Raw genomic sequence first — 57006 nt, 5'->3', positions numbered from 1 at the left:
TCCAAACCACCACCTCTTCGCCGTGCCGCTCTGATCCGCGATTGACGAGGGCAAGGCCGATGGTCGATCCGACATGCGGTGAAAACGCGCTTGAAGTGACGTAGCCCTGGTCATTTTCGAGTGTTGCGGCGGCATCCTTGGCGAGGATGTGGGAACCCGTGCGGAAGGATTGGTTGGGATCGAGCGGCACAACACCAACCAGGCGCGGCCGATCGCCGGCCGCAAGACCGTCGCGCCCCACCATGGCCTTGCCGATGAAATCGGCCTTTACCGACGAAACCATTTTCGCCAAACCGAGATCAGCCGGAACGACGGTGCCGTTGATCTCGTTGTGGGTGAGATGGCCCTTTTCGATGCGCATGACGCCGAGCGCTTCGACGCCATAGGGCATGATGCCATCGTCTTTCCCGGCGTCCATCACGGCATCGGCAACGCTTTCGCCGTAACCGGCCGGCACCGCGAGCTCATAGGCAAGTTCGCCCGAGAAGGAAATCCGGAAGAGGCGGCCGTGAAGCGTGCCGTTGAAAAGTGAGATATCCTTCGCTGCGAGAAAGGGGAAGGCAACGTCGGAGATGTCGTCGTCGACGATCTTCTGGAGAATAGAGCGGGCTTTTGGCCCGGCGATCGCCATCTGCGCCCACTGGTCGGTGACGGATGCGAGGCGAACGTCGAGATCTGGCCACAGCGCCTGCGCGCAGAACTCCAGGTGGTTCATGACGCCTGCGGCATAGGCCGTCGTCGTCGTCATGAAGAAGCGGTCCTCTTCAAGGCGGCTTGTCGTGCCGTCGTCGTAGATCATGCCGTCCTCGCGCAGCATCAGGCCATAACGGGCCTTACCGACCGGTAAGTTGAGGAAACCATTGGAATAGATCCGGTTCAAAAATTGTGCCGCGTCTTTGCCGCAGATCTCGATCTTGCCGAGCATCGAGACGTCGCACAGCCCCGCATTCCGCCGCACGTTCAGCACTTCCCGGTCGACACTTTGGCGCCATGTATGTTCGCCCTTTCGCGCGAACCAGGAGGAGCGATACCACAGACCGGTCTCGACGAAGACGGCGCCGTTCTTTTCCGCCCAGCCGTGCAGCGGCGATTTGCGCACCGGCTGGAAATGATGTCCGTGATAGGCGCCTGTCAGCGCACCGAAGGAGACAGGCGTATAGAAAGGCCGGAAAGTCGTCGTGCCGACGTCTGCCGGCGAGACGCCGCGCGCTTCAGCCAGAAGTCCGATGGCATTGATATTGGAAAGCTTGCCCTGATCCGTCGCCATGCCATTGGTGGTGTAGCGCTTGGCAAGCTCAACATGGCCATAGCCCTCGCTGACGGCAAGGCAGAGATCCTTGCGATGCACGTCATTCTGGAAATCGACGAAGGCCTTTCCCTTGACGCCGGTTATGGACCAGACCGCCTTTTCAGGCGGGGCGAGGATATCGTTCTCCACAGCGCCGAACGCAACGGCTGCCGCCTTGAAGCCAAGTCCCTCTGCCATGGCCGCGCCCTGCCGCGCGCCGTCCGCAAGGCAGGCGGCAAGGCCGCCAACGGCGCAAACGGAGCCGGCGAGTGCCATCCCCTTCAGATTGCCCGGTGCGAGGAAGGCTGCATTGTCATCCGACCAGACCGGTTTGCCGCCGCGGTGGCAGGCAAGGTGGATGATCGGGCTGAAGCCGCCTGCCATGGCCAGGGCATCAACATTCAGCCGTTCCGTGCGGCCCTTTGAGCGGATATCGATTGCGTTCAACGCCTTGCTGCCCTTGGCATCCGATACCACGGCACCCCTGATGATGCGCGCCGGGCCAAAGTAGCCGCTGCCGCCGCCCTCGCGGCTGTCGACGATGGCGGCAAGCTGAATGCCGTGCGCTTCGAGATCGCGGGCCAGTGCATAGCCGCTGTCATTGGTGGTGAAGATCGCTGTCGCCTTGCCGGGCGCAACAGCATAACGGTTAAGGTAGTGGCGCATAGCGCTCGCCATCATCACGCCCGGAATATCGTTGCCGCCGAACACGACCGGACGCTCTTCCGCTCCCGTCGCCAGAACGCTGCGCTTGGCGACAATGCGCCAGAGACGTTCCACAGGTACGTTGGGCTGCGGTTCGGACACATGCTTTTGCACCCGCTCGACGGCGCCGAAGACATTGCCGTCATACCAGCCGAAGACGGTGGTGCGGGTCAGGAGGGTGACATTCGGCAAGGCTTCGAGCTCGCAGATGCAGTCGGCTGCGAAATCGGCAGCCGCCTTGCTGCCGATCGATGCGGTCTCGCTCAAAAGCGCGCCGCCGGCAACTGAGTGCTCGTCGATGAGAATGACGCGGGCGCCGGCACGGCCGGCACTGATGGCGCCAGCCAGCCCCGCCGGCCCGGCACCGATGACGAGCAGGTCGCAATGTGCCCAGCACTTATCATAGGCGTCCGGATCGGTTTCATATGTTGCCTTGCCCAGTCCGGCGGCCTTGCGGATGAAGGGTTCGTAGATCCTTTCCCAGAACGAGGCAGGCCACATGAAGGTCTTGTAGTAGAAACCGGCGCCGAGGAAGGGTGACAGAAGGCTGCTCAGCGCGCCGATGTCGACGTCGAGCGACGGCCAGCGGTTCTGGCTTCTTGCTTCGAGGCCGGCATAGAGTTCCTGCATGGTGGCGCGCGTGTTCGGCTCGGTGCGGCCGCCGCGGCCGATGGTCATCAGCGCATTCGGCTCGGCTGCGCCTGCCGTCAGGATGCCGCGCGGCCGGTGATATTTGAAACTCCGGCCGACGAACCGGCGGCCGTTGGCAAGCAGTGCAGAGGCGAGGCTGTCGCCCTCAAGGCCTTCCATCGCCTTGCCGTCGAAGGTAAAAGACAGCGACTTGGAGCGGTCGATCAGCCCGCCCTTCGGCAAACGGTAGGATGTCATGCGCCTGTACCTTCCTTGCCAGAGGCAGCGTCGCGGCATGCGGCTATCTCATGGGTCACCGTATCGCGGGCGACGACCAGCCACCGCCGGCAGCCGGACGTGTGATGCCAATATTCCTCGTAGGCACCGCGGGGATTGTCGCGCAGATAGACGTAGTCGAACCAATCGTCAGGACCGGCATCGGGCGTCGGTCGCGCAAGGGCAGCGCCCTTGATGGTGAATTCCTCTTTGGATCTTCGCCCGCAATGCGGGCAGGGCACGAGACTTGCCATTTCGAATGTCCTTGATCCGCGAAATCAATGCAGGTTGGGCTGGGCGCCTTGGCCCTTTTCGTCGATGAGATAGCCGCGCTGAAAGCGGTCGAGCCGGAAGGCCATCGCCGTCTCCTGCGGGACGTCGCGGGCGAGAAGATGGGCAAAGCAAAGGCCCGACGCCGGGGTCGCCTTGAAACCGCCATAACACCAGCCGGCATTCAGGTAGAGATTGTCGACATGGGTCCGGTCGATGATCGGCGAACCATCCATCGACATGTCCATGATGCCGCCCCAGGAGCGCAGCACCCGGACCCGCGACAGCGCCGGGATCATCGCCTTTCCGGCTTCCGCCACATGTTCGACCGTCGCCAGATTGCCGCGCTGGGCATAGGAATTGTAGCCGTCTATGTCGCCGCCAAAGACGAGGCCGCCCTTGTCGGATTGCGAGACGTAGAAGTGTCCGGCGCCGAAGGTGACCACCCCGTCGATGAAAGGCTTCAGGCCTTCCGAGACGAAGGCTTGAAGCACATGGCTTTCGAGCGGCAGCTTCAGGCCGGCCATCCGGGCGACCTGCGAAGAATTGCCCGCTGCCGCGAGCGCCAGCTTGCCGCAGCCGATGAAGCCGCGACTGGTTTCGACGCCGATTACCTGGCCGTTGCTTAGACGGATGCCGGTCACCTCGCAGCCTTGGATGATGTCAACGCCGCGCTGATCGGCACCACGGGCATATCCCCAGGCGACCGCGTCATGGCGAACTGTGCCGCCACGCTTCTGCAGCAGGCCACCCTGGATCGGGAAACGGGCATTGTCGTAGTCGAGAAAGGGCAGCATCTTCTCGACCGAAGCGCGGTCGAGAAGCTCGGCGTCGACGCCGTGCAGCCGCATGGCGTTGCCGCGGCGGGTATAGGCGTCGCGCTGCCCATCGGAGTGGAAAAGATTGAGCACGCCGCGCTGTGACACCATGGCGTTGAAGTTGAAATCCCGCTCGAGCCCCTCCCACAGCTTCATGGAAAGCTCGTAGAACGGATTGTTGCCCGCCAGCAGGTAGTTCGAGCGGATGATCGTCGTATTGCGGCCGACATTGCCGGACCCGACATAGTTCTTCTCCAGCACCGCCACATTGGTGATGCCGAATTCCTTTGCGAGGTAATAGGCCGTAGCAAGGCCGTGTCCGCCACCGCCGACAATGATCACGTCGTAATGCGGCTTAGGCTCGGGCTGCCGCCAGGCGGGCGCCCAGTTCCTGTTGCCGAAAAGCCCGTTTAAGAAGATGGACAGTGCCGAGTAGCGCATCGATGCCGCTTTCCAAGAAAGACCTGTTGCCGGTCATAGCATGGGGAAGTGAGCTGCCGTTGCATCCTTGGGACATTATGATGTAATTCTAGGACATGAGCCCTAGCCCTAGCGACCAGAAGAACCTTCAGCGGATCGGCTTCGTCCTCGTGCCGAATTTCGCGCTGATGTCCTACGCCTCGGCGACCGAGCCGTTGCGGGCGGCAAACCTGCTTGCCGGAAGTGCTCTTTACGAAGCGATCCCGTTATCGGCAGATGGTCTTCCGGTTCGCAGTTCGTCCGGCCTGACGATCAGTTGCAACAGGCTTTCGGAGGCTGGCGGCACCTGTCATACGATCTATGTCTGTGCCGGCGGCGATCCGCAAGACTGGTACGCAAGTGTCTCCCTGCATATGCCGCTAAGGAAGTTCGCGCGCAACGGCGTGCGGATCGGCGGCATATCGAGCGGCTCCTACGTGTTGGCATCGGCGGGCCTGCTCGACAACACGGATTTTACGATCCACTGGGAACATGCCCCCGTTCTGAAAGAGGCATTCCCGCATCTCGCCCCGCGCCAGGCGCGGTTCGTCATCGATGGTGCACGCGTGACCTGCGGTGGAGGGGTGGCACCGCTCGACATGATGCACGCCGTGATTTGCGAGCGGATGGGCGCCGATTTTGCCCGCCGGGTGAGCGATTGGTACCTGCATACTGCCGTCGCCGAACCGAGCGATCCGCAGCGGGCATCGGCCGCCAACCGCTTCGGGACCAATCACCCGGCGCTTCTCGCCGTACTGGAGAAAATGGAGACTGCGATCGAAAATCCGCTCAGCCGTGCAGAGATGGCGAGCCTGGCCGGCATCAGCGCGCGCCATCTCGATCGGCTCTTTCTCAAGCATCGCGGCATGACCTTCCTCGACACTTACCGGCAGGTCCGCCTGCGGCATAGCCGCCGGCTTTTGGAGCAAAGCCCGCTGTCGATTTCGGAGATCGCTTTTGCCACCGGCTTTTCGAGTCCCGGCCATTTCTCCAGATCGTTCAAAGCGACGTTCGGTCAAAACCCGACGGATGCGCGGCGGTAGGACAACAGGAGACCGGTTCGCGCATTGCGGTCAGTCCCCAGCTGTCGGCTCCCGACACCCACCGGACCGCGTTTTTCTCTTTAAGTCCGGCTGTTTGAATCGCATCCAAGCACGGGCCTCTCGCACGCGCATTGAAGACGGGCGCGGGTTTTTCCTTTGAATCGTGAAAGATTTCCTGAGAAGATAAATTTTGCTTTCTCCGGAGACATCATGCCTTCCAAGACACAGATCGAAAGCGCCGTAGCGCTGGATCAGAATCCGCACGCAGTCCGCGAACCGCGCGTCAACAATCTCGAGATGGCCATCGGACACGAGGTCCGCAATTTCCGCAAGAGGCTCGGCATCACCGTCACCGACCTGTCTGCGGCGACTGGCATTTCGCTCGGCATGCTGTCGAAGATCGAAAACGGCAATATTTCGCCGTCGCTGACGACACTGCAAACGCTCTCCAGGGCACTCGGCGTTCCGATTACCGCCTTCTTTCGCCGCTTCGAGGAGCCACGGAATGCAACCTTCGTCAAGGCGGGTGAAGGGGTGAATATCGAGCGTCGCGGCACGCGCGCCGGACATCAATACAGCCTGCTCGGCCATATAGACAATAATACCAGCGGCGTCACGGTCGAACCCTATCTGATCACCCTGACTGTCGAATCCGACGTCTTTCCCACCTTCCAGCACGACGGAATGGAGTTTCTGTATCTCCTGGAGGGGGAGGTGGTCTACCGCCACTCCGACGCCCTTTACCGGATGCAGCCCGGCGACAGCCTGTTCTTCGACGCGGATGCTCCACATGGGCCGGAGGAACTCGTCAAGCTCCCCTGCCGCTATCTTTCGATCATTTCCTATCCGCAGCAGAAGGCCGTCGGCGATTAGTTTATTGCCTCAAAAGAAAAAATTATTCTTCATAGTTGATTATCGCCAAACCCTCTGGTAGCACTCGTTCAGACACGAACGGAGGTTGCCAGGTCATGTGCGGCATTGTTGGACTGTTTCTCAAAGACCGGAGCCTCGAGCCCCAGCTGGGGCAGCTGCTGTCGGAAATGTTGATCACCATGACCGATCGCGGTCCGGACTCTGCCGGAATCGCAATCTACGGCTCGGCTGCCGAGGGAAAAGCGAAGGTGACGATCCAGTCGGCGAAGCCGGAGGCGGATTTCGCCGGCCTTGAAAATGACTTGGCAGAAGCCGGAATAGCGGCGAGTGTCAGCATCAAGAGCACCCATGCCATCGTTACGCTCGCTGCGGACAAACTTATGGCGATCCGGCCGCTTCTAACCGCTATACGGCCCGATGTGCGCGTCATGGGCTCCGGCGACAGCGTCGAGATTTACAAGGAAACCGGCCTGCCGAAGGATGTCGTTGCCCGTTTCAGCGTCCGCTCCATGGGCGGTTCGCACGGCATCGGCCATACCCGCATGGCGACGGAATCGGCTGTCACGACGCTCGGTGCGCACCCGTTTTCGACCGGTTCCGATCAATGTCTGGTGCACAACGGTTCGCTGTCGAACCATAACAACCTGCGCCGCGAGCTGGTGCGGGAGGGCATGACCTTCGAAACCCAAAACGACTCGGAAGTTGCAGCTGCATACCTCACCTCCGAAATGGCCAAGGGCAAGGATCTCGGGCAGGCGCTGACCGGTGCACTCGACGACCTCGACGGCTTCTTCACCTTCGTGGTCGGCACCAAATCCGGCTTCGGCGTCGTGCGCGATCCGATTGCCTGCAAGCCCGCTGTCATGGCCGAAACCGACCAGTACGTCGCTTTCGGTTCCGAATACCGCGCGCTCGTCAACCTGCCGGGCATCGAAACGGCGCGCGTGTGGGAGCCTGAGCCTGCAACCGTCTATTTCTGGGATCACCAGAAAGCCGCCTGAGCAGCATCTCCTGCGCATTCTCCAAGGGTTATTGAAAACATGCCTGTCATTGATCTTGCCATCACCCCTTTGCGTGAACTCAACAGCGCCCTGCACAGCATCCAGCAGGGTTCGAACGATCTTTCCTTCGAGGTCGTCAATCCGCGCGGCAGCCATTCGGTTGCCGTTGGCATCGATACGCCCGTCAAGGTCGATGTGAAGGGGTCCGTCGGCTATTACTGCGCCGGGATGAACGATGGCGGAGCCGTTACCGTTCATGGTTCGGCAGGCCCGGGCGTGGCGGAAAACATGATGTCGGGCACAGTCGTGATCGAAGGCGACGCATCCCAGTATGCGGGCGCAACGGGCCGTGGCGGCCTGCTGGTCATCAAGGGCAATGCAGCGTCGCGCTGCGGCATTTCGATGAAAGGCATCGACATTGTCGTTCATGGAAATATCGGCCACATGTCCGCCTTCATGGGCCAATCCGGTCATCTGGTGGTGCTCGGCGATGCCGGCGATGCGCTGGGGGATTCGCTCTACGAGGCGACGCTTTTCGTGCGCGGCTCGGTCAAGAGCCTGGGTGCCGACTGCATCGAAAAGGAGCTGCGGGCGGAGCATCTGACGAAGCTGGCTGAACTCCTCGAAAAGGCGGGCGTGACCGGAGTGAGGCCCGAGGAATTCAAGCGTTACGGCTCGGCCCGCAATCTCTACAATTTCAATATCGACAACGCCGACGCGTATTAAGGCGAGGGACCATCATGAGCTATCACAACCCCTATACCCCGCCGCGCAAGTCTGCGACCTTCGACGATTATACGCTGGCGGAAATCCGCCGCGCTGCGGCGACCGGGATCTACGATATTCGTGGCGCAGGCACCAAACGGAAGGTTCCACATTTCGATGACCTGCTGTTTCTCGGCGCGTCGATCTCGCGCTATCCGCTCGAAGGCTACCGCGAGAAGTGCGACACGTCGGTCGTCCTCGGCACGCGCTTCGCCAAGAAGCCCATTCACCTGAAGACGCCGATCACCATTGCCGGCATGAGCTTTGGCGCCCTGTCCGGCAATGCCAAGGAAGCGCTCGGACGCGGTGCGACGATTGCCGGGACCTCCACCACCACCGGAGACGGCGGGATGACCGATGAAGAGCGCGGCCATTCACAGATACTGGTCTACCAGTATCTGCCGTCGCGTTACGGCATGAATCCCAAGGATCTGCGTCGCGCCGATGCCATCGAAGTGGTTGTCGGCCAAGGCGCAAAGCCCGGCGGCGGCGGCATGCTGCTTGGCCAGAAGATTTCCGATCGCGTCGCCAACATGCGCAACCTGCCCAAGGGCATAGACCAGCGTTCGGCGTGCCGCCATCCAGACTGGACCGGCCCGGACGACCTTGAGATCAAGATCATGGAACTGCGCGAGATCACCGACTGGGAAAAGCCCATCTATGTGAAGGTCGGCGGCGCGCGCCCCTACTACGATACGGCTTTGGCGGTGAAGGCCGGCGCGGATGTCGTCGTCCTCGACGGCATGCAGGGCGGCACTGCAGCCACGCAGGACGTTTTCATCGAGCATGTCGGCATGCCGATCCTCGCCTGTATCCGCCCCGCAGTTCAGGCCCTGCAGGATCTCGGAATGCATCGCAAGGTGCAACTGATCGTATCGGGCGGTATCCGTTCCGGTGCGGACGTCGCAAAGGCTCTGGCACTCGGTGCCGATGCCGTTGCCATCGGCACGGCGGCGCTGGTTGCGCTGGGCGATAACGACCCGAGATGGGAAGACGAATATCGAAAGCTCGGTACCACGGCCGGCGCGTATGATGACTGGCACGAAGGCAGGGACCCGGCTGGTATTACGACACAGGATCGGGAACTGGCGGCTCGCCTGGATCCGATCGCCGCGGGCCGCCGCCTCGCCAACTATCTGAAGGTCATGACGCTCGAAGCCCAGACCATCGCTCGTGCCTGCGGCAAGAACCACCTGCACAACCTGGAGCCGGAAGATCTTTGCGCGCTGACCATGGAAGCAGCTGCCATGGCGCAGATCCCGCTCGCTGGGACGAGCTGGTATCCGGGCAAGGGAGGTTTGTGAAACCGCATCAAAACAGCGAGCCGCATTTGGGAGGATGCGGCTCGTTTCCGTTGAGTGTCTGAATACAAAAAAGGGGAATGCATGACACTGGATCTCTCGACATATGCCGCGGACAACGGCATCAAATATTTCATGATCAGCTTTACCGATCTGTTTGGGGGCCAGCGCGCCAAGCTGGTGCCGGCCGAAGCGATCGCAGACATGCAAAAGGACGGCGCCGGTTTTGCGGGCTTTGCCACCTGGCTCGATCTGACGCCTGCCCATCCCGATCTTTTCGCCATTCCGGACGCATCCTCGGTCATCCGGCTTCCCTGGAAAGAAGATGTGGCCTGGGTCGCAGCCGACTGCGTCATGGAAGGCCAACCGGTCGAGCAGGCTCCCCGGGTTCTCCTCAAGAGACTGATTGGCGAAGCTGAAAAGGCGGGCCTGCGCGTCAAGACCGGTGTCGAGCCGGAATTCTTCCTGATCTCGCCAGATGGTTCGAAGATTTCCGACGAGTTCGATAATGCCGAAAAGCCCTGCTATGATCAGCAGGCAGTCATGCGCCGCTACGACGTCATCGCCGAGATCTGCGACTGCATGCTGAAACTGGGCTGGAAGCCCTATCAGAACGATCATGAGGATGCCAACGGCCAGTTCGAGATGAATTGGGAATATGATGATGCGCTGCAGACGGCCGACAAGCATTCCTTCTTCAAATTCATGGTGAAGTCAGTTGCCGAGAAACACGGTCTTCGCGCCACATTCATGCCGAAGCCCTTCAAGGGCCTGACTGGCAACGGCTGCCATGCCCATATTTCCGTCTGGGACCTCGAGGGTAGAAACAACGCGTTTGCCGACAAAGCAATGCCGTTTGGTCTTTCCGCCAAGGGCAAGACCTTCCTCGGAGGCATCATGAAACATGCCTCGGCGCTGGCCGCGGTGACCAATCCGACCGTCAATTCCTATAAGCGCATCAACGCGCCGCGGACGATCTCCGGTGCGACCTGGGCGCCGAACACGGTGACTTGGACCGGCAACAACCGCACCCACATGGTGCGCGTGCCCGGCCCCGGCCGCTTCGAGTTGCGGCTGCCCGACGGCGCGGTCAATCCCTATCTGCTGCAGGCAATCATCATCGCGGCGGGACTCTCTGGCCTTCGCAGCAACGCCGATCCGGGGCCGCATCACGATATCGACATGTACCGCGACGGACATACTGTAACCGATGCCCCCAAACTACCGCTCAACCTGTTGGATGCACTTCGCGAATACGAGAAAGACACCGAACTGCAAGCCGCCCTCGGCACGGAATTCTCGGCGGCCTATCTGAAGCTAAAGCGGGGCGAGTGGAACACCTATTGCTCGCAGTTTACCGCCTGGGAGCATGAAACGACCCTTGACGTCTGATATTTTCTCCGCTGCCCTTCGCGGCCTTCCCCCGCACTGCGCACGGGGTGTCTTTTTGACATCGCTGCAAGAGAGCCTGCCATGACGCAATTCATCCTGACGGTCACCTGCAAATCAACGCGCGGCATCGTGGCCGCCTTGTCCGGCTATCTGGCGGATGCAGGCTGCAATATCGTCGACTCGTCGCAATTTGACGACCTCGATACCGGTCTCTTCTTCATGCGTGTCAGCTTCCTGTCGGAAGAGGGCCTCGCTCTTGCGGAGCTTGCCGAAGGTCTAAAGCCGATCGCCGCGGCGTTCAGGATGGACGCTAAGGTCCACGATGGCGCGCGGCGCATGAAGGTCATGCTGATGGTCTCGCGCTTTGGCCATTGCCTCAACGATCTTCTCTATCGCTGGAAAATTGGCGCGCTGCCGATCGATATCATCGGCGTCGTCTCCAACCATTTCGACTATCAGAAAGTGGTCGTCAATCATGATATACCGTTCCACCATATTCCGGTGACCAAGGAGAACAGGCCGCAGGCGGAAGCCAGGATCATGGACCTCGTGGAAGGAACCGGCACCGAACTCATTGTGCTCGCACGCTACATGCAGATCCTTTCTGATCGCATGTGCACCGAGATGTCAGGCAAGATCATCAATATCCACCACTCCTTCCTGCCGAGCTTCAAGGGCGCCAATCCGTACAAGCAGGCCTACGGTCGCGGCGTAAAGCTGATCGGCGCGACGGCTCATTATGTCACCGCAGACCTCGATGAAGGCCCTATCATCGAACAGGACACGGTGCGCGTCACCCATGCCCAGAGCCCTGAAGACTATGTCTCGCTCGGCCGCGATGTCGAGGCGCAGGTTCTGGCGCGCGCCATACATGCGCATATCCATCGCCGCACCTTCATCAATGGCAACCGCACCATCGTCTTTCCGCCAAGCCCGGGGAGCTACGCATCCGAGCGCATGGGGTAAAATGCAGCGTGCGCGAATAATTGCGCCGCCAGTTGCAATCGCCCGACCCTGTCGATAAGTATTTGGTACGCCATAATATGGTGTGGCCGGTGTATTATTCCGGGAAGACGCCGTCGAGCATGGCATATCAAGACAGGGGCGGACAATGGCGGTTGGTTTGAAAGATTCGACGATCAAAGTGGAACGGCCCGCGAAAACCCTGCGCGAACTGGCGCTTGACAAGGTTCGCGAGGCGATCGACAGCGGCCATTTCAAGCCCGGTGATCGTCTGGTTGAGCGAGATCTCTGCGCCCAGCTTGGGGTAAGCCGGACGATCGTTCGCGAGGTGCTACGGCATCTTGAGTCGGAAGGCCTTGTTGCAAATCTTCCGAACAAGGGCCCGATCGTCGCCCGGCTGGATGCTGATGAAGCGCGACAAATCTATGAAATACGCGGAGCGCTGGAGGGCATGGCGGCGCGCCTGTGCGCCGAGCGTCACGATTCTACAATCGTTGAAGCGCTCGAGGGGGCGCTCTACGATATTCGCCAATGCTATCGCGAAAAAGACATGCCGGGCGTGCTGGCCAGTACCTCGGCCTTTTACCAGGTGCTCTTCAGCAAGGTCGATCGCCACGTCGCCTGGGGTATCGTCAATCTTCTGACTGTCAGGATCAATCATCTCCGCTCGATGACGATCAAGACGGATAACCGCAACGTCGAGGGTCCCGCACAGATGGAGCGGATCATCGAGGCGATCAGGCGGGGCGATGGTGAAGGCGCCTATCGCGCTGCGATGGACCATGTAACAAGTGCGGCGGCGATCGCCGAGGCCGTGATTTCTGCCCAATCGCCGGCTGCCTGACATCTTCGTCGTTGACGTGAAGCACAGCGGTCTTTGCCACGCGCCGCTGTTTACGCATGCTGCGGAGCCAAGAGGATTGGTGCGCTCGACTGGCTCAATCTCACGCAAAGAGTACATCGCTTCCAAAAATCGGTGCGGCTGCAGGTTCAGCCAAAATCAGGACTATCACCGGACACGCGCCAGAATGAGCGCGGTCGGAACCGTCACCGTGCGGCGAGTGTTGCAACGCGTTCGCGCACCACTTTGTCCCCTCATCGACAACCATTGTCGTCGAGATCGGGCTTGAACGTGTCGAAAAGACTGCTCGGCGGATCCTCATGTCCCGAGTTGTCATTGTCCATCATTTGAAGTGCGCAAAACAAACGGCGAGGTCGGATGCAGAGGCGCCGAGGAGCAAATTCGGCTTAAAACGAGGCGGAATGACTCGCCTCCCGTGAACCCCCATGAGGTGGTCGGATCGAGCAAGAATTCCCTAACTACCTGATCGAAATACAAAAATCGACTGAAGAGGACGCCGCAGCCGCTTGTTCGCACAAGGCTATTGACGAATTAATATTATGGCATACCATAACATCATATGTAGCTGAGGACGTCGCATGAGCATCCAGATTCGCAAGACGCTGTTGCAAGTTGAAACCACCTTGATCGAAGGCGGAAAAACCGCCCCGCTGCCGCTGAAACTGTATTCGGCTTTCGCGGTGGTTAAGAACCCGTGGGCTGGCAAAGGCTTTGTCGAGGACCTCAAGCCGGAAATCCATGCGGGCGCCCCTGTGCTCGGAGAATTGCTGACTCGCATGATCATCGAAGCCGTTGGTTCGGGCGAATCCGTCGAAGGTTATGGCAAGGCCGCAGTCGTCGGTCTCGACGGCGAAATCGAACACGCTTCAGCGCTGATCCACACGCTGCGTTTTGGCAATCACTACCGCAATGCAGTTGGCGCCAAGTCTTATCTTGCCTTCTGCAATACCCGTGGCCCGGCCAATGCGCCGATCATGATCCCGCTGATGGACAAGAACGACGAGGGCCGCCGTTCGCATTACCTGACCATTCAGGCAGCCATTCCCGATGCCCCGGCCGCCGACGAGATCCTCGTAGCACTGGGGGCGTCCGTTGGGGGGCGTCCGCATCATCGCATCGGCGACCGCTATCAAGACCTCAAGGATCTGGGCCACGACGTCACCAATCCTGCAGGCGTTTGAGAAGGAACAGCTGGCGTCATGCAAACGACACACTCCAGATTGTCGGAAGAGGCATCGATGCAGTTCCAGCGCCAGCACACCATCAACGGCGTTTCATACTTCGAGGCCGGTGAAGGCGAACCGTTGGTTTTGATCCATGGCGTCGGCATGCGGTTCGAGGCTTGGGCCCCGCAGATCGCGCTGTTTGCAAAGACGCATCGTGTCATCGCCGTCGACATGCCTGGACACGGAGAAAGCGCCAAGCTGCCGAGCGGAAGCAAACTTGAAGACTTCGTTGCCTGGTTCGGCCGGTTTCTCGACGAGTTGAAGATCGATGCTGCAAATGTCGCCGGCCACTCCATGGGAGCTTTGATCTCCGGTGGGGCTGCTGCTTCTTTCGGTAGGCGGATCCGGCGGGTTGCATATCTTAACGGTGTCTATCGCCGCAATCCCGAGGCGAAGGCAGCGGTCATGTCTCGCGCAGCTGCAATCTGCGCCAATGGCGTCGACCGCGATGGTCCGCTGAAACGGTGGTTCGGCGACGATGATAATAGCCTTTCAGCGCGCGATCTCACGCGTGGCTGGCTGGGCATGGTCGATCCCGAGGGTTACGCCATCGCCTATTGTGCCTTTGCCGGCGGCGACGATACCTATGCGGACGGCTGGCGAGATGTTCGCTGCCCAGCTTTGTTCTTGACAGGCTCCGATGACCCCAATTCGACGCCGGAAATGGCGACGCAAATGGCGGCGATCACCCAAAATGGCTGGGCTCGTATCGTCGACGGGCATCGGCACATGGTTAATCTCACCGCGCCTCATACCGTCAATAGGCTGCTTGCGGAATGGCTTGAACATCGAGAGGAGGAGCCGAGATGACCCCAGAATCCATCGATCCACGCGCACTGAGAGACGCCTTCGGCGCTTTTCCGACCGGCGTAACGGTCGTGACCACCCGCGATTGCGACGACCGCCCGATCGGCTTTACAGCAAACTCATTTACATCGGTCTCCCTTGATCCGCCTCTTCTGCTTGTCTGCTTGGCAAAGACCTCACGCAACTATGCGACGATGACGGGTGCGAAGCATTTTGCAATCAACGTTCTTTCGGAAAGTCAAAAAGATGTGTCGAACACCTTTGCACGGCCAGTCGAGGACCGCTTCGCCGCAGTCGAATGGTCTGAAGGCAAGGCCGGCAGCCCAATATTCGCGAATGTTGCGGCGTGGTTCGAGTGCGCCATGGAGAAGATGGTGGAAGCTGGCGACCACGTCATCCTGATGGGGCGCATCACCGCCTTCGAGAATACCGGCCGCAACGGATTGGGCTATGCCCGCGGCGGTTACTTCACCCCAATCCTTGCAAGCCGGGCCGTTTCGGCCGCAGCGGAAGGCAATATTGAGCTCGGTGCCGTTCTGGAGCGCGACGGCGATGTTCTCCTTCTCGGCGATGACATGCTTTGGCTGCCGGGCTGCGACGTAAAGGAAGGCAGCCCGACCGAAATTCTGCGAGATTATCTTGAAGATCTGACCGGGCTGAAGGTTACGATCGGTTTCCTGTATTCGGTCTATGAGGACAAGAGCGCGGGAAAGCATCACATTGTCTACCGTGCCTTTGCATCGCAAGGCGCTCCGGCCGCTGGACGCTTTCTGAAGCCCAAAACACTCACGGCCGAGCAATTCAAGACAAGTTCGACGGCCGATATCATCGCGCGTTTTGCGCTGGAGAGCTCGATCGGCAATTTCGGGGTTTATTTCGGCGATGAGACTGTTGGTACGGTCCGCCCGGTTGCAGCGAAGGTGGCACAAGCATGAAGTTTTCTCTCTTCGTCCACATGGAACGCCTCGACGAAAGTCAGAGCCACAAAGGCCTGTATGACGAGTTCGTGGCTCTCTGCGAGATCGCTGACAAAGGTGGCATGCATGCGATTTGGACGGGCGAGCATCACGGCATGGATTTCACCATCGCGCCCAACCCCTTCGTGACCATCGCTGACCTGGCGCGTCGAACGTCGCGAGCGAGATTAGGCACAGGAACGGTGATCGCACCGTTCTGGCATCCGATCAAGCTTGCCGGCGAGGCGGCCATGACCGACATCATCTGCGACGGCAGGCTCGATATCGGGATTGCCCGTGGCGCTTATTCGTTCGAATACGAGCGTCTGCTTCCCGGTCTGGATGCCTGGGCGGCGGGCCAGCGCATGCGCGAGCTCATTCCGGCTGTCAAAGGTATTTGGAAGGGCGACTACGCCCACGACGGCGAGTTTTACAAGTTTCCGTCAACCACGTCGGCGCCGAAACCGCTGCAGCTGCCCAACCCACCGATCTGGGTCGCAGCCCGTGATCCGAATTCCCACGAATTCGCTGTCGCCAACGGCTGTAACGTCCAGGTTACCCCCCTTTGGCAGGGTGATGACGAGGTGGAAGCGCTGATGGGACGGTTCAATGACGCCTGCGCGAAGCATCCGACGATCGAACGGCCCAAGATCATGCTGCTGCGTCATACCTATGTCGGTTCGTCGGACGCAGACATCGCGCAGGCGGCCCATGAGCTCAGCCTCTACTACAACTACTTCTTCGCGTGGTTCAAGAACGAGAAGCCGGTCACGCAAGGTCTCATTGAGCGAATTCCCGAAGCTGAAATCAACTCAAACGCCATGCTGTCGGACGCCGTCATGCGCACCAACAACGTTGTCGGAAGTCCACAAAGCGTAGTCTCGCGCCTCAAGACCTATGAGGCCATGGGTTATGACGAATATTCCTTCTGGATCGATACGGGCATGAGCTTCGAGCGCAAGAAAGCATCGCTTCAGCGCTTTATCGCCGAAGTGATGCCGGCATTTGCGGAGTGAAGCCCATGCAGCGTTTCCAGTATTATATCGATGGTCAATTCCTAGACGGTGAAGCACGCTTCCCAAGCGTTGATCCGGCCACCGGGAAGGAATGGGCTGACTTGCCGGAAGCGCGCGAGGGTGATGTGGATCGGGCGGTCAAGGCCGCTGAACAGGCACTCTATAACGGGGCCTGGTCAAAGATGACGGCCACGCAACGCGGCAAGCTCATCTACCGGCTCGCTGATCTGGTCGCAGCCAACGCACAGAAGCTGGCAGAACTCGAGACACGCGACACCGGAAAGATCATCCGGGAAACGTCGGCGCAGATCGCCTATGTCGCGGACTATTACCGCTATTACGCCGGCATCGCCGACAAGATTGAAGGATCCTATCTTCCCATCGACAAAGCTGACATGGATGTCTGGCTTCGCCGTGAGCCGATCGGCGTCGTTGCGATGGTCGTGCCCTGGAATAGCCAGCTGTTCTTGTCTGCCGTTAAGATCGGGCCGGCTCTTGCCGCCGGCTGCACGATGGTCGTCAAGGCCTCGGAAGACGGGCCAGCGCCGCTTCTGGAGTTTGCGCGCCTCATTCACGAGGCAGGCTTTCCTGCGGGCGTCGTCAATATCATCACCGGCTTTGGCACGTCCTGCGGGGCAGCACTTAGCCGCCATCCTAAGGTCGCGCATATTGCCTTCACGGGTGGCCCCGAAACGGCGCGTCATATCGTGCGAAACTCGGCGGAGAACCTTGCCTCCACGTCACTCGAACTGGGCGGCAAGTCACCCTTCATCGTTTTCGCCGACGCCGACCTCGAGAGTGCTGCCAATGCCCAGGTCGCGGGTATCTTTGCTGCGACCGGCCAAAGCTGTGTCGCCGGTTCGCGGCTGATCGTCGAGCGGCGTATCAAGGATGAGTTCCTGACCCTCTTGAAGGGCAAGGCAGAGGCGATCCGTATCGGTGCTCCCTTGGACATGGCGACCGAGGTCGGTCCGCTTGCAACGCGGCGCCAGCAGGAGCACATAGCAGCGCTCCTCGACAAGTCCCTTCAAAGCGGCGCCCGCCTAATCACCGGCGGCCATAGGCCCGGCGGTGAAGGCTTCTACTTCGCGCCGACAATTCTTGACTGCGACGGCGTCAATTCTCCTTCGCTTGTCAACGAATTCTTCGGTCCAGTTCTGTCCGTCGTCTCGTTCGAAACAGAATCCGAAGCGCTCGCGCTTGCGAACGATACGCACTATGGGCTTGCCTCCGGGGTCTTCACCCAAAACCTGACGCGGGCTCATCGCCTGATGAAGGGAATTCGCGCCGGCATCGTCTGGGTCAACACCTATCGCGCCGTCTCGCCGATCGCGCCATTTGGCGGGTTCGGTCTGTCCGGGCATGGCAGGGAAGGCGGCATGGCCGCAGTGCTCGACTACACCCGGACAAAAACGATCTGGCTGAGGACGTCGGACGACCCGATTCCTGATCCTTTCGTGATGCGGTGATGGCGATGTTTTACGAGATCCGGACTTACAGACTGAAGAACGGTGCGATCCCGCAATATCTGAAGGTTGTAGAAGAGGAGGGGATAGCCATTCAAAAGAGCCATCTCGGCAACCTCGTCGGTTATTTCTATTCGGAGATCGGCACCATCAACGAGATCGTCCACATCTGGGCGTTTTCCAGCCTGGACGACCGTGAGGCAAGGCGCATGCGCCTTATGGCTGACCCTCGGTGGCAGGCCTTTCTGCCGAAAATTCGCGATCTGATCGAAGTGGCGGAAAACAAGATTATGAAGGCAACCAGCTTCTCTCCAGAAAGCGGGGACGGACTGCCGGCATAGGAATGCGCATAAGACACTCCAAAACAAGGAAAAGGGAACATGAAACACACATTTGCATTCACGGCCTTGGCGGCAATCATGGCGCTCGCCATTCCCGCAAAAGCCGAAACGCTCGTCTTCTCAAGCTGGGGAGGGACGACGCAGGACGCGCAAAAGGCAGCCTGGGCGAACCCATATACAGAAAAGACCGGACTGCAAGTGATGCAGGATGGCCCCACTGATTACGGCAAGCTGAAGGCCATGGTCGAGGCGAACCAGGTAACCTGGGACGTCGTCGATGTCGAAGGTGACTATGCCGCGCAGGCAGGCAAAAACGGGCTGCTTGAGAAGCTGGATTTCTCCGTTATCGACAAGTCCAAGCTCGATCCGCGTTTCGTAACGGATTATTCCGTCGGCAGCTTCTACTATTCCTTTGTGATCGGCTGCAATGCGGATGCGGTTACTGCTTGCCCGAAGACCTGGGCCGATCTGTTCGACACGGCGAAATTTCCAGGCAAGCGCACCTTCTATAAATGGTCGGCTCCCGGTGTGATTGAGGCGGCCCTCCTGGCTGACGGTGTTGCCGCCGACAAGCTCTATCCGCTTGACCTCGATCGAGCATTCAAGAAGCTCGATACGATCAAGTCGGAGATTATCTGGTGGTCAGGCGGCGCCCAGTCGCAGCAGCTGCTGGCATCCGCCGAAGCACCGTTCGGAAGCCTCTGGAACGGCCGCATGACAGCGCTCGCCAAAAGCGGCGTTAACGCAGAAACCTCCTGGGAGCAGAATATTACCGCCGCGGATTCGCTTGTCGTTCCGAAAGGGGCTCCGAATCTTGAGGCAGCCATGAAGTTCATCGCGTTGGCAACCTCGGCAGAACCGCAGGCAGCGCTTGCGAAAGCCACCGGATACGCGCCGATCAATCTGGAATCGGCCAAGTTGATGGATGCCGAGACGGCCAAGACACTGCCGGACCAGCAAACGGCCAGCCAAGTCAATGCTGACATGAGCTACTGGGCAAAAAACCGGGATGCCATCGGCGAGCGGTGGTACGCATGGCAGGCAAAATAGGCTGAAAATGCAGCGCAACGCACGGCGAGCCCATGCCCGCCGTGCTGAAAGCGCAGCGTGCTCGGCCCGCCCCGGGACCTGCGGCGCTTGTCTGAACGTTCGGCAGGAAGGACTGTCATGTCGACCTATAGTGATGCTTCCAGCGTGAGTGCGCCGGTGCCAAGAGCGCTCAGGCGAGCAGGGTTCAGCGGGGTCGTCCCGGCTCTTGCCTTCGTGGCCATCTTCTTCATCGTGCCGGTGGCGGCACTGTTGCTACGAAGTGTATTGGAACCGGTTCCCGGCTTCGGCAACTATGCTGAGCTGCTTGGATCAGCAACCTATCTCAAGATTTTCGCCAATACCTTCATCGTATCAGGATTGGTGACCGCTATTTCGCTCTTGATCGGCTTTCCCGTTGCCTGGGCGCTGGCAATCATGCCTGGAAGGCTGGCATCGGTGATTTTTGCGATCCTGCTGCTCTCGATGTGGACAAATCTGCTGGCGCGCACCTATGCCTGGATGGTGCTTTTGCAACGGACGGGTCTCATCAACAAGATGCTGATGGGCATGGGGCTGATCAATCAGCCGTTGCCGCTCGTCAACAATCTGACAGGTGTAACGATCGGCATGACCTATATCATGCTGCCCTTCATCATCCTGCCGCTCTACGGAGTGATCAAGAAGATCGACCCGGCAATCCTGCAGGCGGCTGCCCTTTGCGGTGCCAGCCGGCGGCAATGTCTCACGCGCGTTCTCCTGCCGCTGGCCGTACCGGGCATGGCTGCCGGTGCCCTCTTGGTTTTCGTCATGTCGCTTGGCTATTTCGTTACCCCCTCGCTTCTCGGCGGCACGGCGAACATGATGCTGGCCGAGCTGATTGCCCAGTTCGTCCAGTCCCTGGTCAATTGGGGCATGGGGGGAGCGGCCGCCCTGGTACTCCTCGTTGTAACGCTTTCTCTCTATGTCGTTCAGCTGCGTTTCTTCGGCAGTCAGAACACCGGAGGGCGCTGACATGCTGCTTAACTTCGATCGTCTCGGCTGGTGGAAATACGCGCTTTTGACGATCACCATCCTTGCGGCTGCATTTTTGCTGCTGCCGATCTTCTTTATCGCGGCCCTTTCCTTTGGATCCTCGCAGTGGCTGATCTTTCCGCCTCCTGGCTGGACGCTGCAATGGTACGGGGAACTTCTGGCCGATCGCCGGTGGCTGGAATCGGCCTGGACGAGCTTTAAGATCGCATCAATCGTCACCGTGCTATCCGTTCTGCTCGGCCTGGTGACGTCGTTCGGGTTGGTTCGAGGAACGTTCCTTTTCCGTGACGCACTCAAGGCGCTTTTCCTGACGCCGATGATCCTTCCCGTCGTCGTTCTTGCCGTCGCACTCTACGCATTCTTTCTAAGGGTGGGGCTCGGTGGAACCTTGGCTGGCTTCGTGATCTCTCACCTCGTCCTTGCTCTTCCGTTCTCCATTCTGTCCATTTCCAGTGCGCTTGAATGCTTCGATAAGTCCATCGAGGACGCGGCGATACTTTGCGGCGCCTCGCCGCTTGAGGCGAGGATCCGAGTAACGCTGCCTGCAATCAGCCACGGAATATTTTCCGCCGCTGTCTTTTCGTTCCTGACATCCTGGGACGAGGTGGTTGTGGCGATCTTCATGGCGAGCCCAACGCTGCAGACCCTGCCGGTAAAAGTATGGGCCACGCTCAGGCAGGATCTTACGCCGGTCGTGGCTGCCGCGTCGACGCTTCTCATCCTTTTGACGATCCTCTTGATGGCGCTTGTCGCTCTCGCACGCAAGGTACTGAAATCATGAATGACGCTTTCCTTCAGATCAAAGGCATCCGCAAGGAGTACGGCCCTGTTGTCGCGGTTCACGATGTCAACCTACACGTTCAGCGCGGTGAGTTTCTGACCTTCTTGGGACCGTCGGGTTCGGGAAAGAGCACGACGCTTTACATCCTGGCGGGTTTTGAAACTCCGACAAAAGGCGACATAACGCTTGACGGCAAGACCCTGCTGGAAACCCCTTCGCACAAGCGCAATATTGGAATGGTCTTTCAGCGCTACACGTTGTTTCCGCATCTGACCGTTGGTGAAAACATTGCCTTTCCGCTGAAGGTCAGACGCAAGTCCAAGGCCGAGGTCGACACCAAGGTGAAGGAGATGCTGCGTCTCGTTAGACTTGAAGGATACGAGGATCGCAAGCCCGTACAGATGTCAGGCGGTCAGCAGCAACGTGTCGCCCTCGCCAGGGCGCTTGCCTACGATCCTCCGGTACTTCTGATGGACGAGCCGCTCTCGGCGCTTGACAAGAAGCTGCGGGAGGAAATTCAGCACGAAATCCGCAGGATCCACCAGCAAACTGAAGTGACGATCCTATACGTGACCCATGACCAGGAAGAAGCGCTGCGGCTGTCCGATCGCATCGCGGTATTCTCTAAGGGCATCATCGATCAAATTGGCACTGGGCCGCAACTCTATGCCAACCCGCGTACGCGTTTTGTCGCTGAATTCATCGGCGACAGCGACTTCATTTCCTGCGATCTGCTGTCATGTGCAGATGGAAAGGCGACGATCTCACTGGGCGGCAGCGCAGTTTTTGACCGGATCCCGGTCCATGGCAAGGCGGTTTCCAACGCGAAGGGGGCTCTCATGCTGAGGCCGGAACGCATTCGGCTATCGCGTCATGATGGCGGCAACGGTGTCAGTGCAACAGTCAAGGACATCACCTTCCTCGGCAATAATATCCATGTGGCAACGGCTACGGCCGCCGGTGAAGCCTTGTCGGTGCGACTGCCATTCGGGCACGAGGCAATCGCCGGCCTGAACCCTGGAGACCGGGTTCACCTTGAATTCGACCCCGGCGCCGCGCACGTGTTCTGTTGAGGTTTGCGATATGAAGCCCGGCGATCATTCGCTCTCTCCAGCGAAGTCCGGAGGCGTCGTTCGGCACTGATCTTTCGGTATCGAGCAATCTGAGATTGTGTTGGTCTGACCCTAAAAGGCCCAGAACAACATCTCCCTTAAGCGCTACCTCTCAAAAGAAGTGACTATGTGCCTCGCGAATTGCGTCGACGGTGGCAAGCGTGCCTGTAAGGTGGCGGCGTACGGCTTCCTGTGCCCGCGGGATGTCTCCGCCTCGCACATTGTCCATTATTTCCCGGTGCGAACACAAGATCGTGCCGGCTTTGCCGGGATCCATCAAATTGAGCTTGCGAAGCCGATCAATATGCCCGGATCGCGACTGGACCAGCACCCAGAGGTCGGCAACGCCCGCACCTTCGAACAGGGTTTGGTGGAACTGGCGATCGAGAAGCGCGAAGCGTTCGAGGTCGTGATCCACGTTGAGCGCCGTTTCTTGACGGGCCACCAGACGATCGGATTGTTTGATGACGGCTTCGGGCTGGTTTTCCGTCAGAGACCGAATGACTTCCAGTTCAAGAGAGAGCCGCAGGAACTGCGTCTCGCGCGCCTGGCGCAAATCGATCCGTGTGACCTCCGTGCGGGACTGCGGATAAACCACCACGAGGCCTTCGCCCTCCAACATTTGCAGAGCGTCACGCACCGGTGTCTGGCTGACACCGTAGGCCAAGGCGATCTCGCTGCGCGACAGATGCATGCCCGGGGGCAGATCGAGCGAGATGATGCGCCCGCGCAGCACGTCGTAGAGCTGGCGCGAGGTCGAGGTGCGTTTGAGCGCAATTGTCGGGGAAACATCGTTCAGAGCGTCCATGAAACCTCACTTTGACGCGTATCATAGCCGGTAAGACGCTTCATCTCAAACTAATATATTAACACAGTTGACCAACTGATATTTTAGTGTTTCACTCTGCCGGTGCTGGGAGGCACGTTTCATACGTTTGGAATTTACAGTGGGAGGATAGGATGTTGAGACTTTTGGGTGCTGCCGCGATCGCAGCTTTTTTCGCAACCACGCTTCCGGCTTCGGCTCAGGAAAAGACGGCGATCTCCATCACACGACAGCCAGGGATCCTGTATCTTGCGAGCCACGTCATGGAGACGCAAAAGCTCATCGAGAAACAGGCTGCGAAGGAGGGGCTGGACGGCCTCGGTATCGAATGGCGAACCTTCAGCGGCGGTGGAGCGCAGACCGATGCACTGCTCGCAGGCAATGTCGACATCGTCAACACGGGGTCGGGTAATCTTCTTCTGCTTTGGGATCGCACGAAGGGCCGCGTAAAAGGCATCATTCCGAGCTCCGCGCAACCGGTCATCCTGGTCTCCAATGATCCCAAGATCAAATCACTCGATGATATCGGTCCGAGCGACAAGATCGCCGTTCCGACCGTCGGCGTCTCGACACAGGCGATTCTGCTGCAAATGGTCGCCGCCGCAAAGTATGGCGAAGACCAGGTTCGCAAGCTCGACAGCAATACCGTGCAGCTTGGCCATCCGGATGCAGTCGCGGCCATCGCCAACCCCAATCACGAAGTCAAGAACCATTTCTCAGCTCCGCCCTTCCAGTACATCGAGCTAAAACAGAAGGGCGTGCATCGCGTCACGGACTCGCGCGAGATCATCGGAGGTTCCCTCACGCAGGCGACGTTCTTCACGACGACCGCGTTTGCTGAAAGCAATCCCGTCATCATCAAGGCCGTGCGTGAGGCGACCAAGCAAGCAGTGGCCTACATCAAGAACGATCCAAAGGGCGCCCTCGAAGCTTACAAGACGATCACCGGTGACAAAACGTCGATCGATGATCTGATGGCGATCATGAACGAGCCGGGTTTCATCGACGACTATCGGACCGAGCCGCAGGGCACGATGAAGTTCGCAACGCATCTGAACAAGATCGGGACGCTGAAGATGCAGCCAAAAGCATGGACCGACTATTACTTGCCTGAATCCGCCGACCTCAACGGCAACTGATCAACATTCATCCGGCAGAAGGCAGGCCGCTGTCTGCCGGATATGCCCGCCCCTTTTCACGTGAGGACGTCGTCAATGTTCCAGTCCGTAGCAACTTCACCGGCGCATCAGGCTATTGCGCAAGCTGAACCACTCTTGAGTGTCGAGAAAGTTACGCTGCGCTACAAGACGCCCAACCTGCTGGTCACCGCCACCGAACAGGTCTCTTTCCACGTCCGCAAATCAGACCGGTTCGTGCTTCTAGGTCCATCGGGCTGCGGTAAGTCGACGTTGCTGAAGGCAGTAGGCGGATACATGAAGCCCGTCGCCGGTTCCATCCGCATCAACGGCCGGACGGTGACGAAACCGGGTCCGGACCGCATGATGGTGTTTCAGGAATTCGATCAGCTGATGCCCTGGAAGACCGTTCTGGAAAATGTGATGTTTCCGCTGCTGGTTGCGCGCAAGCTGCAGCCAAAGGAAGCGGAGGAAATCGCCCGCGCCTATATCGACAAGGTAAAGCTGACGCGCGCCGTCGACAGTTTTCCCCATACCCTATCTGGCGGCATGAAACAGCGTGTCGCCATTGCGCGCGGCATGGCGATGCAACCCGACATCCTGCTGATGGATGAACCTTTCGCGGCGCTCGACGCGCTGACGCGCCGCCAGATGCAGGACGAACTGCTTCAGCTTTGGGATGATACGAAGTTTACCGTCATCTTCGTCACCCATTCGATCGCCGAAGCGATCAAGATCTCCAACCGTATCCTGCTTCTGTCACCCCACCCGGGGCGCGTCAAAGCGGAAGTCGTGGATGTCGACAAAGCCTCGAACGAGGACGGGACCGCAGCTGCACTCGAGGGGGATATCCACGATCTTCTGTTTTCTGAACCTGGCCATCGGGAGTAAGCCATCATGAGCGCACCACAGATCCTGCTGGCCGAAGACAGCGCAAACGCGCGCCCGGCCTATGGCAACATCGCCGCGATCGAACAGAAGCTCGGGCCAGTTGAGCTCATCTGGGGTATCGGCGCTATTCGAAAGGCCCTGCTGATTATCGTGCTTGCGCTGCTGTGGCAGGTCTACGCCACTTATCTGGACAACCCGCTTCTATTTCCGACCCTCGCCGACACGCTGGTGACGCTCGTCGATCGCTTCGCGGATGGCACGCTGCCGGCGCGCATCTGGACCACCTTGAAGATCCTGTTGATGGGATATGCGGCGGGAACGATCCTGGCGGCCATCCTGACCGTGTTGGCGATCAACACGCGCATCGGCACCGACTTCCTCGAGACGATGACCGCCATGTTCAACCCGCTTCCGGCCATTTCACTTCTGCCGCTGGCGCTTATCTGGTTTGGCCTCGGCGCCTCAAGCCTCGTCTTCGTGCTTGTGCATTCCGCGCTCTGGGCCGTGGCGCTGAACACCCATTCCGGCTTTCTCGGCGTTTCCCGCACTCTGCGCATGGTCGGAGCCAATTACGGCCTGTCTGGCTTGTCCTACGTCGTTCGCATTCTCATCCCGGCTGCCTTTCCCTCGATCCTTACCGGTCTAAAGATCGGCTGGGCCTTCGCCTGGCGCACCCTGATTGCCGCCGAACTCGTCTTCGGCGTCTCGTCCGGGCAGGGCGGCCTTGGCTGGTTCATCTTCGAAAACCGCAACCTTCTCGACATCCCGGCCGTTTTTGCCGGACTGCTGACTGTCATCGTCATCGGTCTGGTGGTCGAAAATCTGGTCTTCCAGACGATTGAACGCAATACTATCCAGAAATGGGGCATGAAGGAATGAAGACTGCTTCCTTGTCTGCATTCGCCTCCGTTCATCATCCTTGTCGGACAATGCCATGAAAACACGCAGAACCTACGAGCAGCTCCGCTCCGCCCGCTGGATGGTCCCCGATGATCAAAGATCCTTCGGCCACAGATCGCGCACCATGCAGATGGGCTACGACCCCGCCGACTGGGAGGGGCGCCCGATCATCGCCATCCTCAACACCTGGTCGGATGCGCAGCCCTGCCACATGCACTTCAAGGACCGAGTGGAATGGGTCAAGCGCGGCGTGCTGCAGGCAGGAGGCTTCCCGATGGAGCTTCCAGCGCTGTCACTGTCTGAAAATTTCGTCAAGCCAACGACCATGCTCTACCGCAATATGCTGGCGATGGAGAGCGAGGAATTGCTGCGCTCCCATCCCATCGACGGCGCGGTCCTCATGGGTGGTTGCGACAAGACCACTCCGGGCTTGGTGATGGGCGCGCTCAGCATGGGTCTTCCCTTTATCTACCTGCCTGCCGGACCGATGCTGCGCGGCAACTGGGCGGGCAGGCATCTGGGTTCCGGTACCGACGGATTCAAGTTCTGGGACGAACGCCGCGCCGGCACGATTTCCAAGGAAGAGTGGCAAGGGATCGAGGGGGGTATCGCCCGCTCCTATGGCCACTGCATGACCATGGGAACGGCATCGACAATGACGGCGATCGCCGAGGCCATGGGACTGACGCTTCCTGGCGCCTCCTCCATCCCCGCCGCCGATGCAGGTCATCAGCGCATGTCCACGCAATGCGGCCGGCGCATCGTCGATATGGTCTGGGAGGACCTGACGCCGGACATGATCGTCACGGCGGCAGCAGTGGAGAACGCCGTGACCGTGGCGATGGCGACCGGCTGTTCTACGAATGCCATCATTCATTTGATCGCCATGGCACGCCGCGCCGGGATTGCGCTGGAACTGGACGACCTCGACCGCATCGGACGCAAAACGCCCGTCATTGCCAATATCCGGCCATCGGGTGCGACATACCTGATGGAGGATTTTTACTACGCCGGTGGTCTGCGGGCGCTGATGAAGCAACTGGGCGACAAGCTCAATTCGTCAGCGATCACCGTCACCGGCAAGCCGCTTACGGAGGGTCTCGACTTGGTAAAGGTCTGGAATGACGACGTCATCCGGCCACTGTCGAACCCGGTCTATCACGAGGGATCGCTTGCCGTCCTCAAGGGCAATCTCAGTCCCGACGGCGCGGTGATCAAGCCTGCCGCCTGCGACCCGAAATTCCACCGGCATAAAGGTCCGGCTCTTGTGGCTGATAGCTACGCCGAGCTGAAGACGATCATCGACGATCCCGACTACCCGATGACGCCGGAGACTGTTCTCGTCTTGCGCAACGCCGGGCCGCAGGGTGGACCGGGAATGCCTGAATGGGGCATGATTCCCATGCCCAAGGCGCTGTTGAAGCGCGGCCTGCGAGACATGGTGCGACTGTCGGATGCGCGCATGTCCGGCACTTCTTTCGGCGCCTGCGTGCTGCATGTGGCGCCGGAATCCTATGTCGGAGGCCCGCTGGCGCTTTTGAAGACTGGCGACATCGTCGAGCTCGATATCCCCAACCGCAGCCTGAACATGCTCGTACCGGACGAAGAACTCGCGCTTCGCCGACAGTCGTGGAAGCCGCCGGCTCCACGCTATGGCCGCGGCTACGGCTTCCTATTTTCCAAACATATCGAACAGGCCGACAAGGGCTGCGATTTCGATTTCCTGAAGACGGAATTCGGCCCTCAGGTCGATGAACCAGCGATCAACTGATCTATTCAGCCGGAGATGATAATGACCGACTACGCTCTTTCCGACGAAATCCGCGCAAAATTGATGAAGGCGTCGACCGCCTCCGTTGCCACTGCGCTCTACAAACGCGGCCTGCGCAACCAGTTCATCCAGAATGTCCACCCGGTCGCCTGGAAGGGCAAAAACATGGTCGGACAGGCCTTTACCCTTCGCTACATTCCGGCGCGCGAGGATCGCAATCCTATCACCGTGTTCCGCAACGCGGACCACCCGCAACGTGTCGCGGTCGAAACCTGCCCGCCTGGTTGGGTGCTTGTCATGGACAGCAGGAAGGATGCGCGGGCCGCATCGGCAGGCTCTATTCTCGTTACAAGGCTTGCGATGCGCGGCTGCGCCGGCGTCGTATCTGACGGAGGCTTTCGCGACGCCGAAGGCATCGGCAGGTTGGATATGCCGGCTTACCATCAGCGCCCGTCGGCGCCGACCAATCTAACCCTCCACGAAGCGCTCGACATCAACGTGCCGATTTGCTGCGGTGACGCCCCTGTTTTTCCCGGAGACGTGCTCGTCGGTGATGGTGACGGTGTCATGATCATTCCAGCGCATTTGGCCGATGAGATCGCCGAGGAATGCGCCGGGATGGAAAGCTTCGAGGAGTTCGTTCTCGAACAGGTCCAAGACGGAGCTGCCGTAATCGGCCTTTATCCGCCAACGACCGACAAAGCGCAAAACGACTATGCTCAATGGCGTAAAAGAACCGGGCGCTGAGCCCGAGCGGCGTAAGCCGCACCCATTCCCCGAACCCGAACGCTCAGTTGCAGTCAGAACTGTTGCCAAACGCCCTGGACGCTTTCGAGCCAGGACATGACAGGACGAAAGCTGGACGCTTTCCGCCGTACCAAGAAAGCCGACCGCTTCGATCGTTCCCCGACGAGCGACTTTGGTTGAACAGTCACCCTGACGAAGCGCGGGAAAGACAAACTCATCGGACGTTCCCACACCGTTGCACATGGCCTGCTGGTTGCGTCCGAAGACATCCACGGGGATCTTATGACCGGTATTGAGGACCACTGTCGAAGCCCTGCGGGTGCGTACCGATCGTCCTCATGATCGACAGCCATCGTGAGGCAGCGATGGGCGCGGCCCGAGCAACATCGACCGACGGCTTCCTCGGCATCAAGACCCTCAACCTCAACGTCAAAGCGAAGATTGTTCGTGTCGAATGCACCTCCTCCCGACTTCGGGATGCTGGCCGGCAATGTCGGGTTCGGTATCGGCGGCGAGAAACAGGCCTGCGAAACCGAACGCGACTACATCTCAGTCAAGCTCGACGATCCGAACTTCCCAGCTCCGATCTACGCCAGCCTGACCGGGCTCCAGGGCCAGGAAGGCCTCCAGCTCCTCTGGTCACGCAACACGCGCCGCTGACGGAAAGGAGGAGCCCCGGTTGGAAGCTGGCAGGTGCTGAGCCCGGTCCTTTCGCGGCCCTCGTCTCATCAGCGTCCGCTCTGGGTTGCGTTTGGAGCAGTCACAAAGGGTAACGGCGATGCCGTGCCGTTTCCCCAGGTGCTTAGACTTCGGATTCAGATCTGCTTGCCAAGTTTGGCATCTACAGACTGCGAATTCGATCCCCGAACCGCGAAGAACAAGAAAATGGCAGTCCAGAGGATCGATTTTTCGGCGCCACCAAGGCCTTCACCCCGCACCACGCCATGGAAATAGACAGTGACCAACAGCACGATCATTGCAGCGAAAGCGGCTGGCCGCGTGAACAGCCCGATTGCGATCAAAATGCCGCCGAAGAATTCGGTTGCCGCAAGCAACGGCGACCAGAAAAAACCGGGATAGAAGCCGAGACCTTCCACCATGCCGGCAGCTCCGAAGGGATTCAGGATCTTGCCGTAGCCATGGGTCACCAGCAGTCCGCCGGCGATCACACGCAGAGCCGTTTCAGCGATGGTGTTAAATGGCATGTAAATTCTCTGAAGTGCCGGCACCATCGGGCGGGGTCGGCTATCGGCAAAATCTGTCATGGGTGACCTTTCCGTTTCATTGCGATGCAACACATCTGCCGTGAACCGGTTCAAGAGCCAAGTCGGACGAGGATAAAATATGATGGTTCGAGTTAACAATGACGTGATTTCGACGTCACAATAGCTGCGCGGTGCGGAGCGGGCAGACGCTGCCCATGCCCTTTGTGAGCTTTGTCCTTGATCGCAAGGTCCGGCCCGAAGAGGTTCGGAAAACAAATAGCCCGCCACTCATAACAGTGGCGGGCTGAGCTTCCAGCAAATAGATTTTAGATCTCGGGGCATCCGCGCACGTTGGCAAATACTATCCGTGCGGGACCACGGCGCGTAAAGCCTTGGACCACGACACTGCGTGGCGAGACACGAACGATACGAGCGCGACGGAGACCTGCGTCGCGCGCACTGTCAAGCGCATCGTCTGGGTCGCACGCCCGGCGAGCCGGCCTATAGCGGCGATCGAAATACCGGTCCCGATCGCGGTCGCGATCGTAAATACCAACTCCACCTGGACCTACCCGCAGTTCCAGTTCCTGCGCGCCCGCAAGGGAATGGCTGATCGTCACGCAACCCAGTGCGGCGAGACCGATCAAAGCCGATTTAAAAATATTGCGCATAAGTGCTTCTCTCCAGTTCTTCAACGTGCAAATCCGGTGAGAAGCAGACTAAGGAAATTTTTGCTCCGCCCTGCGGCAAAAGACCCGGCTCCTCGTCAAGCCGGGTCTCTCCCAGTCCGCCTGCATCTCAGCGCGGTGCCGCCGTCTAGGCCCTCTCCTAGTCATCGTCAAGAGCGGACCAAAGGCCTCGATGCCAGGGAGCAACTCTGCCCGCACCCAACCTCTCCTTCTGACATGAGGAAATCCACTGGCGCCGATGGAATGGACCTGCGCTTCACCGCATGCGTGTCGAGCGTCGGAGGTAAATCTGATCGCGGCTGGAGGAAACCGCGCGGCACGTCACAGCGTTTCTCAAGGGAAAGTCGAGCTCACCATGTCGAACCGCCGAGAACAGCAGACGCCCGAAGGCGCCTTCAAAGAGAAGATCGGGCAAATCACCTCATTTCCCTACGACCGACTGACGGTCGAGCGTTTTCGCGCGGCTTTTCCCCAAGCGCGGTGGAGCGAGGACCTCAAGGCATGGTTCGTCCCCGGGAAGACTGCCGGTCGCCGGATCGCCCGCTGGCAGGCGCATGAGGCAACGCAGGTCGAAGCCTATGCGGACGAGAAGGGACGCGACGCCTTCCAGTTCGATCCGATCGAAAGTCCCTATCTGGAGGTCGGGGAGGCGGGCTTACGGGTCCGGACGCCGTTTTCCCGGACTGTCGTTGATGAGCTGCGCGAAGTTCCCTGGGCCCAATGGGACAGCGATCTCAGGGTCTGGCATGTGCCCTTCCGGTCGTTCGACGATCTAAGGCGGCGATGGGCGACGATCGAGGCCGCGGCCCGGCGGAACGAGCCCGAAGAACGAAAGCGCAGGGCTGAAGAGCGAAAGGGAACCGAGGACGACAGGCGCGCCCGACTTCGCTCGGTCGAGAGGAAGCGTCGTCGCTATCCGCTGGCGTGCAACGACCTGCCGCCGTTGCACCGGCCAGTGGCGACCGAACAGTACGGTGTCATCGTCTTTACGGAGATCACCGGCGAACTCGTCGAGCCAGATACCGTTGCGGATTTCTATCCGGGTGCGACGGAAGACCACGTATGGGGACTGTGGCGGACGCCGACGCTGGACGAACTGATCTCCACATGGCCCGCGAAGCCGGTTCCAGAAAACCGGAGGCGAGAATGGTGGCTTCCGAGTATCGTTGAGCTGAGGCCCGTCCGCCGGCTGGCGCGATCCCGGGAACGACGCAGACGAAAGTAATTGAGTGCATTCATATACATCGGCATAAGGGCCGGCTAAATTCGCGTTTGAATGCGCGACTGCGAAGCTGCCCTGCGTCACGCATCGCGAGAGAACCAGGTGTGTGCTTACAGACCTATTGGACAGGATTCCACGATCGCTGCCGAACACCGGCTTGCAACTTACGGATCGCTGGCCCCCGGCCGGGTGAACCATTACCAGCTTGCCGGCCTGGAAGGAACCTGGCGGAAGGGGACGGTCCGAGGGACTCTCGTGGAATCCGGATGGGAAGCTGCCCTTGGTTTTCCAGGCTTGCTGCTCGATGAAAGCGGCGTCGCGGCAGTGAACGTGCTTTTGTTCGAGTCGCCGGATCGACCACTTGGAACGGCTCGACGCATTCGAAGGGGCGGGGGTATCGCCGTATACGGGCGAAGATCAGTACGCCTGATGGGCAACTAGAGGCCTTCATTTACGTGGTCGCGCCTTAGGCGCACCGGCTGCCGGCATAAGAAATGAGTTTTGCAGCATGCGGTGCGAGAAGGTGTGGCTCGAATGCACTCAAGCTTTCGAGTGCCGTCCTCAGCCCTCTTTCTCCCAGCAGCCGGTTCGCATAGGTCATTCGCAACGCTGATGAACGATTTTTTCATGAGCGGTGTTTCCTAAACTAAGGTGTCTCATTCATGGTCCTTTGGCTCCGTTCTGGCATGAAGGGCGATCCAGTGTAGGAATGACACACATGGATAGTCAGGGCTGAATAGTCATGCTATCGAAACCTGGTTGGGGAACGGATCCTTGCGATCCAAAGGGCGGAAGAATGAGACTGAAGCTCGTTGCAGTCGCGGTTGCGGCGCTAGCGCCAGTTGTCGCGATGCTCGTTTATAACGAAGTAGAGACACGCCTTCAGCGCAACGAGGAAATCAGGGGCAATGCTGCGCAGGCCGCACGCCTGGCGGCTTCCGAAGTCGAACGAATCATCGAAGGGCTGCATGGCCTTCTTGTCGCCGTTGCCTCAATGCCAGCCATCCAGGATCTCGACGCGGCGGCTTGCGATCGGGCCCTTCGGTCGGTTGCCTCGAGCGTGTCCAATATTCGCACGATTTTTGTGACCGACTTGAAGGGGCATCCTGTCTGCGGCAGCGTCGAGCCGCCGAGCGGCGTCCGGTTCGCGGATCGGGACTACTTCAGGCAAGCCCTGGCGTCAGGCCGGTTTGTCGTCGGCACCTACACCGACAGCCGGATGTCGAAGGGTGCAGTCCTTCCGGTAGCGATGCCGCTGATGAAAGAGGGGGTCGCCCAACGTGTGCTGGTGACGGGCCTACGCTTGGAATGGCTGCAAGACAGGATCGCAGAACGCGGCGTAGAGGGTGGCAATGCCATTACGATCGCCGACAGCAAGGGGACGATACTGGCACGCGTGCCAAATCCCGAGCGTTTTGTCGGAACCGCCATACCTGCTGCCTTTCAACACCTGATCTATGCGGATTTACCAGGTATCATCGAGGTTACTGGGCAGGACGGAATCGAACGGATCCTTGGATATCGCCCGATCAAGCTTCCAAACAACCCGCTCTACATCGGCGCCAGCATCTCGAAGGAAGAGGCATTCGCACCGATCAACCGAGCGACGGAAGTCAACGCGCTGTCCATCCTCGGCGGCGCACTGCTCGCCTTTCTGGCCGCCGTTCTCATAGGCAACCGGTTCATCGTGAGGCCGATCCACCACATAGCTCGCGTGATGGGAGACTGGCGCGCCGGCAGAACCGACGTGCGCACGGGAATGAATCCGGCGAAAGATGAACTCGGTGCTGTGGGTGCGACACTGGACAGTCTCCTCGACGAACTGGACGCCCGGCACCGGCAAGCGAAGGAGGCAGAGGACGAAAGAGACCTGCTGTCGCGGGAGATGGCCCACAGAGTCAAGAACGGCTACGCTCTGGTGCAGGCGATCGCCCGACAGAGTTTTGCGAAGAGCGATCCGTCGCGCTATGCCGTGTTCTCCGAAAGGCTAACGGCGCTGGCAGGAGCCTACGACCTCATTCTCACAAGAGAGGCCCATTCGGCGGATATGTCCGAGACGATCCGAAAGTCGCTGCGCCCCCACCATGAGGTCGATGCCAGCCGAATGGAAGTAACAGGTCCACAGGTTTCTCTACCGGCGGAACTCACGCTGGCCCTGTCGCTGGTCGTGCACGAGCTCGGCACGAACGCGATGAAATACGGCGCGCTCAGCACCGACGAGGGCCGTATTGTCATTAACTGGACCCTCAAGGACCGGCGGGTTCTGCTGACTTGGCAGGAATCAGGGGGCCCCGAGGTTACTCGGCCGAACGCTAGAGGGTTCGGCTCAGTGCTGATCGAAAAGGCATTCCCGGCAAAATACCAGGCAAAAAGCCTTTCCACCTACGGGACCAGCGGCCTGATATTTGAACTCGCATTTTCTTTGCCGGGAGATCCGGCGGATGATCATCCGGCGACGTCTTTCCAGGCTGCCCGCGCCCAAAGCGAGGATGACGCAATCGAGAATCCGCGCAAAGCGAGCCACAGTTGAGAAAGGCTGCGGCTGCGACGGACCGTCAAAGGCACTGAGCCTCGTGCGCATGCAGGCTGTTTGCAGGCTCGCCTGACGTCCAGGTCATTCGCGCTGAATAGCACCTTCTTCCGTTGAAGAAAATTCCGCCCGACTTAGCATTTGGTCTCATGAATGCGAGATCAATCATGCTGCAAAGACTGGTGCGGGAACCCGATTTTGCCGTGCTCTGGCGGGCCGTCGGTGAATGGTATCGCTATTATCAGGTCGCTCCTGATGAGAGGACAACGGTTGTTGACGGTTATCGTAGGTGGCAACACGCGTGAACGCGGGTCTTCGTCGGCGGTTCATTAGCGCCTCGCCGGCTGCTGCCTCGGTATCGAAATGACGTGAGTGGGAACCGTCGAGACTCTGTCGATGGCGGATCGCGATTAAGGTCCTCTGCCCGGTATCTACGTCGCGTTTCCATTGCGGCTGGTCGGGCAAATGCGGCCCGCTTGCCGGTCGGTTGTATTTTAGCATCTTCGAAAGATTTCATTTGCTTTGCTTCTGGTGGCAGCGCATGGTTCCCGCCTCCAGCAGTCATCATCACGGGGGCTGCTGTTTGAGGGCCGCCATGCTCTTGCCCCGACCGAAAGGAGGGCCTGATGTCTTCCGAATTTTCTACGAAATATCTGACGAGCAAAGACCTCGGCATGCTGCAGCAGGTGCTGAGTGATGCTGGCTATACAGACGATATTCTTATCGAACCGCCTCGACCTTTCAATGCAGCAGCCAAGCTGATGATCCGCCTCTTTCAACAGGGAATGACGGATCCCACCAACCTTGCCAATGAACTTGATCGGCAATTCGGGAAGTCTCGGAAAATGGAGACGGCCTTTGCAGGTTCACCGCTTCATCGCTTCGCGATCCAAGGTCTTCCGACGAAGCTCCGTTCTATTGTTCATTAACGCCTTGCTCAAAGGCGAGGCTCGATCATGCGGCGGCAGAACTAGCGCAGGCTTTGATTACGAGGAAATGGACGATGTTTGAAGGCAGCAGAAGGGAACTGGACGACTGGCAAGCTGAAAACATGGGCGCGCTAGCGCCAAAAACTGGAAAGTTGCTGGGTGACAATCCGTATGATCCCCAAAGGGATCCGGTTCGCTACAGGCTTTGGAGAGAGGCGTATTTTAGGGCCCAGAATGAGATCGACGGCTTTAAGCAGGACCCCGCATTGCTCCGAAGCCTGCGCTCGTGAAATCCAACTTGATGATGCGGTGCTGATCGCCAGCGCGATCTTTCCACCGATCACTGGCACAAGGTAGCTCAGAAGGACGTCGAGCCGCACCAGAGACATCCCGTCGTTCGACCGAGGAAAATCAATGTCGCTTAAAATGCGCCCGAACATGCCGCCGTTCGTCACCAATGAAAACGGCCATATCCCAATGACCGACATCGCGGCAAACTGGCTCGTGATCGTGACGCGCGAGGCTTTGGAACGAGTAGCGTCGCCGCCCGACGCGTCGCTGGAGCGCCTGCTGGCATATGCCGACACCTTCGGCGAGGTCGCCACATATAAATTGGAGCATGGCCGCGCTGGCGAAGAGGAAACCATCTGGGTTCAAAGCGCGGATGTTGTCGAATGGCGAAGCACACAATCTATGTAAGTTTTTTCGACTGTGCGGGCCGCAGCCACGCGTTCACCCGCCTTTCGATGAGCGATTAGCTCGCATCGTTCATCGCAAGATCGCAAGCGCCGGACCAGGTTCGAGCGGCTAGGGGAGAAAGACCGCTCAAACCTAAACGGGCAACCGGATTTCAGGCTGCCTTAACGGGAACACTGGCTGCCCTGTATGCGATCAAGTCTTCGATGGTGATCAGATGGAGGCCATGCCGTTCAGAAAACCGCTCGAGTTCGGGAAGGCGTGCCATCGTGCCGTCGTCGTTGGCCACCTCGCAGATCACCCCGGACGGGGACAGACCGGCAAGCTTGGCGAGATCCACCGCTGCTTCGGTGTGGCCAGGGCGGGAAAGAACGCCGTTCGGGTGGGCTCGGAGCGGAAAGATATGACCTGGCCGGGCAAAATCCTCTGGGCGAGAGCCTGTTCTGACGAGTGCTTGAACGGTGGCAGCCCTGTCGGCGGCCGATATTCCAGTCGTCGTTTCGGGAATGTAGTCCACGGAGACGGTGAAGGCCGTCTTCAGCACTTCGGTGTTGCGTGGAACCATCAAAGGAATATCGAGTTCGTCGAGCCTGTCGCCTTCCATCGCAACGCAGATAAGGCCGCGGGCGTGGTTCATCATGAACGCGATTGCTTGCGGAGTGACGGCCTCCGACGCGATCACGAGATCGCCTTCGTTTTCCCGGTCACGGTCATCGACAACGACGACGATATCGCCTCGCGCAATAGCGGCGACCGCATCGTCGATTTTGGAAATTGCCATTTTCATGCCTTTCAAGGGTTAGCCGTCGTGAGCGGCGCGCATGGCCTGTCAAAGCCACCATTTTCCCTTGGGCGAACAAGCATAGGAAACGCCGCTCATGAGGCGGCGTCCGCTGCATTGCTCTCTTCCATCCGGACTGTAACCGTCGGCTCCGGCATCTCACCGGATCTGCTGACCCTCCGCTTCCACGAAGGCGCTCGCGGGCTCCGAGTTGCCTCGATACCGCCGGTGGGGAATTGCACCCCGCCCTGAGAACGCGTGTAACATAGAGGATCAATGCCGTATTCTGCAAGAGGCTGCCAGCTGCTGCCCATCGAGAATCTGTTTTTCGCGGTGAACGCACCGTTCCTCATTATCGAATGAAGCTACGACATGATCAGGCCGCCATCGACGTTGATCGTCTGGCCGGTAATATAGGCAGCATCGTCGCTGGCAAGGAAGGTGACGAGACCGGCGACATCTTCGCCAGATCCTGCCCGCTTCATGGGAATCCCCTCGATCCACTCTTTCATCAGTTCTCCGGGGCCGTAATTGCCGAGGAGTTTGCCCCAGGCCTGATCGTTATAGGCCCACATGTCCGTTTCGATGATACCGGGGCAGAAGGCATTGACGGTGATGTTTTCGGTCGCGACTTCCTTGGCAAGGCTCTGGGTGATCCCGACGACGCCCATTTTTGAAGCGGCGTAGTGTGGGGTGTAGATGAAGCCGTCGCGCGCCTGGCCGGAGGCGGTGTTGATGATGCGGCCGCCGCGTCCCAGCCTGCGCATGCGCAGAATTGCTTCCTGCGCGCACAAGAAGACGCCCTTGGTGTTGACGGCCATGACCCTGTCCCACTCGCCTTCCGTCATGTCTTCGATCCGGGCGATGGTGATGACGCCGGCGTTCTGGATCGACACGTCGACCGTGCCGTAAGCTTTCTCCGCTGCGTCATAGAGAGCCTTCACGCTGGCTTTGTCGGTGACGTCTCCGACGAAGGAGATAGCATTGCCGGCATCGGTTTTGATTTGCTCGGCGACTGCATGGACCGACTCTTCGTTTGCTGAAACCACGAGATTGGCGCCTTCTCTCGCAAACCGCTTGGCGATCGCTGCGCCGATTCCGCGGCTGGCTCCGGTGATGACGACGGTCTTGTTTTCGAAGCGTTTCATTTCTCTTCCTTTCCCGTTGCCAGGCGATATCGGGCGTCGGCCGCAGAGCCGGCAGTTCCTGTTGCGTCATGCTGCTTCAAGCGGCTGCCGAAATGATCTTGGCTTGTGAACCGCAGTGGCCGCCTGTGGTGCAGGCGCCCGACGCCTTTCGCTTGCGGTGTCGGGCCCCGGTAATCGCGGTCTAACCCTTCGGGTGCGCTTTGCGGGTTCTCGATCGGCGTGAAGGGCGAGCGGACGACGATGTCGCACGCCGCCTCGCTCGTAAGTCCCTTCAGCGCCTCGATCTCGGCCAGGGAGGAAGCGAGACCGTGTATTTTCTAGTTGCCGGCAATCAGCTTTCGCATGGCATCACCAGCAGCAGAAACCGCCGTCGACAAGCAGATCGACGCCTGTCACGAAACTTGCCGCGTTCGACAGCAGGAACACCGCCGGACCGACCATCTCGTCGACCGCTGCCATGCGCTGCATCGGCGTCTGCTCTTCAAAGAGCTTGGTCTGATGGACCATCTCGGGACGCGTGTTCATCGGCGTCGCCGTGTATCCGGGCGAGATCGTGTTGACGCGGATGCCACGGCCGACCCATTCCATCGCCATGGACTTCGACATATGGATTACGCCGGCCTTGGAAGCGTTATAGTGCGCCTGGCTCAGTCCCCGGTTGACGATCACGCCGGACATGGACGCAATATTGACGATCGACCCGCGTCCGTTCTTCAACATGGCACGGGCCTCGGCCTGGCATGAAAGGAAGACCCCTTTCAGGTTAATGTCCATCAACGTCTGGTACTGATCCTCTTCCATCTCTTCCGCCGGGTTGGCGTTGGCAATACCTGCGGCGTTGACGGCAAGCGTCAGTGCGCCGAGCTCCGCCTCGGTGCGTGTGACCGCATCTGCAAGGGAATACTTGCTCGTGACGTCCGCCGCGATCTGGAGAGAACGGCGGCCTGCGCCCTGAATGTATCTAGCGGTGTTGGCCAGTCCGTCGTCAGTTCGACGGTCGAGCAGCGCGACGTCGGCGCCGCACTGTGCAAGACCCATGGCAATGCGCTGCCCAATCCCACTTCCGGCTCCGGTCACGATGGCAACCTGGCCGCTGAGATCGAAAAGCTTCGGGGCGTTCAGAGTGATGTCGGACACCGCTCTTCCTTTCTCTGTCTATTTAGATTGTAGCGAGCTCCATGACCGAGACGTCGTTTGCCTGGTCACGATTGAGAATGCCGGCCTGCTTGCCCTGGGCAAGCACGAGAATGCGATTTGAGACGCCGAGAACTTCCTCGAGGTCCGAGCTCACGACGATGACCGCCACGCCCTGTTTCGCAAGATTGACGATGATCTCGTAGATGCCCGCTCGGGCGCCGACGTCGATGCCTCTCGTGGGTTCGTCGAGGACCACGACCTTGGGATTGCGCATGAGCCATTTCGCGATGACGACCTTCTGCTGGTTGCCGCCGGACAGGTCCGACGCATACTGCTCCGCACGACCCTTGACGCCGAACTTGGCAACCGCCTTCTGCGCGAACGAGCGCTTGACGCGCGGTGTGATCCAATGCCCACCCAACATGTCAAGATTGGCGTAGATGATGTTCTCTCCGATCCGGTGCTCGACCACCAGTCCCTGGTCCTTGCGATCTTCCGGAACCATTACGATGCCTTTGGCGATCGCGTCGGCAGGATCACGGAGCCGCAGTTCTTCGCCTTCCAGCTTGATCGAGCCTGCACCGATCGGATCCGCTCCCGAAATGGCGCGCACAAGTTCGGTGCGGCCGGCGCCGACCAGTCCGGCAATTCCAAGGATTTCGCCTGCCTTCACGTCGAAGGTAACGTCGCGGAACGAATTGTCCGGAGAACTGAGCCCCGACACCTCAAGTACAGTATGGTCCGACGGAACGGGCAGGGTCGGGAACAGACGGTCGAGCGAACGTCCGACCATGCTCTCGACAATCGTGCGCACGGGCGTCGCGCTGTCGGCGAATTCCTGCACGCGCTCACCGTCGCGAAGCACGACGATCCGGTCGGTAATCTGCCTGATCTCCTCCATGCGGTGGGAGATGTAGATGATGCCAACGCCTTCGGATCGAAGCTTTCGGACCTGTTCGAAAAGAGCTTCCGTCTCCGCGCCACCGAGTGCTGCGGTCGGCTCGTCCAGTATCAGGAGCTTTGCATTGAGAGCCAGCGCTTTCGCGATTTCGATGAGCTGCTGATTTGCGGTTGAAAGGCCGGCGACTTTCCGCGTTGCTGGTATATGAAGGTTCAGGCGAGCGAGCTGCTGCGTTGCGCGGCGAACCATCTGGGCGCGGTCGACGACGCCGTTCTTCGTGGGCCAGCGTCCGATGAAGACGTTTTCTGCAATGGAAAGCTGCGGAAGGAGTTGCAGCTCCTGGTGGATCAGGACGACACCCTTGTCGATCGCCTCCCTTGGGGTGGCCGGGGCATAAGGCTGTCCCAGCCATGTCATTGATCCTTCGGATGGCGTGCGTGACCCGGCGATGATGCCGGAGAGCGTTGACTTGCCCGCTCCGTTCTCACCCAGAAGTGCAACGACTTCGCCCGGATAGACGTCAAGGCTGACATTTCTCAGAACCTTGAGCGGCCCATATCGCTTCGATATGCCCCTCAGGGAAAGAACCGGATCAGTCACGGCACACCTCCTCAAGACCTCGACTTTGTTACGGGTGGCTGGCGATGAAACCTGCGACGTTTTCCTTGGTCGTCAACGTGGCATCCAAGAGCTGTACCGGCGGTACCTTCTCTCCGGCGACGAGCTTGGCGGCGTTTGCGACCGCGTCGCGTCCCATCTTCTGCGTTTGCTGCGTTGCAGTCACGTCGAAGACCCCCTTGCTGAGCGCTTCGAGGGCTGCTGTATCGCCGTCGAAGCCGCCCACCACGATCTTCTGGGAGGGATTGGCGACTTTGATTGCCTGCGCGGCGCCAAGTGCGAGTGCGTCGGCTTGGGCAAATACGATCGAGACGTCGGGGTTTGCCTGGAGCATGTTCTGCATGATCTGGAATCCTTCGTCCTGGCTCCATATGTTCGAGTACTGCTCGGCAACAACCTTCACGTCCGGATTGGCCTTGAGGGATTCAGCGCATCCCTTGGAGCGGTCGACCTCGGGGGTCGTCCCCTTCTGGCCATGGATGATCACCATTTTGCCCTTGCCGCCGGCTTGCTTCAGAATGTAGTCGCAAACGGCCTTGGCGGAGGCGACGGAATCCGTTGCAAGGAAGGTGTCGCCGGGCGCTCCGTCGGCGTTTCGGTCAACGTTCACCACCGGAACGCCGGCATTCTTGGCAAGCTTGACCGGAACGGTCGCTGCGGCCGCACCCGCCGGAATGTAGATCAGTGCGTCGATGTTCTGGGTCAAAAGGTCCTGGATCTGGTTGACCTGCGTCGGTCCGTCGCCCTTCGCGTCGACCGTGACGACTTCGATGCCATGCTTCTTGGCTTCGTCCTCGACGGACTGCTTGATCTGATTGAAGAAGTTTGCCTGAAGGTTGGCAACGGCCAGGCCGAGCTTCTTCAGCTCCGCCGCATGTACAGGACCGAGCGTGAGACCAAGTAGTGCGGCAGACGCGAGCATGGTGCGCGCAATTTTCATTTTAATTCCTCCGTTGTTTGATGGAACCCTCGGGTCATTCCTCCCCCTCGGGGTGTTGATCCGCCCCAACCCTTGGGGGCGGAATTCGTGGAGCGCGCCAACTCGGCGGCCGCTCGTCAGGCGCGACGCCGACGAATTGTCTCCGCGCCGACCGCAAGCACGATGACGATGCCGATGATCACCTGCTGAAGGAACGGCGAGACATTGAGAAGATTGAGACCGTTGCGAAGGACGCCGATGATGAGAACACCGATGAGCGTTCCCCCGATCCCGCCGGCGCCGCCAGAGAGCGAAGTCCCGCCGATGACGACCGCAGCGATGGTGTCCAACTCATAGCCAAAGCCACTGGACGGCTGGACCGAGTCCAGGCGGGCCGCGAGCACGATGCCGGCTAGTCCTGCAAGGACTGCGCTGATCACATAGACGCCGATCGTCACGAGCTGGACGTTGATGCCCGCCAGACGCGCGACCTCCGGATTCCCGCCCACGGCGTAGAGCATTCGACCTTCGGAACGAAAGTGCAGGAATAGCCAAGCGGCAAGGACGACGGCAAGCATCAGAAAGACGGTGGCCGTCAGCACACCGAAATGGCGATCGATTGCGAGCATCATGAACCAGTCAGGGAACCCCACGATCTGCTGACCGTCCGTGATCATATTTGCGACGCCGCGAGCCGCGGACATCATGGCCAGAGTGGCGATGAACGCCGGAACCCTGAACTGCGTTACCAGCAGGCCTACGATCAACCCCGAAACGGCGGATGCGATCAGACCGAAAGCGATCCCGACGGGAAGCGGAAGGCCGGCGATGTTGGCGGTCCAGCCCATGACCATCATCGCAAGGGCAAGAACCGAGCCGACCGACAGGTCAATGCCGCCGATGAGGATGACGAAGGTCATACCCACCGCCATGATGCCAAGGACGGTGATCTGATCGAGAATATTGAGGCCGTTTCGAACCGAGAGAAACGCGTCCGTGCTGAAGCTCAGGAAGATGCAAAGCGCGAGCAGTCCCACGAGCGGACCGGTGGCACCCTTGAGCTTGCTCAGCCAGGTGCCGGATGAAAGCCTCTGTTCATTGATGTCGAGCGCCACCATCGTTCCTCCCTGGGTCTAGCTGGTAGCCAATATTCGTGCAGGTAAGAATAATTATTCACACCCGTTGGAAAATTCATTAACAAGTTGGTTTGCGGCTGTCAACAGCGATTGTCCGCGTCAATGGTTTGAGATGTTCGCGCTAGGGGCTTGACTAAACGATGTCATGTGCAAAAATATTGATAAGTGAATAATTATGCACACGAGGAATCAATGGATACCACAGAACTTGAGCGCCTCGCTCGCGAGATCCGATTGCGCGATCTTCGGGCAGTTTTTGAAGCAGGCGCCGGCCATATCGGCGGTGAGATGTCGGTCATCGACCTCCTCACGGCCCTTTACTTCCGCGTCCTGAAAGTCTGGCCGGACCAGCCGAAGCATCCCGATCGAGACAGGTTCGTCCTTTCCAAGGGGCATACGGCGTGCGCCCTGTACGTAACCCTGGCAAAGCGCGGTTTTATTCCCGAAGAGGAGATATCCACCTTTTTGCAGCCGCACTCGAGACTGAATGGACATCCCAACTGCAACAAGGTTCCAGGCGTCGAAACGAATACCGGTCCGCTCGGCCATGGTCTGCCGGTTTCGGTGGGCATGGCGAAGGCCGCCAAGCTCTCCGGCGCGATGTATCATACGTACGTTGTCACCGGCGACGGGGAGATGCAGGAGGGGTCCAACTGGGAGGCAATCATGGCAGCCGTCCAATTCAAGCTGGATAACCTGACGTTGATCGTCGACCACAACAGGTTCCAACAGGGTGCGGCACTTGCCGACACCAACGACATCGCCCCACTTCGACCGAAACTAGAAGCATTCGGTTGGGAGGTGTCCGAGATTGACGGTAACAATATGCACGAGATCGTTCCTGCGCTCGAACATCGAGGCGACCGCCCGCATTGCATTGTCGCGCACACGAACAAGGGACAAGGAATCTCATTCATGCAGGATCGTGTCGACTGGCATCACAAGGTTCCGAACAAGGAACAATACGAAATCGCAGTGGCAGAACTGTCGGAGGCACTGTAATGAACGCGTCAGTAAACGCACCCAAGCTTTACGACTGCCGTGACGCGTTCGCAGCGACGCTCGAACGCCTGGCGACCGAGAACGAGAAAGTTGTAGCGGTCTGCAATGACTCGGTAGGCTCGTCGAAGCTTGGCGGCTTCAGGTCGAAATTTCCGGAGCGCCTGATCAATGTCGGAATTGCGGAACAGAACATGGTCGGCGTTGGAGCAGGCCTGGCCAACGGCGGGCACCTACCATACGTCTGCGGCGCCTCTCCGTTCCTGACTGGACGATCGCTTGAACAGATCAAGGCGGACATCTCTTACTCGAACGCGAATGTTAAGCTCGTGGGCATCTCCTCTGGAATGGCATATGGCGAGCTCGGGCCGACCCATCACTCGATCGAGGATTTCGCATGGACGCGGGTCCTGCCGAACCTTCCTGTGATCGCGCCCTGCGACCGCATCGAGACCGCAGCGGCCGTCGAGTGGGCGGCGACCTACGACGGGCCATGCTTCCTCCGGCTTTCGCGCGTGGGCGTGCCCGACCTTCTTGCGGAAGGTCACAAGTTCAAGCTTGGCAAGGCAAATCTCCTGCGCGAAGGTTCCGACGTCACGCTCATTGCGAACGGCACATTGACTCACCGTATGCTGAAAGCCGCCGAAATCCTCACGGAACGTGGCATTGGGGCCAGGGTTCTCAACTTCGCGACGGTTCGCCCTATAGACGAGGATGCCATCATTGCCGCTGCCAATGAAACCGGAGCGATCGTGACGGCAGAAGAGCATTCGATTTTCGGCGGGCTAGGCTCCGCAGTCGCCGAGGTGGTGGTCGACAATGCCCCCGTTCCGATGAAGCGCCTGGGCGTTCCGGGCGTCTATGCTCCGACCGGTTCGGCTGAGTTCCTTCTCGATGAATTCGGCATGGCTCCGTCGGCAATCGCGGATGCCGCCCAGGCGCTTATCAGGCGCAAATAAGCCGGTTGCACGCGATCGAGCCGGGACGCTCAGCCGCCCCGGCCTTTTAATTTGTGGAGGATACGATGCTCGCTATTCTGGCGATCGATCAGGGCACGACCAATTCAAAGGCAGTTCTGGTTTCTGAAAAGGGAGAAGTCCTCGGCAGAGGCTCCGCGGCTGTGGGAATTTCCTATCCGAAACCCGGCTGGGTCGAACAAGAACCGAACCGTCTCTACACGTCTGTTTGCGAGGCGATCGAAGTCTGCCTGAAAGCGGTCCCGGACGTAACCATTGCGGCTGTGGCAATTTCCAATCAGCGCGAGTCGGTCACGGTTTGGGATGCTGAGACGGGAGAAGCGCTCGGACCGGTCCTCAGTTGGCAATGCAGGCGCACGGCACCTGATTGCGAGCGTCTCCTCGTCGAAGGACATCTGGGTCGCGTGCAGGCGCTCACGGGCCTACCCCTCGACCCAATGTTCCCAGGTTCGAAATTCCGATGGCTGCTTGATCGCGTGCCGAACGGCCGACCAGTGCGACTGGGAACGATCGACAGTTGGCTCGTACACTGCATGAGCGGCGGACGCCGGCACGTGTGCGATGCCTCGAACGCCGCCAGGAGCCAATTGTTCGACCTTGAGGAGCAGACGTGGAGTATGGAGCTCGGCGAGATTTTCGGTGTCGATACCGCACTCCTGCCGGAGGTGCTCGACAGTTCAGCCGATTTCGGAACAACAAAAGGGCTGCAGGGCGTACCCGACGGCACCCCTATCAGGGCCGCGATCGGGGACAGCCATGCAGCCCTGTTCGGCCATGGAGCGTTTAAACCTGGTGATGGAAAGATAACCTTCGGAACGGGGTCTTCGGTGATGACAACCCTTCCGCGATTCATCGCCCCACGCAATGGCGTCACGACTACCGTCGCCTGGCGCATCGACGGAACGCCGACTTTCGCTTTCGAAGGTAACATCCTCGTTTCTGCCGCGAGCCTTCCATGGATGGCGGGCATTCTCGGCCTTGCGGACGTCGCTGCGCTGATCGACCTTGCCGAGACCGCCGAAGCAGGCGGGCCGGGATTCGTGCCAGCCTTCGTAGGACTGGGTGCACCATACTGGAACTCTAATGCTCGCGCCCTTTTCTCTCAGATCAATTTCAGTACGACGCGTGCGCAGATGGCACGTTCGGTGACCGATTCGATCGCGTTTCAGGCCCACGACGTGATCGCGGCCATGCGAGCACAAAGTGGCGGCGAACTTGGCGCCCTTTATGTCGACGGCGGACCAAGCCAGAACCGCTTCCTGATGCAGTGCGTGTCGAACCTTGTCGAGCACGCCGTCATCCAATGCGAGGCCCCCGAGGCGTCGGCAGTTGGCGCCGCATATCTGGCAGGACTGTCGCTTGGTCTGTGGCGCGATCTTGAAGTCATCGCGGCAATACCCAGAAGCACGCAGATCATTGACCCGGAACCTGTGGACCGGGCAGCGCTCCTGAATACCTGGAATGATGCTGTCGCCCGCTCGACGTCGCGCCAAACAATGGCTAAAGGTGAATAAAAATTCCCACCGGGATCAGCCATGGCTCGCCTCAACGAACTCCGCCTCATGTCAAGAGTGGCCCAGATGTACCACATCGAAGGGCGACGGCAGGCTGAGATAGCGCAGCATCTTCGCCTGTCGCAGGCCACGGTCTCCCGAATGCTGAAACGTGCCGAGGCCGAGGACATCGTTCGCACCAGCGTCATTCCTCCTGTCGGTACCTACAGTGAGCTTGAGGGCGCTCTCAGGCAGAAGTACGGACTACCCGAAGCCGTCGTCGTCGAATGTAGCGAGGATCGAGACGGCGCGGTCATGGCACGGATTGGGGAAGCGGCTGCCCATCTCCTTGAGGTCACCCTTGCCCCTGGCGAGATCATTGGAGTTTCGAGTTGGAGTCAGACCATCTTCAAGATGGTCGAAAACATTCACCCGCAGAAAAGCGCCCAGGCGAAGTATGTCGTTCAGACGCTCGGGGGCATGGGCGACCCCTCGGTGCAGACACATGCCACTCAACTGACGACTCGACTGGCACGGCTGACCGGCGCGGAGCCGAAGCTGCTTCCGGTGCAAGGCGTGACGACCTCGCGGGAGGCCAAGCTGCTCATGCAGGCCGATCCGTTCGTCCGTGAGACAATGGACCTGTTCGGCAGCATCTCACTGGCAATCGTCGGCATCGGAGCGGTCGAGCCTTCCGAGCTCCTTGCGCGTTCGGGGAACATCTTTTCGTCGCGGGAGCTCTCCGACCTAGCTGAAGCGGGAGCCGTTGGCGATATCTCGCTCCGGTTCTTCGACAGGAATGGTAAGGCGGTTAAGACGCCGCTCGACGAGCGCGTTATTGGTATCCCGCTCGAAGACCTCGAACGCGTGGATCGCGTGATCGCCTTAGCCGGTGGGTTTAAGAAGACCGCCGCCATCGCCGGCGCCCTTCGAATTGGGGTCATCGACATGCTTGTTACGGACAAGTTCACCGCCCAACGACTCATTGATCTGTAAATCCGGCATTGGACGACCCAAAACGTCGGCGCCTGCATTGTCTGCCAGCGGGCCCGGAGACGAACTGCACAGCCTGTGCGATGCTGCAGCAGTGGTCCGCCATCGTAGCGATGCCCCCAAAGTCAATTGATGACTTCAGGAATGAAGCCGCCTGTCTGACGTTTCCAAAGGCGAGCAAACAGGCCATCCTGTTCGACCAGTTCGTCCGGCCTGCCTTCTTCCACGATACGCCCCTGATCGAGCACGACGATTCGGTCCATCCTGGCGATGGTTGAAAGGCGGTGTGCGATGGCAATGACCGTCTTTCCCGCCATCACCAGATTGAGTTTTTCCTGGATGGCTGCCTCGAATTCGCTGTCGAGTGCGGAGGTCGCCTCGTCGAGCACCAAAATGGGTGCGTTCTTCAACAGGACGCGCGCAATGGCGATACGCTGGCGTTGGCCGCCGGAGAGCTTGATGCCGCGGTCGCCGACGAAGGCGTCAAAGCCCTTGCGGCCTTCACCGTCCGCAAGATCGGCAATGAACGCGTCGGCCCTTGCCGTCTTTGCCGCCTGTTCGATCTCGTCCTGCGTCGCCTCCGGCCGACCGTAGCGGATATTGTCACCGACCGAACGGTGCAAAAGCGAGACGTCCTGCGCGATGACCCCGATCGCGCGGCGAAGGCTTGCTTGCGCGACCGTGCGGATGTCCTGTCCGTCGATCAAGATCGCGCCGTCGCGTATGTCGTAGAAGCGCAGCAGCAGGCTAACCAGCGTCGTCTTGCCCGCCCCGGACAGGCCGACGAGACCAACTTTTTCGCCGGGCCGCACCGTCAGCGACAGCCCATCGATCACCGGCTTGCCGGTTTTATAGGCGAAGCGGACATTCTCGAAACGGATCTCCCCGCGGTTGACAGTCAATTCGGCCGCGTCCGGCCCGTCGATGATGGTGGGTGGCGTCGTCATCACTGGCATGGCGTCCTTGATGGTGCCTATCGCCTGGAAGATCTGGTGGCCCATCTGCAGGAAGGTGAAGGTGTGCCCGGACAACCGGTGGAGGATGTAGACCGCCGCGACGAACTCGCCGACCGTGAGAAAGCCGTTGACGAGGCCCGAGAAACCGATCGAAAGAATCGACAACCAGAGCGCCATGTTGAGCGCTACAACGATCAGTTCCGACGTCCGGTAAATGCGTTGTTCCTTGTGTTGCGTCTGCACGGCCTTCTGCAGGATGCGGCGGATGGCGCCCGCCTCGCTGTCTTCAGCAGCGAACTGTTTGATCATCTGCATGTTGCTGTAGAGATCAGTGATGGCGCCGGCGACGAGGCTGCGCTGCTTGGCGGTGCGGCGCGAGCGTTCGGCAAAGATCGGCGCAAGCCTGACGGCAAGCGCGACGTTGAGGATGATCCAGACGAGGACCGGCAGGGCGAGCTGCCAGGACAACGTGCCGAGCAGGATCATCGAGCCGACCATCTGCAGGAGGAAGCGCGGGATAGACTGGAATGCGGCAATGATCTGCTGCTGTACGGCGGACGCCACCTGCGAAAGACGGGAGGCAACCTGTCCGGCAAAGAGTTCGTGAAAGAAGGCGAGATCCTGCCTTTCCACCGCCTTGTGACCCTGCCACTGGATGGCGGCCGGCATGCCGACGCCCAGCGTATGCGAGGTGAGGGTGTTTACAAGGAACGAGGCGACCGGCGTGCCCGGAAAAATTAGGAGGCCGAGAAAGGCAAGCAGCGGCCATTCGCTGTGCAGGAAGGCGAGGGCGCCTTGAGCCGTCACGCCGTCGACGATGACCGAAAGCCCCCAGACGATCGTCAGGCTGATGGCTTCGACCACCATCGAGGAAAGTGCCAAGACGATCAGAACGCCGCGGAACATCGAGATGAAGTGCACGAGGACCGCGACCGGGCCCTCGGAGGGCAGCGGGCGATAGGGGATCTCGAGCGGCCGGACCAGCGTCTCGAAGGGACGGTAGATCGCATCTGAAATCGACATGGGCCGCTCGGGTCAAAAATCGGCGGAGGGCTTGGGGACACAGCTACGCGGGTTCCATAGGACCATCTTCGGGCTGCAATCTCAACTAGAAAATCTCTGCTCGTGAGAATTAGTAATATAATTTTGCCCCGTTGGCGGAACAATCGCGGCGGTTTTCCGTTACGGCTGCATGACATCGGAACCAGACGAACCGGCCGTGCTGCAGTATCTGCCGTACGAAACTGACAGGGCTCTTGTTCGGCAGTTGCAATCATTGCCGACATTTGCCGTGCCTTCAGACACCGACGATGCTTTCGGCCCCTTCTTGAAGAGACTTGACGCCATTCGCGAACACCGCGCCGACGACACTTCCACAAAGTAGTTCGGGTGCGACCGATTCATTCGAGGAAATGAGTTCTTCGTTCCAATGTCGCTGCACCGGCATGATCCGAAAGCCGCACCTGCAAAACCATAGCGACACCAAGCAAGATCGGGGCTCACCCGGTGAAAAATCGAGAGCTCAGTTAACTTGCTGTCGAAACGGAGCCGCGCCGATCGATTGCCATCCAGGCAAAGCTTGGGCGCCGACAAGGCGGGCGAACGCGTCATACCTTGTGCGTCGGCACCGAGGCTTCCGTTTCCGCGTTGCGTCATACGGTCAGCAGGTTTGCAATCCGCATAACCGCAAGTGCGCCTGCGGCGTTGCGTGCGCCCTCCTTCGTGCCCTCGGCACAGGTCCATACGTGATTCTTTTTGGCCTGGAACTCTTTGCCGTCTTGCAGAACCATTAGTTCCCCTTCGGTGATGTGGCAAATCATTGCATTGGGCATGGCGCTGACAGGCAGGTCCGACTGCGGCTGAAACACGAGATCGATGAGCGAGACTGTCTTGTAGCCGGGGATCATCGCAGCCCCCTTGCCGAGCTCCACAGCCCGCACACCCGGCGCCAACTCCTTTCCCTCGTCGGCTCGGTAGGTTTGGGCCTGCGCCGAGCTAGCGCCGCCCGCCAATGCGGCGGCCATGGCGCTAAAGGCGGCGGCGCCACCGTAAACGAAGTGCCGACGATCCACGGACATTTCTTTGCTGTCGATAAACATGAAACCAACCTCCCTGCTAGGTTACCTCCGATTGAGGGTCTCTGGCGCGCCGCCGACATCGGCGATGGCGAGATCATCTGAACCTCGCTCGGCGTTAGACAAGAACGCCGTGCTAAGCGCCGCTCTGTAAAGCGGCACCACCGCGATCGCAGCTAGGATACTCCTGTCTCCCGCGGCACTCCACTGGTAAGCGGCAGAACGTTGACGACATAATGCCGCCACCGCGGTTCCAAACGTGATTTCTCCAGGCAGCAGAACGCCCACATAGGGGCTGGATCAGATCTCGCCGTCTTCGGACACTGTCGGCGGGAATCCTGCAGGCGCTCTGCTCTTTCCGGCGGCTTCGGTCGTGTCGCCAGGAAGTCTTTCAGCAGTTGCTTGGTCATGCGCAGCGCCAAGAAAGAAACGTGTCGACCAAGTGGTAGTATGCCGTGGTGTCGCCTACGCGGGCCGGGACCACACCTCGAAGGCGGCATAGATCCTTTCACCGGCCGCTTTCGACTGAGCGTCGGAAGACAGACAGAAAGAGGAAGGCCAGTATCCTGAGATCTTGCGATATCGCGTCTTTGCCAAGACCGGTAAACACGCCTTCCTGATACGTCTTAGCAGGCGATTCGCGGGTAGGGAGGGCTCGTCATGATGTGCGGCAGGTCCTCGTTCCATCTGGAGGAGGACGGGATGTACGAGCGGACGATTGGGTTCTTGGTGGCGGCCGAACTGTCAGCTATGTTCTGGGCTGCTCTCTTTCTCGTGCTCGGTTCCATTTGAGGATCGTTCTGCCGGTCACGGCAGGTTCAATTGCACCCGTCGCCGCCGACGCTGCCGGCTCGAAACAAGGATGCTCGGCCCCTTCTTTCCTTAAGTAGCATGCATGCCTGTCTCTCCTTAACCGGGGTGGCTTTCCTTTGGGAGGACAGATCTTGCGGTTGTGTCAAGGACTGGTGCGCGGGCGGTATACTGCACCGACGGGCAAGTTACGACGAGGGCTCGCCTTCGGATGGGTGGGCTAAGGCGAGCCCTGGCCGTACCTTGTGCCGCTGCTGCCTTCGGAGCCTTGCGACACTTGGAATACGCAGTACAAATTAAGGCCCTCCCTGGCTGCACGAGGAAAGCCCTGACCTTTCGCGCGCAATGCGCACTTCGGGTCATTCAGAACATGCATTATGCTTGAGGCGGATGATATTGGACCGAAGTCTGAATATTGGCGGGACTTTGGTCCTAGCCGCGCCATTGTTTTCCATGAAACGTGACAGCGGCTCACATATTGAGACCCATGATAAGTTAGGCCCAACCTTTTGGGGCCGGCCATCAGCGAAATTCCAACCCCTATCGATGCTTTACGCCCGGGCGCCATGTCAGACAAAGAACCTGCCGCGGATACGTTGCATTTCTTGATCGCCCGAGCGCTGGACGAAGCAATTGCCAAACCAAGACGGCGCGACCTTGCTATGCCACGGGAGGCGGCACCAGACTAGCATGGAAGAAATGCCCGTGAGGAGCAAAGAAAGCGGTGAAACTCAGCTGCAGCGCCAAGCTCGCCCAAGGGAAACAACGTCGCTCGGCCCCGCTACCGGAAGTCGCTGGTTTTGCGGCAGAATTCCGCCGTCTGATAAGATTGTTCAACGCCTCAAGCGCACTTCAGGAGGCATCTTTTTCCCTAACCCCCCATGGTGTCGAACGGAACACCTGCTTCTTTCGCTGCTGCGATGAAGCTTACGCGGGCTTCGTCAGGTTCTCGGATGCCGGCTTCGACGTCGGAGCAGATCAGCAACGCGGCCATGAACGCCTTTCCGTCCGCAATCGGCCAAGAATTCGTGAGAACCTCGAGCGCCTCGGCTGTGGATGCGATGGTCGAGAGCTGCCCGGTCTTCCTGCAGATGATCATTACGGGGTGATCCCAACGTCTGTTACTCATATTTCCGCCCCTCGCCAGAAAGGCAGGTTAACGATGGACGGCCGCCCGATGCAAGGGGAGAACGTCCAGCATCCTCGACAAGGCGCGGACTGGAAGCGGTCCAGCCCGATCGCTGGACGTCCAGCAGCGCTCCTGATCAACGGACATGAGGGAGAGAAGCGGCTTTCCGCGCGGCGTACGATATCGTTTGGCCCAGCCGGGCATTCGCAGATGTCTCGGGCTGCTGCCGCACCCCATTGCCACGGGTTTCGACAAGGTGGGCGTTTGAACTGATGGCCATTCGGCCGCGCTAGCGAGACACACCGAACGCTTACGAAAAGCGAACGCGATCACTGATGCCTGGGTGACGGCGAATGCGTCTTCTGGTCGAGATCGATGCCGCTTATCCGTGTTGGAAGTCCCTGGATTGCATATCTGGGAAGGCGCTGCCATTTGGACCCAACAGTGTTCCGGTTGAGGATGTCCATCAGTTCAGTGGCATTTTTTTCAGTTAGATCAGTCAGTTGCTTGCATCCTATCATGGCGGGATAGCCGGTGACGGTATCAAATACCGTCCATTTGCCGTCTTGTTCCGCGCGGCAGCCGTATGGCATGTAATGGATGTCGGACGACATAGAACCTCCTTTCGCTGAAGGCAGCGAAGCCCACGAAACGGGGCGAACCTTAGAGGTTGCTTCAACATCATAAAATTAGCAAGGTCTTAATTAATGGTCTTGGGCGCCGGCTCAATGGGCCAGGACGAAGGGCGTAGCAGCCGCAAACTCATCAACAGCGCAAGCGCGCAACGGCCGCAATTTCCTGTTGCGACTAGACATCCATTGGGTGGGCGCGACCAATCGCGGCGAGCCGCAGGGCGTGATGAACCTGTCGGTTCTCTTCACAAGTTCTCCAACTGTGTCGAGCCAACCGCTCTGTCATGCGTCCATCCTCTTTTTGTCGAGGCCAAACGCCCTGCATCGTTGAAAGCAGCCGCTCGTAGGAATTCTCACAACATAGGCGGTTCTGGATCAGGATTGATCTGCTCTATAATGTCCGGCGTGTCGTTTTTGGGTGAGCCTACGGCTTGTCCGATCGGCCACATGGTCATCAGTTCGGAGGGGAACGGCCTCATCAGATCATCGGGCTCCGGCTCCGGCGACAGCCAGCGCTCGTAGTCCTCTGGATGCAGAATGACCGGCATGCGGTCATGAATCGCAGCCATCGTTGCATTTGCCGGGCAGGTGATGATGGCGAAGGTGCGAACATCGACGTTGGCCGCATTACGCCAAGTTTCCCAGACGCCGGCAAGTGCGAAGGGTGCTCCTGACTTCATGGCGACGGCATACGGTTGCTTGTTCTTGCCCGTGCCTAAGATGTCCTTCCATTCGAAGAAACCGTCGATTGGAACAAGGCAGCGGCGAGCGCGATAGGCAACCTTGAATTTGCTGTTCCTGGCGATACCTTCTGAGCGGACATTGACCTGAGGCCGCCCTCCCGGTTTCATCCATCCAGGTATCAAGCCCCAGCCGGCGCTGACGAACACCGGTCCCATGACATCCGGTTCGCGCACCATTTCCCTGATGATGATCGGATAGTCGAGCGACGGGGCGCCGTTATACCGCGGGAACTGGTTGGCCATGCCGAGCACGCCTTTGCGATCGGCGAAAGCAAAGGCGTTCATCATGCTTTCGAGGTTGGTTTTGATGAATACGCGTCCGCACATGTCAGGGCTCACTCGAAATTCTCAAGAGCTCTATTTAACGCGCCATTTTGCCTTTGAGCAACGTCTGACGCTGTTCATCTAGAAGCCTCTCGCTCGTATGCCGGTGCAAGGGGCGCAATGCAATGCGACTATTGCCACGGCGCCTCCGGCTCAGGGCATGACCGTGGTGACACGGTTGCGCGATAGAACAGGTGCACGCAATGAGTAGATGCTGATCCGAATTCGGTTCTCGTCAGTAACGTGCCTGCCCAGGAGATCAAGGGCACGATACGATCTCGTCAAAAGGCACACGCGGATGCCAACGAAGCATACGCTACTGAGCACCGAGACCGAAAGATTAAGGGTACACGAGTGCTGTGCCTGAATGTCTCATCGGTCTGGAAGGCCAAGTTTCGAACGGAGCTCGTCGATCCGTTTCGAGGCTTCTGCTTTCGTCAGTTTCATCGAGAAAAGCTCCGGGGCGTTCGCCTGCTCGGACAGCGTCTTCAGGTAGGATTGCTGGGCTCCTGTCATAGGCTCGTCGCCGCTGACCCAGTCTTCAGGATCCTTTTCCAGGTTCGAATTGGTCGTATCTGCCGTCTTAGTCATTGCCTGACCTCCTCGGTTGCGTTGATGAAACGACCCAAGGGTCCGTAGGTTCCGCGTTAGGATCGGTATCCGGGGACCCGTTCGGTTGAGCGCGCAGGCAAGTTGACAGGCAGGTTTTGGCAATGCGTCCCATAAAGCTGCGAATGCACTCGCCGGCGACCGGCGATTGAACGCTATCCGGCTCGTGCAATTTTTATTTGATCCAAGCAGTCGTTGCAATGCCGGCCGGCGTCCCCATATAAAGGCAATGGTAGCATGTTGGAACGGGCGCCATCTTTTCGGATCGGTCTTTCGAAGCCCCGACAGGAGGACGGTAAATGTCGTCCCCTAAACTCTCCAGTCATCTGACGACCGCCACTATGAGCACGATGGATCGTGTCCTCGCGAAAGCCGGCGTTTATGAACTTCGCCCGATCGAGGACCGCCCGGTCATTCTGAGCGCGACGAAGTTTCTCATCGGGCATGTGCTGAACACACATATCGGTGAGGCCGGGTTGCTGTTTGCGCTTCTCAACCGCAGCGAGCAAGCCTTTGCGCCGGTCATACGTGGTCTGAAGCCTTCGATGAATGGGCGCCGTGGGAGGCCAAGCGCAATTCCTGCCGCGCCATCCCCGGCTGATCGTTCTGATCAAGTATCAACACAATCAAATCCTGATGGAAAGAAGCGGTAATGCCCCTCAGCTTCCCAAATAGAAGTCGCAGTTTCGATGAAAATCGGAAGGGGGTCCGCTTCTTGGGCTACGATGGAATGTTCGAAGTCCGATTTCTGATCGAAGCGACCGCCCTGCGGTCCACGGACCAACCTAGTCGGTCCGAGATTGAGTGCCTCGATGCGTTCGACGCAGAGCGACCATCGATTCTGGAGGCCGCATCCAAAGCCTATAACCGTAGCCGCAGAAACAATTACACACTGACGGCACAGGACATCCGTCGATAGCCCGTCAGATCTATAGGCGGTCAGTGTCCCGCAAGGACGGGTGTGGTCGAGAACCTTAGATAAGCCCTGGAGACAAGGTATGTCAGTCGATAGAAAAGATCTGGGTGTGGTAGCCCGCGCCGCAACAGCACTTCCCGAAGCGGCTGATATCGAATCGGCCGTTTACGACGCGTTGGCATGTGCCGCCGATATCGATCCGACCTATATTTTCGTATCGGCTCACGGAGCCGAGATCACTCTTTCCGGCTGGGTCTCCGGCCGCGCCGAGATTTCCAAGGCCGCGGAGGTTGCTCAGCAAACCAGGGGCGTGCAAAAAGTCCGCAATGAATTATCGCAAACGTTGTGACCGCCGTCTGCACCATGACGGCCAGACCTTTTCGAAAATCCCAAATCAGTTATGGTGCCGGAGTTAGTCGCCGAGCATCGTCGTCGGTTTCACGGAAACATCATATTCCTGCTGCCAAGGGACGCGCCGAAGAGCGACGGTGATCATGAAGATTGCAATCATATTTGACTGCGAATTTCTTTGCCTCGAAGGCTCGCAACACAGATTTTGGTGCGCGGCCCACGATCCCGATCCCGTTATCGCGCAGATCGGGGCCGTCAAGCTCGGGCTAGAAGGTGATTTTCCTCTCTTGGACACATACAAAGCCTACGTCCGGCCCATCGACAGGTTTGGTGACAGATATGCAATCGCCCCGTTCTTTACCAAGCTGACCGGCATTACTGAAGGGCGCATCGACGCTGAAGGCGTGACTTTGCAAGAAGCTCTTGCAGACGTCGACAGCTTCTCGGAGGGTGCTCGGTTTTGGTCATGGGGTAAGGACGAATTGAATATGGTCGCGATCAGTTGCTATGTCGTAGGTGTTCGGCCTCCTATTCCGGCCTATCGTTTCGACAATGCCGTCAAACTCCTGATTGCGGCGGGAATGCCGGTCGAGGATCTGGCGAAAACACCGAGCAACAAGCTTGCCGACTACTATGGCGTCGAACATCCCTCATTGCAGGGGCATGACGCTCTCGATGACGCGCTGTCGATATCGTACACCCTGCAATACCTGATGCAGACTGGAAGATTGCGGCCCGAGGTCTTCGATCGCATGCGATAGCAGCAAATATCACAAGCTTCGCGCTGCTGAAAAATCAGGAAATTTCTGGCGCAAGGGTCGGAGTCTCATCTGCGACGCTGCAGAATAGAGACATTTGAGAACCGGGGGCTTTCAGCGATAGCCGCCGATTGTGTCCCCTCGAGTTTCAGGCTCCAGTTTGATCCATCGAAAATCAAATGTCCGTTGACCTCGCTTCAAAGTGGTCGTGTCGGCACGGGAGCGTTTCACGCACGAAATTCAGTGCAAGCCGTCGCGAAGCTCCTTGCGGCCGATACCGACGCGACAGGCAACGGGAAAGACGCAAACGTCACGGCGGGTATCGCCGAGCCCGGCCTCTGAGGAATTGATCGCTACGCTTTCAAAGCCCCATGGCTTTTGCAACGATCCAAGTTGGAACTCCTGCCGTCACCGCTGATGCCAGCACTATCGAGACGACCTTTATAGCGTAAGCCCGACGCTCGCGGGCGTCATCCCACTCATATCCCATCGACCAACTCCCCAACCTGTTCTCAAATAGAACCATCGAGGTCAGGGATGAGTCGAGTCACGATTCCTCAACGTCGTTAACACTGTGAGCATGTGCTCCGATGAAGCTGGCCAGTCCGGTTCCCACATCACGATCGCCCCGCGGCGAGAGCCACCCG

Annotated in this window: 53 protein-coding genes, 1 pseudogene and 1 riboswitch (1 of these 55 only partly in view); of the genes and pseudogenes, 36 read left to right on the top strand and 18 right to left on the bottom strand. The window is 59.2% G+C overall.

The features are described from left to right. The 3 genes in view from RGR602_RS32245 to RGR602_RS32235 are tightly spaced (at most 24 nt apart) and all read right to left on the bottom strand, a layout consistent with a single transcriptional unit that may run on beyond the window. A protein-coding gene (locus RGR602_RS32245; RefSeq protein ID WP_040115997.1) for a sarcosine oxidase subunit alpha crosses the window boundary here: on the bottom strand, positions 1 to 2881 show its 5' portion. Its footprint begins 83 nt before the window's first position; only the first 2881 of its 2964 coding nucleotides appear in the window; the start codon lies at positions 2879 to 2881; the stop codon falls past the left edge of the window. Next, the gene (locus RGR602_RS32240) at positions 2878 to 3153 is read right to left on the bottom strand and encodes a sarcosine oxidase subunit delta family protein (RefSeq protein ID WP_040115996.1); all 276 of its coding nucleotides are present in this window, start codon (positions 3151 to 3153) and stop codon (positions 2878 to 2880) included. Before RGR602_RS32240 ends, RGR602_RS32245 begins: the two co-directional genes overlap by 4 nt. Positions 3154 to 3177: 24 nt before the next feature. Next, a complete protein-coding gene (locus tag RGR602_RS32235) occupies positions 3178 to 4428 on the bottom strand; it encodes a sarcosine oxidase subunit beta family protein (RefSeq protein ID WP_040115995.1) in 1251 nt (416 codons plus the stop codon). Between the two features lie 95 nt (positions 4429 to 4523). Here RGR602_RS32235 and RGR602_RS32230 point away from each other — a divergent pair, with 95 nt between their 5' ends. From RGR602_RS32230 to RGR602_RS32145, 18 genes are all read left to right on the top strand, one after another. Further along, a complete protein-coding gene (locus tag RGR602_RS32230; RefSeq protein ID WP_040115994.1) occupies positions 4524 to 5489 on the top strand; it encodes a GlxA family transcriptional regulator in 966 nt (321 codons plus the stop codon). 210 nt (positions 5490 to 5699) lie between these two features. Then, on the top strand, positions 5700 to 6362 hold the full coding sequence (locus RGR602_RS32225; protein ID WP_040115993.1) for a helix-turn-helix domain-containing protein: 663 nt from the start codon (positions 5700 to 5702) through the stop codon (positions 6360 to 6362). Between the two features lie 95 nt (positions 6363 to 6457). Then, the gene (locus RGR602_RS32220; RefSeq protein ID WP_040115992.1) at positions 6458 to 7363 is read left to right on the top strand and encodes a class II glutamine amidotransferase; all 906 of its coding nucleotides are present in this window, start codon (positions 6458 to 6460) and stop codon (positions 7361 to 7363) included. A gap of 39 nt (positions 7364 to 7402) precedes the next feature. After that, the gene (locus tag RGR602_RS32215) at positions 7403 to 8089 is read left to right on the top strand and encodes a GltB/FmdC/FwdC-like GXGXG domain-containing protein (RefSeq protein ID WP_040115991.1); all 687 of its coding nucleotides are present in this window, start codon (positions 7403 to 7405) and stop codon (positions 8087 to 8089) included. Between the two features lie 14 nt (positions 8090 to 8103). Beyond that, entirely contained in the window at positions 8104 to 9432 is a 1329-nt protein-coding gene (locus RGR602_RS32210; RefSeq protein WP_040115990.1) for an FMN-binding glutamate synthase family protein, read from the top strand. A gap of 81 nt (positions 9433 to 9513) precedes the next feature. Next, positions 9514 to 10821 (top strand): type III glutamate--ammonia ligase, encoded by a 1308-nt coding sequence (glnT, locus tag RGR602_RS32205; protein ID WP_040115989.1) that lies wholly within the window; start codon positions 9514 to 9516, stop codon positions 10819 to 10821. A gap of 81 nt (positions 10822 to 10902) precedes the next feature. After that, positions 10903 to 11787 (top strand): formyltetrahydrofolate deformylase, encoded by an 885-nt coding sequence (gene purU, locus RGR602_RS32200; RefSeq protein ID WP_040115988.1) that lies wholly within the window; start codon positions 10903 to 10905, stop codon positions 11785 to 11787. A gap of 145 nt (positions 11788 to 11932) precedes the next feature. Further along, a complete protein-coding gene (locus RGR602_RS32195; RefSeq protein ID WP_040115987.1) occupies positions 11933 to 12628 on the top strand; it encodes a GntR family transcriptional regulator in 696 nt (231 codons plus the stop codon). Between the two features lie 596 nt (positions 12629 to 13224). After that, positions 13225 to 13827, top strand: coding sequence for an amino acid synthesis family protein (locus tag RGR602_RS32190; RefSeq protein WP_040115986.1), 603 nt, complete (start codon positions 13225 to 13227; stop codon positions 13825 to 13827). Between the two features lie 57 nt (positions 13828 to 13884). Beyond that, positions 13885 to 14682 (top strand): alpha/beta fold hydrolase, encoded by a 798-nt coding sequence (locus tag RGR602_RS32185; RefSeq protein WP_407692076.1) that lies wholly within the window; start codon positions 13885 to 13887, stop codon positions 14680 to 14682. Next, positions 14679 to 15614, top strand: a complete 936-nt coding sequence (locus RGR602_RS32180) for a flavin reductase family protein (RefSeq protein ID WP_040115984.1) — start codon at positions 14679 to 14681, stop codon at positions 15612 to 15614. Before RGR602_RS32185 ends, RGR602_RS32180 begins: the two co-directional genes overlap by 4 nt. Beyond that, the gene (locus RGR602_RS32175) at positions 15611 to 16651 is read left to right on the top strand and encodes an LLM class flavin-dependent oxidoreductase (protein WP_040115983.1); all 1041 of its coding nucleotides are present in this window, start codon (positions 15611 to 15613) and stop codon (positions 16649 to 16651) included. Before RGR602_RS32180 ends, RGR602_RS32175 begins: the two co-directional genes overlap by 4 nt. A 5-nt stretch (positions 16652 to 16656) precedes the next feature. Further along, positions 16657 to 18120: an aldehyde dehydrogenase gene (locus RGR602_RS32170; protein ID WP_040115982.1), complete on the top strand. Its 1464-nt coding sequence runs from the start codon at positions 16657 to 16659 to the stop codon at positions 18118 to 18120. Between the two features lie 5 nt (positions 18121 to 18125). Beyond that, positions 18126 to 18458 carry an NIPSNAP family protein gene (locus tag RGR602_RS32165; RefSeq protein WP_040116677.1) on the top strand — a complete coding sequence of 111 codons (333 nt, stop codon included), beginning with the start codon at positions 18126 to 18128 and terminating at the stop codon, positions 18456 to 18458. A 39-nt stretch (positions 18459 to 18497) separates the two neighbouring features. Continuing rightward, positions 18498 to 19508 (top strand): polyamine ABC transporter substrate-binding protein, encoded by a 1011-nt coding sequence (locus tag RGR602_RS32160; RefSeq protein WP_040115981.1) that lies wholly within the window; start codon positions 18498 to 18500, stop codon positions 19506 to 19508. A 117-nt stretch (positions 19509 to 19625) separates the two neighbouring features. Continuing rightward, positions 19626 to 20498: an ABC transporter permease gene (locus RGR602_RS32155; protein ID WP_040115980.1), complete on the top strand. Its 873-nt coding sequence runs from the start codon at positions 19626 to 19628 to the stop codon at positions 20496 to 20498. Position 20499: 1 nt separating this feature from the next. Then, positions 20500 to 21300, top strand: coding sequence for an ABC transporter permease (locus tag RGR602_RS32150; protein WP_040115979.1), 801 nt, complete (start codon positions 20500 to 20502; stop codon positions 21298 to 21300). Continuing rightward, on the top strand, positions 21297 to 22373 hold the full coding sequence (locus tag RGR602_RS32145) for an ABC transporter ATP-binding protein (protein ID WP_040115978.1): 1077 nt from the start codon (positions 21297 to 21299) through the stop codon (positions 22371 to 22373). Before RGR602_RS32150 ends, RGR602_RS32145 begins: the two co-directional genes overlap by 4 nt. Positions 22374 to 22524: 151 nt before the next feature. On the opposite strand, the gene RGR602_RS32140 is transcribed toward RGR602_RS32145, so the two are convergent. Next, positions 22525 to 23220 (bottom strand): GntR family transcriptional regulator, encoded by a 696-nt coding sequence (locus tag RGR602_RS32140; protein WP_052451867.1) that lies wholly within the window; start codon positions 23218 to 23220, stop codon positions 22525 to 22527. Positions 23221 to 23372: 152 nt separating this feature from the next. Here RGR602_RS32140 and RGR602_RS32135 point away from each other — a divergent pair, with 152 nt between their 5' ends. The 6 genes and pseudogenes from RGR602_RS32135 to RGR602_RS32110 all read left to right on the top strand — a co-directional run bounded on the left by RGR602_RS32135 (position 23373) and on the right by RGR602_RS32110 (position 29343). Then, positions 23373 to 24377, top strand: coding sequence for an ABC transporter substrate-binding protein (locus RGR602_RS32135; RefSeq protein ID WP_040115977.1), 1005 nt, complete (start codon positions 23373 to 23375; stop codon positions 24375 to 24377). Between the two features lie 75 nt (positions 24378 to 24452). After that, positions 24453 to 25265, top strand: a complete 813-nt coding sequence (locus tag RGR602_RS32130) for an ABC transporter ATP-binding protein (protein ID WP_052451865.1) — start codon at positions 24453 to 24455, stop codon at positions 25263 to 25265. 6 nt (positions 25266 to 25271) lie between these two features. Further along, positions 25272 to 26144, top strand: a complete 873-nt coding sequence (locus tag RGR602_RS32125) for an ABC transporter permease (RefSeq protein WP_040115976.1) — start codon at positions 25272 to 25274, stop codon at positions 26142 to 26144. Positions 26145 to 26199: 55 nt separating this feature from the next. Then, the gene (araD, locus tag RGR602_RS32120; protein ID WP_040115975.1) at positions 26200 to 27936 is read left to right on the top strand and encodes an L-arabinonate dehydratase; all 1737 of its coding nucleotides are present in this window, start codon (positions 26200 to 26202) and stop codon (positions 27934 to 27936) included. A gap of 21 nt (positions 27937 to 27957) precedes the next feature. Further along, positions 27958 to 28683: a ribonuclease activity regulator RraA gene (locus tag RGR602_RS32115; RefSeq protein ID WP_040115974.1), complete on the top strand. Its 726-nt coding sequence runs from the start codon at positions 27958 to 27960 to the stop codon at positions 28681 to 28683. Between the two features lie 365 nt (positions 28684 to 29048). Then, positions 29049 to 29343, top strand: a pseudogene (locus tag RGR602_RS32110) (DUF736 domain-containing protein). A gap of 155 nt (positions 29344 to 29498) precedes the next feature. Here the strand turns inward: RGR602_RS32110 and RGR602_RS32105 are convergent. Both RGR602_RS32105 and RGR602_RS32100 read right to left on the bottom strand, forming a co-directional pair. Next, positions 29499 to 29948 (bottom strand): DoxX family protein, encoded by a 450-nt coding sequence (locus RGR602_RS32105; RefSeq protein ID WP_040115973.1) that lies wholly within the window; start codon positions 29946 to 29948, stop codon positions 29499 to 29501. A gap of 266 nt (positions 29949 to 30214) precedes the next feature. Continuing rightward, positions 30215 to 30559, bottom strand: coding sequence for a hypothetical protein (locus RGR602_RS32100; protein ID WP_040115972.1), 345 nt, complete (start codon positions 30557 to 30559; stop codon positions 30215 to 30217). A 373-nt stretch (positions 30560 to 30932) separates the two neighbouring features. On the opposite strand from RGR602_RS32100, the gene RGR602_RS32095 reads away from it, so the two are divergent. The 5 genes from RGR602_RS32095 (at position 30933) to RGR602_RS32075 (ending at position 35957) form a co-directional block, all read left to right on the top strand. Continuing rightward, positions 30933 to 31802: a hypothetical protein gene (locus RGR602_RS32095; RefSeq protein WP_040115971.1), complete on the top strand. Its 870-nt coding sequence runs from the start codon at positions 30933 to 30935 to the stop codon at positions 31800 to 31802. Between the two features lie 793 nt (positions 31803 to 32595). Continuing rightward, positions 32596 to 34329, top strand: coding sequence for a sensor histidine kinase (locus RGR602_RS32090; RefSeq protein ID WP_063856027.1), 1734 nt, complete (start codon positions 32596 to 32598; stop codon positions 34327 to 34329). Between the two features lie 626 nt (positions 34330 to 34955). Continuing rightward, positions 34956 to 35258: a hypothetical protein gene (locus RGR602_RS32085; protein ID WP_040115970.1), complete on the top strand. Its 303-nt coding sequence runs from the start codon at positions 34956 to 34958 to the stop codon at positions 35256 to 35258. Positions 35259 to 35332: 74 nt separating this feature from the next. Then, positions 35333 to 35548, top strand: coding sequence for a hypothetical protein (locus RGR602_RS32080; RefSeq protein ID WP_040115969.1), 216 nt, complete (start codon positions 35333 to 35335; stop codon positions 35546 to 35548). Positions 35549 to 35672: 124 nt separating this feature from the next. Next, on the top strand, positions 35673 to 35957 hold the full coding sequence (locus tag RGR602_RS32075; RefSeq protein ID WP_040115968.1) for a hypothetical protein: 285 nt from the start codon (positions 35673 to 35675) through the stop codon (positions 35955 to 35957). 151 nt (positions 35958 to 36108) lie between these two features. Here RGR602_RS32075 and ribB read toward each other — a convergent pair whose 3' ends face one another. The 6 genes from ribB to RGR602_RS32045 all read right to left on the bottom strand — a co-directional run bounded on the left by ribB (position 36109) and on the right by RGR602_RS32045 (position 42576). Beyond that, the gene (ribB, locus tag RGR602_RS32070) at positions 36109 to 36735 is read right to left on the bottom strand and encodes a 3,4-dihydroxy-2-butanone-4-phosphate synthase (RefSeq protein WP_040116673.1); all 627 of its coding nucleotides are present in this window, start codon (positions 36733 to 36735) and stop codon (positions 36109 to 36111) included. Positions 36736 to 36850: 115 nt separating this feature from the next. Further along, positions 36851 to 36995: riboswitch (FMN riboswitch) on the bottom strand. Positions 36996 to 37100: 105 nt separating this feature from the next. Next, entirely contained in the window at positions 37101 to 37883 is a 783-nt protein-coding gene (locus tag RGR602_RS32065) for a glucose 1-dehydrogenase (RefSeq protein ID WP_040115967.1), read from the bottom strand. 348 nt (positions 37884 to 38231) lie between these two features. Continuing rightward, positions 38232 to 39020 carry an SDR family oxidoreductase gene (locus tag RGR602_RS32060; RefSeq protein WP_040115966.1) on the bottom strand — a complete coding sequence of 263 codons (789 nt, stop codon included), beginning with the start codon at positions 39018 to 39020 and terminating at the stop codon, positions 38232 to 38234. Positions 39021 to 39042: 22 nt separating this feature from the next. Then, entirely contained in the window at positions 39043 to 40521 is a 1479-nt protein-coding gene (locus RGR602_RS32055; RefSeq protein WP_040115965.1) for a sugar ABC transporter ATP-binding protein, read from the bottom strand. A 28-nt stretch (positions 40522 to 40549) separates the two neighbouring features. After that, the gene (locus tag RGR602_RS32050) at positions 40550 to 41479 is read right to left on the bottom strand and encodes a sugar ABC transporter substrate-binding protein (protein ID WP_040115964.1); all 930 of its coding nucleotides are present in this window, start codon (positions 41477 to 41479) and stop codon (positions 40550 to 40552) included. A 116-nt stretch (positions 41480 to 41595) separates the two neighbouring features. After that, the gene (locus tag RGR602_RS32045) at positions 41596 to 42576 is read right to left on the bottom strand and encodes an ABC transporter permease (protein WP_040115963.1); all 981 of its coding nucleotides are present in this window, start codon (positions 42574 to 42576) and stop codon (positions 41596 to 41598) included. A gap of 210 nt (positions 42577 to 42786) precedes the next feature. Between RGR602_RS32045 and RGR602_RS32040 the strand changes: the two genes are divergently transcribed. From RGR602_RS32040 to RGR602_RS32025, 4 genes are all read left to right on the top strand, one after another. Further along, complete coding sequence (locus RGR602_RS32040; protein WP_040115962.1) at positions 42787 to 43596, top strand: transketolase; 810 nt, start codon at positions 42787 to 42789, stop codon at positions 43594 to 43596. Beyond that, positions 43596 to 44552 carry a transketolase family protein gene (locus RGR602_RS32035; protein ID WP_040115961.1) on the top strand — a complete coding sequence of 319 codons (957 nt, stop codon included), beginning with the start codon at positions 43596 to 43598 and terminating at the stop codon, positions 44550 to 44552. Before RGR602_RS32040 ends, RGR602_RS32035 begins: the two co-directional genes overlap by 1 nt. Positions 44553 to 44617: 65 nt before the next feature. Continuing rightward, positions 44618 to 46084: an FGGY family carbohydrate kinase gene (locus RGR602_RS32030; RefSeq protein ID WP_040115960.1), complete on the top strand. Its 1467-nt coding sequence runs from the start codon at positions 44618 to 44620 to the stop codon at positions 46082 to 46084. Positions 46085 to 46105: 21 nt separating this feature from the next. Continuing rightward, entirely contained in the window at positions 46106 to 47059 is a 954-nt protein-coding gene (locus RGR602_RS32025; RefSeq protein ID WP_040115959.1) for a sugar-binding transcriptional regulator, read from the top strand. Between the two features lie 122 nt (positions 47060 to 47181). Here RGR602_RS32025 and RGR602_RS32020 read toward each other — a convergent pair whose 3' ends face one another. The 6 genes from RGR602_RS32020 to RGR602_RS31995 form a co-directional block, all read right to left on the bottom strand. Further along, entirely contained in the window at positions 47182 to 49035 is a 1854-nt protein-coding gene (locus tag RGR602_RS32020; protein ID WP_040115958.1) for an ABC transporter ATP-binding protein, read from the bottom strand. Between the two features lie 629 nt (positions 49036 to 49664). Continuing rightward, positions 49665 to 50111 carry a hypothetical protein gene (locus RGR602_RS32015; protein WP_170250777.1) on the bottom strand — a complete coding sequence of 149 codons (447 nt, stop codon included), beginning with the start codon at positions 50109 to 50111 and terminating at the stop codon, positions 49665 to 49667. 1657 nt (positions 50112 to 51768) lie between these two features. After that, positions 51769 to 52026: a DUF982 domain-containing protein gene (locus tag RGR602_RS32010; protein ID WP_040115957.1), complete on the bottom strand. Its 258-nt coding sequence runs from the start codon at positions 52024 to 52026 to the stop codon at positions 51769 to 51771. A 329-nt stretch (positions 52027 to 52355) separates the two neighbouring features. Further along, positions 52356 to 52640 carry a hypothetical protein gene (locus tag RGR602_RS32005; protein ID WP_040115956.1) on the bottom strand — a complete coding sequence of 95 codons (285 nt, stop codon included), beginning with the start codon at positions 52638 to 52640 and terminating at the stop codon, positions 52356 to 52358. A gap of 371 nt (positions 52641 to 53011) precedes the next feature. Continuing rightward, positions 53012 to 53728 (bottom strand): SOS response-associated peptidase, encoded by a 717-nt coding sequence (locus tag RGR602_RS32000; RefSeq protein ID WP_040115955.1) that lies wholly within the window; start codon positions 53726 to 53728, stop codon positions 53012 to 53014. 369 nt (positions 53729 to 54097) lie between these two features. After that, a complete protein-coding gene (locus RGR602_RS31995; RefSeq protein ID WP_040115954.1) occupies positions 54098 to 54316 on the bottom strand; it encodes a DUF3072 domain-containing protein in 219 nt (72 codons plus the stop codon). 670 nt (positions 54317 to 54986) lie between these two features. On the opposite strand from RGR602_RS31995, the gene RGR602_RS31985 reads away from it, so the two are divergent. From RGR602_RS31985 to RGR602_RS31975, 3 genes are all read left to right on the top strand, one after another. After that, the gene (locus RGR602_RS31985; RefSeq protein WP_040115952.1) at positions 54987 to 55253 is read left to right on the top strand and encodes a DUF1488 family protein; all 267 of its coding nucleotides are present in this window, start codon (positions 54987 to 54989) and stop codon (positions 55251 to 55253) included. 79 nt (positions 55254 to 55332) lie between these two features. Next, entirely contained in the window at positions 55333 to 55599 is a 267-nt protein-coding gene (locus RGR602_RS31980; protein WP_052451864.1) for a BON domain-containing protein, read from the top strand. A 145-nt stretch (positions 55600 to 55744) separates the two neighbouring features. After that, positions 55745 to 56362 carry a 3'-5' exonuclease gene (locus RGR602_RS31975; RefSeq protein WP_040115951.1) on the top strand — a complete coding sequence of 206 codons (618 nt, stop codon included), beginning with the start codon at positions 55745 to 55747 and terminating at the stop codon, positions 56360 to 56362. The last annotated feature ends 644 nt before the right edge of the window (positions 56363 to 57006 follow it).

The organism is Rhizobium gallicum bv. gallicum R602sp (genome assembly GCF_000816845.1).
Lineage (GTDB): Bacteria > Pseudomonadota > Alphaproteobacteria > Rhizobiales > Rhizobiaceae > Rhizobium > Rhizobium gallicum.
This window is presented reverse-complemented; position numbering and strand designations above follow the sequence as displayed.

Coding starts and splice junctions, on each gene's coding strand:
- RGR602_RS32015 (WP_170250777.1), bottom strand. CDS start 50,111: ATGTTTATCGACAGCAAAGAAATGTCCGTGGATCGTCGGCACTTCGTT.
- RGR602_RS32065 (WP_040115967.1), bottom strand. CDS start 37,883: ATGAAACGCTTCGAAAACAAGACCGTCGTCATCACCGGAGCCAGCCGC.
- RGR602_RS32040 (WP_040115962.1), top strand. CDS start 42,787: ATGGATACCACAGAACTTGAGCGCCTCGCTCGCGAGATCCGATTGCGC.
- purU (WP_040115988.1), top strand. CDS start 10,903: ATGACGCAATTCATCCTGACGGTCACCTGCAAATCAACGCGCGGCATC.
- RGR602_RS32010 (WP_040115957.1), bottom strand. CDS start 52,026: ATGAGTAACAGACGTTGGGATCACCCCGTAATGATCATCTGCAGGAAG.
- glnT (WP_040115989.1), top strand. CDS start 9,514: ATGACACTGGATCTCTCGACATATGCCGCGGACAACGGCATCAAATAT.
- RGR602_RS32215 (WP_040115991.1), top strand. CDS start 7,403: ATGCCTGTCATTGATCTTGCCATCACCCCTTTGCGTGAACTCAACAGC.
- araD (WP_040115975.1), top strand. CDS start 26,200: ATGAAAACACGCAGAACCTACGAGCAGCTCCGCTCCGCCCGCTGGATG.
- RGR602_RS32075 (WP_040115968.1), top strand. CDS start 35,673: ATGTCGCTTAAAATGCGCCCGAACATGCCGCCGTTCGTCACCAATGAA.
- RGR602_RS32150 (WP_040115979.1), top strand. CDS start 20,500: ATGCTGCTTAACTTCGATCGTCTCGGCTGGTGGAAATACGCGCTTTTG.
- RGR602_RS31980 (WP_052451864.1), top strand. CDS start 55,333: ATGTCAGTCGATAGAAAAGATCTGGGTGTGGTAGCCCGCGCCGCAACA.
- RGR602_RS32000 (WP_040115955.1), bottom strand. CDS start 53,728: ATGTGCGGACGCGTATTCATCAAAACCAACCTCGAAAGCATGATGAAC.
- RGR602_RS32210 (WP_040115990.1), top strand. CDS start 8,104: ATGAGCTATCACAACCCCTATACCCCGCCGCGCAAGTCTGCGACCTTC.
- RGR602_RS32230 (WP_040115994.1), top strand. CDS start 4,524: ATGAGCCCTAGCCCTAGCGACCAGAAGAACCTTCAGCGGATCGGCTTC.
- RGR602_RS32160 (WP_040115981.1), top strand. CDS start 18,498: ATGAAACACACATTTGCATTCACGGCCTTGGCGGCAATCATGGCGCTC.
- RGR602_RS32225 (WP_040115993.1), top strand. CDS start 5,700: ATGCCTTCCAAGACACAGATCGAAAGCGCCGTAGCGCTGGATCAGAAT.
- ribB (WP_040116673.1), bottom strand. CDS start 36,735: ATGGCAATTTCCAAAATCGACGATGCGGTCGCCGCTATTGCGCGAGGC.
- RGR602_RS32140 (WP_052451867.1), bottom strand. CDS start 23,220: ATGGACGCTCTGAACGATGTTTCCCCGACAATTGCGCTCAAACGCACC.
- RGR602_RS32090 (WP_063856027.1), top strand. CDS start 32,596: ATGAGACTGAAGCTCGTTGCAGTCGCGGTTGCGGCGCTAGCGCCAGTT.
- RGR602_RS32195 (WP_040115987.1), top strand. CDS start 11,933: ATGGCGGTTGGTTTGAAAGATTCGACGATCAAAGTGGAACGGCCCGCG.
- RGR602_RS32135 (WP_040115977.1), top strand. CDS start 23,373: ATGTTGAGACTTTTGGGTGCTGCCGCGATCGCAGCTTTTTTCGCAACC.
- RGR602_RS32100 (WP_040115972.1), bottom strand. CDS start 30,559: ATGCGCAATATTTTTAAATCGGCTTTGATCGGTCTCGCCGCACTGGGT.
- RGR602_RS32165 (WP_040116677.1), top strand. CDS start 18,126: ATGTTTTACGAGATCCGGACTTACAGACTGAAGAACGGTGCGATCCCG.
- RGR602_RS32035 (WP_040115961.1), top strand. CDS start 43,596: ATGAACGCGTCAGTAAACGCACCCAAGCTTTACGACTGCCGTGACGCG.
- RGR602_RS32130 (WP_052451865.1), top strand. CDS start 24,453: ATGTTCCAGTCCGTAGCAACTTCACCGGCGCATCAGGCTATTGCGCAA.
- RGR602_RS32085 (WP_040115970.1), top strand. CDS start 34,956: ATGTCTTCCGAATTTTCTACGAAATATCTGACGAGCAAAGACCTCGGC.
- RGR602_RS32145 (WP_040115978.1), top strand. CDS start 21,297: ATGAATGACGCTTTCCTTCAGATCAAAGGCATCCGCAAGGAGTACGGC.
- RGR602_RS32240 (WP_040115996.1), bottom strand. CDS start 3,153: ATGGCAAGTCTCGTGCCCTGCCCGCATTGCGGGCGAAGATCCAAAGAG.
- RGR602_RS31995 (WP_040115954.1), bottom strand. CDS start 54,316: ATGACTAAGACGGCAGATACGACCAATTCGAACCTGGAAAAGGATCCT.
- RGR602_RS32125 (WP_040115976.1), top strand. CDS start 25,272: ATGAGCGCACCACAGATCCTGCTGGCCGAAGACAGCGCAAACGCGCGC.
- RGR602_RS32185 (WP_407692076.1), top strand. CDS start 13,885: ATGCAGTTCCAGCGCCAGCACACCATCAACGGCGTTTCATACTTCGAG.
- RGR602_RS32190 (WP_040115986.1), top strand. CDS start 13,225: ATGAGCATCCAGATTCGCAAGACGCTGTTGCAAGTTGAAACCACCTTG.
- RGR602_RS32025 (WP_040115959.1), top strand. CDS start 46,106: ATGGCTCGCCTCAACGAACTCCGCCTCATGTCAAGAGTGGCCCAGATG.
- RGR602_RS32175 (WP_040115983.1), top strand. CDS start 15,611: ATGAAGTTTTCTCTCTTCGTCCACATGGAACGCCTCGACGAAAGTCAG.
- RGR602_RS32005 (WP_040115956.1), bottom strand. CDS start 52,640: ATGTCGTCCGACATCCATTACATGCCATACGGCTGCCGCGCGGAACAA.
- RGR602_RS32170 (WP_040115982.1), top strand. CDS start 16,657: ATGCAGCGTTTCCAGTATTATATCGATGGTCAATTCCTAGACGGTGAA.
- RGR602_RS31985 (WP_040115952.1), top strand. CDS start 54,987: ATGCCCCTCAGCTTCCCAAATAGAAGTCGCAGTTTCGATGAAAATCGG.
- RGR602_RS32095 (WP_040115971.1), top strand. CDS start 30,933: ATGTCGAACCGCCGAGAACAGCAGACGCCCGAAGGCGCCTTCAAAGAG.
- RGR602_RS32180 (WP_040115984.1), top strand. CDS start 14,679: ATGACCCCAGAATCCATCGATCCACGCGCACTGAGAGACGCCTTCGGC.
- RGR602_RS32115 (WP_040115974.1), top strand. CDS start 27,958: ATGACCGACTACGCTCTTTCCGACGAAATCCGCGCAAAATTGATGAAG.
- RGR602_RS32220 (WP_040115992.1), top strand. CDS start 6,458: ATGTGCGGCATTGTTGGACTGTTTCTCAAAGACCGGAGCCTCGAGCCC.
- RGR602_RS32045 (WP_040115963.1), bottom strand. CDS start 42,576: ATGGTGGCGCTCGACATCAATGAACAGAGGCTTTCATCCGGCACCTGG.
- RGR602_RS32030 (WP_040115960.1), top strand. CDS start 44,618: ATGCTCGCTATTCTGGCGATCGATCAGGGCACGACCAATTCAAAGGCA.
- RGR602_RS32105 (WP_040115973.1), bottom strand. CDS start 29,948: ATGACAGATTTTGCCGATAGCCGACCCCGCCCGATGGTGCCGGCACTT.
- RGR602_RS31975 (WP_040115951.1), top strand. CDS start 55,745: ATGAAGATTGCAATCATATTTGACTGCGAATTTCTTTGCCTCGAAGGC.
- RGR602_RS32050 (WP_040115964.1), bottom strand. CDS start 41,479: ATGAAAATTGCGCGCACCATGCTCGCGTCTGCCGCACTACTTGGTCTC.
- RGR602_RS32235 (WP_040115995.1), bottom strand. CDS start 4,428: ATGCGCTACTCGGCACTGTCCATCTTCTTAAACGGGCTTTTCGGCAAC.
- RGR602_RS32020 (WP_040115958.1), bottom strand. CDS start 49,035: ATGTCGATTTCAGATGCGATCTACCGTCCCTTCGAGACGCTGGTCCGG.
- RGR602_RS32155 (WP_040115980.1), top strand. CDS start 19,626: ATGTCGACCTATAGTGATGCTTCCAGCGTGAGTGCGCCGGTGCCAAGA.
- RGR602_RS32080 (WP_040115969.1), top strand. CDS start 35,333: ATGTTTGAAGGCAGCAGAAGGGAACTGGACGACTGGCAAGCTGAAAAC.